Source organism: Microbacterium sp. 18062, assembly GCF_902706225.1.
Lineage (GTDB): Bacteria > Actinomycetota > Actinomycetes > Actinomycetales > Microbacteriaceae > Microbacterium.
This window is the reverse complement of sequence record NZ_CACSKB010000008.1, coordinates 1-57,671: the sequence shown is the minus strand read 5'-3', so window position 1 is coordinate 57,671 and position 57,671 is coordinate 1. Positions and strand designations below refer to the sequence as shown.

Here is a 57,671-nt window from a genome sequence, read left to right as displayed (position 1 = left end):
CCGTCTCCGTAGACGTCGCCGGCGAAGACCGTGTAACCCAGGCCCGCGATCATCCGGGCTCGGGCCTCGACGTAGGGGCCCGGCCCCATCCAGGCGTGGAAGACGAGCACCGCCTTCGGGCTCCCGCCCTCGGGTTCGGCGATGAATCCGCGCAAAGGGGTCGCGCCGTGCAGGTACTCCACATCGTGGACCGCGATGGGGCGGTCATGTCGCGGCGAGACGGTGGTCAGCAGGTGCTGGAGATTCTCGGGCAGATCCTCGATCGACATCCGGCGGTTCCCCTTTCTCTTGACACGACGCCGTGTTCCTTTCCAAACTTACTTGTGCACGGATAGTCCGTCAACGTACTATCTGGCGACCGACGACGAAGGAGACCGTCATGTCCACCCCCACCAGCATCATTCCTGACGCGGAAGCGGCCCACCCGGAGTTCTACGAGGCGCTCGCCGCCCAGCACGTCAAGGCGCTGTGGACCATTCCCGGGACGCTCGCGCCGGAGCCGACCCTCGACGAGGTTCCGTACGTCTGGCACGCGCGCGACCTCTGGCCGCTCCTGGAGAAGGCCGCGGAGTTCATCAGCCCCGACGACGCCGAGCGTCGCGCGTTCAATGCGTCCAACCCGAAGCGTGTCTTCGGTACAAGCCATAACCTCGTCGCCGGCTACCAGATGGTGCTGCCCGGTGAGACGGCTCCCGCGCACCGCCACACACCCAGCGCCATCCGCCTCATGCTGCGAGGCGGCGGCATCACGACCGTCGAGGGTGAGCCGGTCTGGATGGAGCGCGGTGACCTGGTCCTCACACCGCCGGTGTCGTGGCACGACCACCGTCACCCGGGCGACGAGCCGATGATCTGGCTCGACGGCCTCGACGTGCCGTTCGTCCGCGGACAGCACGCGCAGTTCGCGGAGGAGTACCCGAACGAGCAGCTGCAGGACCTCACCCGGCCCCAGGATGCCAGCGTCGCGGAATACGGTGTCGGTCTGGTGCCGGCGCACAGCACGTGGACGCGCAAGCACTCGCCCTTGAACAAGTACGCCTACTCGACGACGCGGCCGGCCCTCCTGCGCCTGTGGGAGGTAGAGGGATCGCCGACGTCGGGATCGACCCTCGAGTACGTGAACCCGCTGACCGGCGGACCCGTCATCCCCACGATCTCGTCGTACCTCTCGTACATCCCCGAGGGCGGCGCATCCAAGCCGGAACGCCACACACCGAGCAAGATCTTCTGCGTGCTCGAGGGCGGCGGCCACTCGATCATCAACGGCGAGCGCTTCGACTGGGAGGAGAACGACTTCTTCGTCGTCCCGTCGTGGCACTGGTATCAGCACATCGCCGATCAGGGTGACGCGGTCCTGTACTCCCTCAGCGACTGGCCGATCTACGAGCCGTTCGACCTCGTGCGCCGTGAGGTCCGCGACGAGTACCCGCAGCTGTGAGCGCCGCACCGGAGCAGGCCGCGCGGGTCGCGGTGATCGGATGCGGCATCGGTGGCATCGCCACCGCGCTCGCGCTCGCCAAGAAGGGCATCACGGTCGCCGTCTACGAGCGTGCACCGGACATCGGTGAGGTCGGCGCAGGCCTGCAGGTGGGCCCCAACGCCGGACGTATCCTCGCGGATCTCGGAGTGCTCGAGCACCTCACGGTGAAGGCGGTCCTCCCGGAGCGTGCGGTCATGCGCTCGATCGACTCGGGCGAGGAGATCATCTCGATCGACCTGTCGAGCTTCCCTGAGCGATACGGGTCCCCCTACCGGGTCATGCATCGCGGAGACCTGCTGTCGGGCCTGATGAAGGCGGCCGTCGACACGGGGCTGGTCGCGGTGCATCCGGGAAAGGAGCTCGTGTCGGCGACGCAGGACGCCGACGTCGTCACCGCCGTCTTCGCCGACGGGACCACGGCCTCCGCCGAGGTGCTGGTCGGGGCCGATGGCATCCGATCGCGCGTGCGTGAGATCCTCGGCGACGACTCGCCGCCGCTCGCGTCCACCTACGTGATCTACAGGGGAACGTTCCCACGCACTCCCGAGTTCGAGAACGCCGTGACGCTGCAGACGGGTCCGCACCACCACGTGATGCACTATCCGATCCGCGGCGGTGAGGAGATGAACCTCGTCTGCTCCTTCCGCAGCGTCCGCGGACCGGTGGGCAGCGACGCGTGGGGGACGGCCGAGGAGCTCGACGAGGTGTTCGCGACTGCGAATCCCGTCGTGCGGGCCGCGATCGCGAACCTGGACCGGACGAAGAAGTGGGTGCAGTTCGACCGCGATCCGCGTCCGGGTTGGACGCAAGGCCGGTTCCTGCTGATCGGCGACGCGGCGCATTCGGCGCACCAGTACTTCGCCCAGGGCGCCTGCCAGGCTCTCGAGGACGCCGTCGTGCTCGCCGGCCTGCTGTCCGAGGCTGACGACCTCTCGCAGCCGCTGGAGCGGTTCGAGCAGATCCGTTACCCGCGCACGGCCGCGGTCCAACGCGGGTCGCGGTGGTGGGGCGAGCTCACGCATGTCGAGGCCGCCGAGGCCGCCGTCCGAGATCAGATGCTCGGCGCGATCGGCGACACCGGGCTCGACCACCTCGACTGGCTCTACGGTGACGCGTCGCTTCCGATCCCGCCGGTCCCCGACTCCCGCGATGTGTATGAGGCGATCCCCGGGACCGAGCGCGTGCTGGGTCGCCGATCGTGAGGCTCGGGCTCTTCGGCGGCGGCCGGCTCGGCGTCGTCGTGGGCGACCTCGTCCACGACGCCTCGGCTCTCGTGCCGATCGAGGCGGCCGGCGTCGGAGGGGCGCTCGCCGCCCTCATCCGGTCGGGGGCGGCGCTCGACGCCGACGATGTCGCCGCCGCCCCCGCGTTTCCGCTCGAGGGCATCGAGTGGGAGGCGCCGCTGCCGCGTCCGGGGAAGATCATCGGAGCGCCCGCGAACTACTTCGAGCACGTGGACGAGATGCCGGACTCGTCCACCGTGGTCGAGTGGGGCGTGTTCCTGAAGGCGGGCACGTCCGTGCTCGCACCCGGGGGCACCATCCGACTGCCCTACCTCGACAAGAGGACCGATCACGAGGGCGAGCTCGCCGTCGTGATCGGCCGCGGCGGCCGCGACATCTCACTCGAGAGCGCGCGCGCACACGTCTTCGGCTACACGTGCGCGCTGGACATCACCGTGCGCTCGACCGAGGACCGATCTACCCGGAAGTCATTCGACACGTTCACCCCCCTGGGGCCGCTCGTCGTGACGGCGGACGAGCTCGGGAGCGACGGCGACCTCGGCCTGCGGCTGACCGTGAACGGCGGCCTCCGGCAGGAGTCGACGACGGCGAAGCTCATATACGGGGTGCCGGAGCTCATCGCCTATGCGAGCTCGGTCATGACCCTCGAGCCCGGAGACGTCATTGCGACGGGAACGCCCGCCGGCGTCGGGCCGATCGTCGACGGCGACGTCGTCGAGGTGAGTATCGATCGCGTCGGCAGCCTGCGGGTGGAGGTCACGGCGGACGGCGCTATCCGCTACGCCGACCGCCCCGGTCCGCGCACCGCCCTGCAGCGTGGCTAGACTCCCCGGTGTGGACACCTCCTCGCGGGATACGGGCGCCGACCCGTCGCCCATGGAGCACCGCCCCGGCCATCTGATCCGACGCGCGCACCAGATCCACGATGCCCTGTGGGTGTCGCAGGTGGCGCAGGCGTCGCAGGACGCGACGCCGACCCAGTTCGCCGTGCTGAGCGTCGTCGCCCATCTCGGGTCGTGCGACCAGGCGACCATCGCTCGGTCGGCGTCGCTGGACACCTCGACGGCGGGGTCGGTCATCTATCGGCTGACCGAGCGGGGCTGGCTGCGTTCGGAGCCCTCGTCGGCGGATCGGCGGCGCAACGTGCTGCAGCTGACGCCGGAGGGCGAAGAGGTCTACCTTCGGCTCGCGGCGGCCGCCACTGCGATGACCGACCAGTTGCAGGCGCCGCTCGAGCCCGCCGAGCGCGCCGAGCTGATCCGGCTCCTGCGTCGCCTGGTCGCCGGGCACGAGCGCGCCTGAGGGCACCGCGTCGCGGTCGCCGTGTCGGCGGTGTGGATCGGCGCTCATAACGGGGTCCGATGAATACGGCCCGAACTGCTCTTTCCCCTGCATCCATCCCCCTGCGTAGCGTGATTCGCAGATCGGAACGCTCATGGACGAGCCGTTCCCCGAGCAGCGAAGGGAAGGTCGCGAATGGTTTCGCTGTCGCTCGCGTGCGGAGCCTACGACCGGACTCTGCCCATCCTGAACGGTCATGTCCGGATCGAAGGCGTGGACCTCAGCGCCATCGCGCTCCAGCCCGAGGAGACCTTCTTCCGGATGGTGAGCCACCGGGAGTTCGACGTGTCGGAGATGTCGTTCTCCAGCTACCTGCTCACTCGTGAGCGTGGGGAGCCGTTCGTGGCGATCCCGGTCTTCCCCTCGAAATCCTTCCGGCACAGCGGCATCTACGTTCGTGCCGACGCGGGGATCGAACGGCCCGAGGACCTCGTCGGCCGCACGGTCGGGATCCCCGAGTTCCAGGTGACCGCTGCCGTCTGGATCCGCGGCATCCTCTCCGACTATCACGGTGTGCCCGCGGATTCGGTGGTGTACCGCAACGGCGGACTCTACGCGCGCGGGCGGACCGAGAAGATCGCCATCCGCCCGCGCGGCATCGACCTGCAGCCCATCAGCGCGCACGACACCCTGGGCGAAGCGCTGCTGGGCGGTGAGGTCGATGCCGTCTACTCGCCGCGTCCGCCCCAGCAGTTCCTCGACGGCGATCCCCGCGTCGTGCGGCTGTTCGCCGACACTCGCGCGGCCGAGACGGCCTACTTCCGAGAGAGTGGGATCTTCCCGATAATGCACACGATCGTGATCCGACGCGAGGTGTACGAGCGCGATCGCTGGATCGCCCAGTCGCTCGTGAAGGCGTTCACGGAGGCGCGTGATCAGGCGATCGCAGCGCTGAAGTACCCCGGCGCGCTCGTGACGAGCCTCCCGTTCGCGTCGCAGGACATCCTCGACACGATCGAGCTGATGGGCGAGGACTACTGGTCCTACGGCTTGCCGGCCAACCGAAACAACCTCGAGACGCTCGTCAGATACGAGCACGAGCAGGGTCTCATCGCCGAGCGACCCGCGCTGGAGGACCTCTTCGCATCCGAGACCCTGAGCTCGGTCGTCGTCTGAAACAAGGAGCAGAGAAATGACACGCACACCGAAGGTCGTCGTCGCCGGCGGCGGGATCGGCGGCCTGACCGCCGGCATCGCGCTGGCCAAGCGAGGAATCGACGTCCAGGTCTTCGAGCAGGCGCCCGCGATCGGTGAGATCGGCGCTGGGCTCACCCTCTCGCCCAACGCCCTCAAGGCCTATGAGGGACTCGGAGTCCGCGATGCGATCGAGGCCATCGGCTTCGACGCCGAGTGGCAGGTCGTCCGCCGCTGGAACGACGGTGCCGAGGTCTCCCGAGTCAATCGGAGCGGGTACGCGGACATCTTCGGAGCCCCTTACATCTCGCTTCACCGCGCCGACTTCGTCGAGGTGCTCGCCGAGAACCTCCCCGACGGGATCCTGAACCTCGGCACCCGCGCGGTGGGCGCCGAGAGCACCGCCGGCGGCGCCGTGCTGCGCTTGGATGACGGCCGCGAGATCGAGGCCGATCTCGTCATCGGCGCCGACGGAGTCCGCTCGGCTGTGCGATCGAGCATCATGGAGACGACCGAGCCCCGTTTCACCGGAACCGTGTGCTTCCGCGGTCTCGTGCCCTTCGACGAGGTCGCCGACGCCGTGCAGACGAAGGATTGGATGCTGTACGTGGGTCCCGAGCGCCACGTCATCTCTTACATGGTCCGCCGAGGAGACGTCGTGAACTTCGTCGCGCACGTCGACACCGACAGCTGGCTGGGCGAATCCTGGACCCGGGAGGCAGACCCGTCGGAGATCCTCGACGTCTTCGAGGGCTGGCACGAACCGCTGCTGAAGCTGCTCGCCTCGTCGACGACCTACTACAAATGGGCGCTGTACGACCGGGACCCGATCCCCTCGTGGTCGCGCGGGAACGTGACCCTGCTCGGCGATGCCGCTCACGCGATGCCGCCCTTCATCGGTCAGGGCGCCGGCATGTCGGTGGAGGACGCCTACGCCATCGCTGCGGCGATCGACTACACCCCCGGCGACATCCCCGCGGCGCTCGCGCGCTACGAGGCGCTGCGCGTCGGCCGGGCGAACGAGATGGTCGCGCGAGCCCGTGCAGGACGTGACAAGTACCACCTCAAGGAGAGCTGGGACCCGAAGCCCGTCGGCGAGCAGAACCGGACGGGAATCGCCCACGACGACATCTACCACTACGACATCCGCGAGGCGGCGGACTTCGGAGCATCGGCGCCCGCCGTCGGCTGAGCCACCTCGCGAGGCGCAGGGTCCGCCCCCTTCGGGGTGTCGGATCCTGCGTTCGTCGTCCGTGCCGCCCCTCGCGACATACGCCGAGCGGGCGTTGCGAGCGAGGGGCGCCGGGGGCGAGCGGATGCCGCTGCGTCAGGCCCGTCCGTGAGCGGATGCTGCTTCGCCGGTGTGCCGCCGGCCCCCGCCGGGGATCATCAGGGCGATGATCGCGCCGATCGCGCCGGCACCGAGCGCCAGAACGATGGTGAGTGTGAACGCCGGGTCGCTCGGGACGGACTGGCCCGCGATCGAGACCGCTCCGGTGGCGTAGACGGTCCCGATCGAGGCTGCGGCGAGTGTCGTGCCGATCGCGCGCATGAGCGCGTTGAGCCCGTTCGCGGCGCCCGTGTCGGTGATGGGGACCGCGCGCATGATCAGGGTCGGCATGGCGGCGTAGGAGGTGCCCGCCGCAAGACCGACGAGGATGCTCGAGACGGTCAGGAGCAGGGCGCTGCCTCCCGCGCAGAGCGCGAGCACATAGGCTGCCACGCTGATCACGCCGCCGAGGCAGAGCATCATCCGCGGACCTGCCCAGAGCAGGAGGCGTCCCGCGATCGGCGAGGCGACCACGAGTGCGACCGATCCGGCCAGGAGCACGAGCCCGGTCGCCTCCAGCGAAAGCCCGGCTCCCATCCCCCGGCCGGCGGGAGCCGCGAGCAGCTGGGGGAAGATGATGTTGCCGGCGAAGACGGCGAACGACAGCGCCGTCGAGGTGAGGTTGGTGAGCAGCACGGTCGGGCGGAAGGCCACGCGGAGGTCGGCGATCGGGTTGCTGACCCGCAGCTCCCAGGCGACCCACACCCCGAGCACGATGCTGCCGCCCGCCAGCGCGCCGAGCGTCGGCCACGAGACCCAGCCCCACGCCTGTCCCTGGGTGATTCCCAGCAGGAGGGCGGTCAGCGCTCCCGCCAGGAGTACTCCCCCCAGCACGTCGAGCGCGCCCCGCGCACGAACGGGGCTTTCAGGAACGAGCCAGAGGATGAGCAGAATGCTCGTCAGCGACATCGCCCCCGAGATCCAGAACAGCGCATGCCAGTCGAGATGCATCGTCACGAACCCTGCGAGCGGGAGCCCCAGCGCGCCGCCCAGGCCGATCGTCGCGGACATGAATCCGATGGAGGGCCCGAGCGAGCGGGCCGGGAGGCGGTCGCGCATGATCGCGATGCCCAGAGGGATGGCCCCCATCGCGACGCCCTGGAGCCCTCGGCCGACGATGAGCTGCCCGACCGTGGCCGCGAGCGCCGCGGTGACGGCGCCGACCAGCTGCAGCGCGAGCAGCGACAGCAGCACGCGGCGGCGTCCGTACATGTCGCCGAGCTTGCCGGCGATCGGGGTCGCGATCGCGTTGGTCAGCAGAGTGATGGTGACAGCCCAGGCCGTCGCGTCGCGAGGTGCGTCGAGGAGCTCGGGGAGCACCGACTGGATCGGGAGCAGGATCGTGGCGACGAGAGCGGCGCTGAGGCCGGCGGAGAGGAGGGCGGCGACCATCCCGCCCGGATGACGGGCTGTCCCGCCGCCGCGGGAAGCGAGTCGCCGCCCGTGCGCCCCACGAGGTGCCCGCTTTTCGATCATCGATGGTGTGCTCACTGCTATAGCCTATAATCTATAGGTGACCGATTCGACGACAGCTCGCGCTGGCACCGGTCGGCCATCGCCTGATCGTCAGGCGTAGGGCTGCAGTGCGTCCGCTGCGGCCGGCAGGATCACGCGGAACGTGTCGTCCAGGTGCTGCTGCACGAGCCGGCTCGCCCCGTCGGAGTCGTGCCGCTCGAGCGCGTCGATGATGACTTCGTGCTCGCGCGTGCGGCAGGACGGTACCGCACCTGCGCGGGCGAGCAGAACGCGATAGCGGCCGATGCGATCCCACGTCGAGTCGAGGATCTGGATGATGGTGCGGTTGAGCGACGCGGCGTAGATCGCGCGGTGGAGAGCGCCGCTGCGATCATCGCTCACGGGATCGGACACCCCTTCGGGCGCGGCGAGCAGATCGCGGAGACGGCTGACGTCGGCGGCGGTGAGCTTGGTGGCCGCTATGCTCGCGGCGAGGGTCTCCAGGCCCAGCCGGACGGTGTGCAGCTCCTGGAACTCCTCGAGAGAGACCGACGCGATCCGTGCGTCGCTGTGGGCGGGCAGTATGACCAGCTGCTCGGCTGCGAGGCGGCGCAGCGATTCGCGAACCGGTGTGGTCGATGACCCGAGCCACGCGGCGAGGGACTCCTGCTCGATCACCGAACCCGGCGCAAGCTCGCACGACAGGATGCGCTCGCGGATCTCCGCGTATGCCGCGTCCGCCTTGGTGAGACTCCGGCGTGAGGCGTGCCCCGGAAGGAGAGGGCGGGACTCCACAGCTGACACGCTATAGATCATAGACGTGCGTCACGGCGTGATGTCCACGGTCACGGACTTCAGCTGGGTGTATGCTTCTACGCCCTCCCCGCCGTATTCCTTGCCCCAGCCGGACTGCTTCGTACCGCCGAAGGGCATGTCCTCATCCATCCCGAACGCGGTGTTGATGCGCACCTCGCCGGCCCGGAGGCGCCGGGCGAGGCGGTGCGCGCGAGTGATGTCACGCGTCCAGATGCTCGAGGAGAGTCCGTAGTCGCTGTCGTTCGCTCGGAGCGCGATGGTCTCGACCGACTCGCGCGCCGAGAAGGTCTGCACGGTGAGGACTGGGCCGAACACCTCTTCGCGCGCGATGCGGGCCATCGGGTTCTCGACCCGCACGACCGTGGGCTCCACGAAGAATCCCGGTCGTTCGATCGGACTCCCGCCGACGACGACCTCCGCGCCGTCCTCAGGCGCGGAGTAGACGTAGGAGAGCACCCGGGTGCGCTGCGCGTCGGAGATCACCGGTCCGATCTGTACTCCCGGCTCCTGTCCGCCGCCGATGCGGAGGTCCCGTGCGATGTCGGCGATCCCGGAGATGACCTCGTCCGCGACGGACTCGTCGACGAAGAGGCGTGATCCGGCGCCGCAGATCTGGCCGGTGTTGGCGAAGACGCCCATCGCCGCGCTCGGGATGGCGCGGCCGAGGTCGGCGTCGGAGAAGACGACGACCGGCGACTTGCCGCCGAGTTCGAGGGTGATCCGCTTGAGCGTGCCGGCGACGGTGGCGAGCAGGTGCTTGCCGACCGCGGTCGATCCGGTGAAGGTGATCTTGTCGACCAGGGAATGCTCCGCGAGGGTCTGGCCCGCGATGGATCCGAGACCTGGGACGATGCTCACGACCCCGGGGGGAATGCCCGCCTCGAGGATGAGCTCTCCCAGGCGCTCTGCGCTCAGCGGGGTGAGCTCCGCGGGTTTCAGCACGGCCGTGCATCCGGCGGCGAGCGCGGGCGCGAGCTTGGTCGCGGCCATCAGCAGCGGACTGTTCCAAGGGACGATGAGACCTGCCACACCGATGGGCTCGCGCAGGGTCATGGCGAGCCACTCGCCGGGAAGCGAGACGTTCTTGGTCTGACCCGACAGCTTCGTCGCCCATCCGGCGTAGTAGCGGAAGGCCTCTGCGGCCGCCGGCAGCTCGATGTCGCGCGCGATGTGCAGCGGCTTACCCGTGTCGAGGCTCTCTAGGGCGCCCAGCTTCTCGGCGTCGGCATCGATCAGCTCCGCGACGCGCCAGAGCAGCCGGGCTCTCTCCTTCGGACGCATCCGCGCCCACGGTCCGTCGTCGAAGGCGATCCGTGCCGCCCGCACTGCGCGGTCGACATCGTGCGCATCCGCCGTCGCGAGGGTCGCGATGGCGGCGCCGGTCGAGGGGTCGACGACGGGGATCCGCTCGCCGGTGCCCTCGACCCACTCATCCTCGATGAGCAGCCGGACGACTCTCTCGGCGGATGCGGCGCGGTCAGACATGCGAGCCGCGGGTGTCGGAGCCGCGGCCGAGCCAGTCGGCGATGAAGTTGATCGCCAGCAGGGTGACGCACATCACGACCGCGGGGATCATGACGATCCATGGCGCGTTGCGCAGCTGCGCGCGTCCCTCGTTCATCATGCCGCCCCAGCTCGCCTGCGGCGGGGGGACGCCGAGGCCGAGGAAGCTCAGCGCGCCCTCCGCGGCGATCGCGATCGCGACGAGGGTGATGCCGAACGACAGCACGGTGATGGCGATGTTGGGCAGGATGTCGCGGGTGACGATCCGCGCCTCGCTCGTGCCCATGGCCTTGGCCGCCTGCACGAAGTCGCGCTGGGCGTAGGTGCGCGCGGCGGACCGCGCGACCCGCGCCACCATCGGCAACGAGACGACGCCGAGGGCGACGATCAGGGTGACCAGGCTCGGGCCGAGGAAGGTCGTGATCGCGATCATCGCGATGAGGGCGGGGAAGGCGAGGAGGATGTCGATGAGCCAACCCAGTGCGCGGTCGGTGCCGCCGCCGAAGTAGCCCGCGAGGGTGCCGATGAGTGTGCCCAGCACGAGCGCGATGAGGACCGAGCCCACGCCGACGGCGAGGCTGACCCCCGCCCCCGAGATGACACGGGAGAGGATGTCGCGCCCGAGCTGATCGGTCCCCAGGGGATGGACCCAGTCCGTGAGCGGGGTGAGGCGGACGGCAGCATAGTCCGGAGTCGCCGGGCCGGGGAGAGGAAGCACCGGCTGGAGGACGACGAGGACCACCAGCATGGTCATCCAGATCATCGAGAAGATGACGAGCCCTGGGATGCGCCGATCGCGGATCCCCCGGGTGTCGACGGGGATCGAGGTGGTCAGGGAGGCGGGGGAGTCGGTCATGCGGTCGCTCGCACTCGGGGGTCGATGGCCAGGTGGAAGAGGTCGGCCGCGAAGTTGGCCAGCACGTAGGCGACGGCGAAGACGAGCACGACGCTCTGGACGACGATGTAGTCGCGGCTGTCGATCGCGCTGAGCAGCAGGGTGCCGATCCCGCGGATGCCGCAGATCACCTCCACGACGACGGTCGCGCCGAAGAGGACGCCGAAGTTGAGGCCGACGACCGTCACGAGCGGGGGCAGGGAGGGCTTGAGGCCGAACTGCCAGAGCAGACGCCGGCGGGAGTAGCCCAGGGACTTGCCCACGAGCATGTACTCCATCTGCAGGGTCTCGATGGTCGAGCCGCGCAGCACCCGGATGTACATCGCGATGAGCAGGGCGCTGATCGCGGACACGGGGATCATGAGCGAGACCGTGCTCGCCCAGAGCCCTTCGCTCAGCGGAACGTAGCCGAGGGCCGGGAGCCATCCGAGGGTCACGGCGAAGACGAGGATGCCGAAGATCGACAGGACGTAGTTGGGGATGGCCTGTAGGGCGAACGTCACCGCCGCGATGATGCGGTCGGTGGCACGATCGCGCCGGGGGGCGACGTAGAGAGCGATCGGGAGCGCGATCGCGAGGCTCATGACCTGCGCCATGATCACCATGTGCAGCGTCACGGGCAGCCGCTCGCCGATGGCCGTCGCGACATCCTGGTTCGTGCGGAACGAGGTCCCGAAGTCGCCTTGGACGATCCCGCCGATCCATCGTCCGTACTGCTCCCAGAGCGGCAGGTTCAGCCCTAGGCTCTCGCGCACCCGCTCGAGCATCTCGCGGTCGACGTTGCCGGTCGTGGCCGCGATCGCGAGCGCCGGGTCGCCCGGGATGAGCCGGATCAGCAGGAACGTCAGCACGCTTACGCCGAAGAGCACCACGACCAGGTGCACGACTCTGAATGCGAGGTCCTTCATCGTTCTCCTGCGTCGTTGTCATCGTTGACGGACTGCCGATCCTCGACGCCGTGCGCCTGCGAGGAAGTCCCGGCTGGGCCAGTCTAGGAAAGTCGCGAAGGCCGGATGAGAGTGAAACCGGCGGCACTCATATGGCCCCGCCTATAGCTCGCGAGGCCGCCCGTCGTCGGTGCCGACCTGCGTGGCGTCCCCGTGCTCGACGATGCGCTCGCGGCACACGCGTCGATCCGACCACCGGAGGGTAGTCGGATCGACGCGTCGCGAGGCCGTCAGGACGACTGCTCCGCAGCCATCCAGACCTTGCGGAGGTCGAACATCTCCGACGAGGTCGCGTTCGGGTCGCCGTCGGGGAAGCCGGCCACATCCGGGCCGAGCACGCGCCCGAGACCGGTGGAGACGATCGGGACGACGGGCATCCACTCCGAGAGGACCGCGAGCATCTCCGGGATCACCGCCTGACGGTCTGCGTCCGTCGGAGCCGCGACCGCCTGTGCGATGAGCGCGTCGAAGTCGGGGTTGGTGCCCGAGCCGAAGTTGCGGAAGTTCGCTCCGAACGCCTGGCTGAAGATCTGCGTCGTCTCGGCGGGGAAGGCGCGGTCCATGAGCATCGCGTCGAACGTGCCGGCGACGATGTTCGAGATCTGGGTCGCGGGCTCCATGACGGTCGGCTGGAGGTCGATGCCGACCTCGCCGAGCTGCTGTTGGAGGAGCGCACCCAGGTCCGAGGACTCCTGGATCTGGTTGACCATCAGCTCGAGCGAGATCTCGGTGACCCCCGTGTCGGCCTTGTACTCCTCGATCAGCGCCACGGCCTGCTCGGGGTCGTATTGGGGGACGAGCCCGGCCTCATAGAACGGCTGCGAGGGGACGAGGTAGCTGTCCATCGGCGAGTGCAGACCCTCGAAGAGGACGTCGTTGATCGCGTCCCGGTCTATCGCGTAGCTGAGCGCCTGGCGCACGCGGATGTCGGAGAGGTGCTCGTTCTCGATGTTGGGCTGGAAGAGGTATCCGCTGTAGCGCGGCTCCTCGAGGCCGAGTGCACCCTGGTCGCGCGCGGATTGGAGCGCGGGGATCGACGCGACCGAGCTCGCATCCAGGTCACCGGAGAGCACGCCGGAGATCCGCGACTGCTCGTCGAGGACCGGGGTGAGGGTGGCCGCGTCGAGGTACGGGAGCTCCTCGTCCCAGTAGGTGTCGTTGCGCGAGAGGACGATGTCGCCGTCGGGGGTGAAGGAGTCGACGACGAACGGTCCCGCTCCGACCGGAGTGAAAGCGAAGTCGGCGCCGAGCTCCTCGACGGCCTTGGGCGAGGCGATCATCGACATCGACCCCTGCGCGAGCAGAAGCGGGAACTGCGAGTTCTCGGCCGCGAGGGTGAACTCGACGGTCTGCGCGTCGAGCGCCGTGACGGATGCGATCGAGCGCGCGTCGGCGGCCTCGAGAGAGGCGGAGTCCTCGGCCGCGACCCGCTCGATCTGGGCGATGACCGCGTCGGCGTCGAAGGGCTCGCCGTCGGAGAAGACGACGCCGTCGCGGAGCGAGAGCGTCCAGACGAGGTTGTCATCGGTCGTGATCCCCTCAGCGATGCCGGGGCCCACGGAACCGTCCGGCTCGACGCGCATGAGGTTGTCGTAGACGGCCGTCAGCGCGAACTCGGTCGACCCGCCCATCGCGGCCGCGGAGTCGAGGGTCGGCACCGAGAACGACAACCCGTAGGTGAACGAGCCGCCGCGGACGGGGTCGCCGATGGCGAGCTGCTCGCCGCCGAACGGGCCGATCGTGATGTCATCGCCCGGCGAGCCGTTCCCATCGTCGGTGCTACCGCCGGTGCAGGCGGTGAGAGCGAGCACGGCGACGGTTATCGACGCCACGATCGCGGTACGGGTCTTGGTGAACACGTGTGCTGCCTCCTTGCAGTCGTGCCCGGCGAGTCCCGTGCACGATCGTGCCGCTGTCTGGGTCTCTCGAGAGGTCGGCACCGATGCAGAAGGCACCGGCCACGCCGGATCGCGCTCAGTTTAGGTAGCACCGCCGCCGGCGAATTAGTCGGACCTGCGCGCTATTCATGGGTTTCCGTGATGAGTCGCTCGTGGGCCCGCGCGTCTGTGGTCCCGCGCCGTCCGGCACGGCGCCAGAGGTCAGGCCGGCGCATTCATCGATCTCATGCATAGATGCGCGCGGGCTTCGTATTGGTGCCCTCCGCCCCTCCTCCTACTGTGGGAGCACGGCCCGTACGACGAACGTGCGATGCCGCAGAACGAGGGAGTTCGGATGTCTCTGGAAGGCAAGGTCGCCGTCGTCACAGGCGGTGCGCGCGGGATCGGACGCGCTCTGGCAGAGGGCCTTGCCGCTGCCGGCGCAGACATCGCCTCGCTCGATCTCACCGATTCCGCCGAGCTCGTTGCATCCGTCACCGCGATGGGGCGCCGCGCGGTCGGCGTCCCCACCGACGTCTCATCGCCCGAGTCCGTCGCCGCGGCTGCCGTCGCGGTCGAGGCCGAGCTCGGCCCCGCGCACATCCTCGTCAACAACGCGGGACTTCACCCGCATCAGACGTCGTTCGCCGACACGAGCTGGGAGCTGTGGTCGAAGACGATGCGCGTCAATCTCGACGCGATGTTCCTCACGAGCAAGGCGTTCTACACGCAGATGAACGCCAACGGCTGGGGACGGATCATCAACATGTCGTCCTCGGTCGTGAACGTCGCCCCCCTGGGCGGCGTCCACTACATCGCATCGAAGGCGGGCGTGCTGGGCCTGACACGGGCGCTCGCGCGGGAGCTCGGGCCGCACATCACCGCCAATGCCCTCGCGCCGAGCCTCGTGGACACGCCCGGACTCTCCGAGACGGGGATCTCGCAGGAGGTCTACGACGCGGTCGTCGGTGCGCAGGTGCTGCAGGAGCTCACGACGGCGAAGGACCTCGCGGGCCTGGTCGTCTTCCTCTGCTCGCACGAGGCGCGCTTCTTCACCGGTCAGCACCTGCACATCGACGGCGGGATGGTGTTCGGTGACTGAGGAGTCGCGGGCCGGCGGACCCGTGCTCGAGGTCGCCGACCTGGCCATCGAGTTCAACGTCGGAGGCGGATGGAAGCGGACCCTCCATGACGTCGGCTATACCGTCTCGCCGGGGGAGGTGCTCGCGATCGTCGGAGAGTCCGGCTCGGGGAAGACCGTCTCCTCGCTCGCGATCCTGGGGCTGCTGGGCCGCAACGCGCGCGTGACCGGCTCGGTCAAGCTCAACGGACGCGAGATCCTCAACGCGCCCGACACGCGGCTGCGCTCGATGCGTGCCCGCGAGGTCTCGATGATCTTCCAGGAGCCGATGACGGCGTTGAATCCGGTGTTCAGGGTCGGCCAGCAGCTCACCGAGGTGCTTCGCGTGCGTGGCGGCCACACTCGGTCGTCCGCGCGGATCCGCGCGATGGAGCTCCTCGACCTCGTCGAGCTGCCCGATCCGAAGCGCGCCTTCGACGCATATCCCCATCAGCTCTCGGGCGGCCAGCGGCAGCGGGCGATGATCGCGCTCGCGATCTCGTGCGATCCGTCGCTCATCTTCGCCGACGAGCCGACGACGGCGCTCGACGTGACGATCCAACGCGAGATCCTCGAGCTGCTGCGTCGCCTCAGGGACAAGACGAACAGCGCGCTCGTCCTGATCACCCACGACCTGGGCGTCGTTGCCGACACCGCCGACCGCATCATCGTGATGCGCGGAGGCGAGATCGTCGAGGTGGGAACCGTCGCCGAGGTGTTCGCGAGCCCCGCGCACCCGTACACCCGTCAGCTGCTGGCCGCCGTGCCGACGCTCGGCTCGGGCGGGGGCGACCACGACGGGACCTCGGAGCGACCGGCCCCCGTCATCGCCATCGAGGACGCGGTGGTCGAGTACCGCACGCGGCGGCGCGGGCGCTTCGCGGCGGTCGAGCGCGTCAGCTTCGACATCGGCGAGGGCGAGATCGTCGGCGTCGTCGGCGAGTCGGGCTCGGGGAAGACGACGCTCGCGAAGGCGATCGTCGGGCTCCAGGCCTTCAGCGGCGGGTCGGTGACCTTCGCCGGCGGCGATCTCGTCGGCGCGCGCGGACGGAGGCTCCGCGAGGCGCGCCGGCGGATCGGCTTCGTGTTCCAGGATCCGGGATCCTCGCTGAATCCGCGCCGGAAGGTCGGGGACTCCGTCGGCGAGCCCATGCGCGTCGCGGGCGGATTCTCCAGCGCCAGCATCCGCGCACGCGTCGCCGAGGTGCTCGAGGCGGTCCAGCTCCCCTCGGACGCCGCTGATCGCTATCCGCACGAGCTCTCGGGCGGCCAGCGGCAGCGCGTGGGCATCGCGCGCGCGATCATCATGCGACCGAGCCTGCTGATCGCCGACGAACCGACCTCCGCACTGGATGTCTCGGTGCAGCAGCGCGTGCTGGAGATCTTCCGGGGGCTTCAGCGCGAGATGGGGTTCGCATGCCTGTTCGTCAGTCACGACCTCGCCGTCGTCGACTCGCTCTCGAGCCGGATCGTCGTCATGAATCACGGCCATCTGGTGGAAGAGGGAACTCCCGACCAGGTGATCCGCGCGCCCAAGGAGGAGTACACGCGCAGGCTCGTCGATGCGATCCCGCTTCCGGACCCGCAGATCCAGCGAGAGCGACGGGAACGACGCGAGGCGCAGCGGGTGCTCGAAGAAACCGGCTGAACCCGAACTCGACCCACCCAGATCAGACTCACCCAGATCATAGGATATAAGCTGTAGCAACCGCGGTTCTGCAGCGACGCAGAGAGAGACGATGATGACTTTCACCGACGGACGATGGGACGCCGGCCCCGACACCGGCGACTTCGATCGCATTCACACGATGATTCCCGTGAGCGAGCTGTCGAGCCTGATCGCAGAGCGCGACGTCGATCTGATCGTCGTCGGCGCCGGTGGTGCCGGCGCCGCAGCCGCGATCGAGGCCTCCGACCGGGGGGCGTCCGTGCTCGTCCTCGAGCGGGCCGACTTTCCCGGCGGCAGCACGCACGTCTCCGGCGGCACTGTCCGGCTCATCGATGACCCCGAGGGTGCGGTCGAGCACTATCTCGCCTTGTCTCAGGGGACCACCGACAAGGAGAGCATCCAGGCGTTCGTCGACGGGCTCGCCCTCGTGCCGGACTGGATCCGCGAACACGGCGGTGTCCTCACCGACGATGTGTACGCCGTCGCCCGCGAGGGCAGTGACATCGCGCGACGCCGGGTCTTCCCGGCGGCCCGGCTCGGCTCGGCCTTCCCCGGCTTCCCCCACTCGGCCTCGATGGGGCCGCGGATGCACCTCGTCCCACGCCGGCCCGACCGCATCTGGGGCGCCGCCATGTGGGACTTCCTCCGTGCGGCCCTCGCCGAGACGGGCGCGCCGGTGGTCACCGGTGCGCGGGTGACCTCGCTCGTCCAGAGCTCTGCCGGCCGCGCGGTGACCGGCGTCGTCGTCGAGACGCCCGACGGACCCGTCGAGGTCACGGCTCGGGCCGGTGTGATCCTCGCCACGGGAGGCTTCGCGTGGGACCCGGTCATGCAGCGCCAGTACTTCGGCGTCGATCTGCCCGCGATGTCGCCGCCCGACCGCAATACGGGAGACGGCGTGCGGATGGCGCAGAGCGCCGGCGCCGATCTCTGGCACATGACCGCGACCTCCACGACGATCGGGTACAAGTTCCCCGAACTCGATGCCGCCCTCGCGTGCGAGGTGCCCGTCAACGGATTCATCATGGTCGATCAGAACGGACGCCGATACTCCCGGGAGACGCTGCTGGAGACCCACAGCTTCACGCACCCGATGCTCTATCAGGACCCGCTGAGCGGGAAGTTCGAACGCACGCCGTCGTACATCGTGCTCGACGAGACGACCCGACTCGCGGGCCCCCTTTCCTCGGTGGGCCTGGGGCACAACCGGCGCTATCCCTGGAGCGAGGACAACTCCGCCGAGATCGAGCGAGGTTGGATCGTGAAGGCCGACACCATCGCCGAGCTGGCCGAGCTCCTGGGACTGCCCGCCGAGCAGCTCACGACCACGGTCGAACGGTACAACGCCGCGAGCATCCAGGGCGAGACCGACGAGTTCGGCCGTCCGGCATCCGAGACGCTTCCCCTGGAGACCGCCCCCTTCTACGGCGTACCCGTGTATCCGGCGCTGCTGAACACGCAGGGCGGCCCTCGGCGCAATGCGCGGTCCGAGGTGCTCGACCCGAACGGTCGCCCGATCCCCGGTCTGTACTCCGCGGGCGAGCTCGGCTCCATCTGGAGCCGGCTCTACCCGGGCGGCGGGAACGTGTCCGAGGCGCTGGTGAGCGGCCGGATCGCGGCGGCTTCGGCCCTCGCGCGGGCTGGCGCCGACGCCGCGGAATGAAGACATCGAGAGCGAGTAGAGGAGCATCGTGGGAAAGCTGAATGGAAAGGTCGCCCTCGTCACCGGTGGTGGCGGCGGAATCGGAAGTGCGATCGCGCGCCTGTTCGCGGCGGAGGGGACGTCGGTCGTCGTCGCCGATCTCCCCGCGCGGGAGCCCGATACGCCGTCGGCGGCCGAGAAGGTCGTCGCACAGATCCGGGAGGCCGGCGGCGACGCCGTCGCCACCCACGAGGTGATCGGCGAGTGGGCTTCGGGTCAGAAGCTGATCGATCGCGCCGTCGAGGCGTTCGGCCGGATCGACGCCGTCGTCACCGCGGCCGGCAACCTCGCCGTCTCGTCGCTCGTGGACATCACAGAGGACGAGTGGGACTCGATCAACGACGTCCACATGAAGGGCCAGGTCAGCGTCCTGCAGGCTGCGGCGCGTCAGATGATCGCCCAGGGCGAGGGAGGCAGCATCCTCACCTTCTCGTCGCGGGCCGCCTTCTTCGCTCCTGCGCCGGCGTATGCGGCCGCGAAGGCGGGTGTGCTGGGGCTCACCAGCGCCGCGGCGATCGAGCTCGGCGCACACGGGATCAATGTCAACGCGATCTTCCCGAGCGCCCAGACGGGCCTGTTCCCCGGAGATGCCTCGTCGCGTCCGATCGCAGGCGGTACCCCGTTCGTTCCCGACATCGACCCGGCGGGCATCGCGCCCATCGTGGTCTTCCTCGCCAGCCCCGACGGCGCGCCCATCACGGGCCGTTGGGTGTATGCGGCGGGCAACGACATCGCGTTCTACGACCTTCCGCTCACCCTGGCGAACCGGCCGACGCTCCTCCGCGGGAGCGAGCGCTGGTCGATCGAGTCGCTCGACGAGGTCATTCCGTCGCTGCTCGGGCTTTCTGTCCGATGAGCGCCGTGGCAGGTGGGCGCACGGCGCTCCACGGTTCCGACATCCCGACCCGATACGTCGTCGATCCCGCGGCACTGCTGGAGCCGAGGACCATGCTGATCGACGGCGAGTGGGTTCGCGGCACCGGCGACTCCGTCATCGAGGTCCGCAACCCCGCGACGCAGGAGGTGCTCGCAGAAGTGCCGCGAGGCACAGCAGCGGACGTCGACGCCGCCGTGGCGGCGGCCGATCGCGCCTATACCGCCTGGCGCGACACCCACCCGAGCGTTCGGGGAGCACTCGTCAGCCGCTGGGCGGATCTGTGCGAGGAGCATGCCGAGGAGCTCGAGATCCTCGAGAACCTGGAGAACGGGCGTCCGCGATTCCTGCCGAGCCCGATCGCGCCGAGCATCCGCTTCATCGCGGGTGTCGCCGACAAGCTCGGCGGTCTCTCGCTACCGACCGCGAACCTCGACCAGCTGGCGCTGACCGTGCGTGACCCCTTCGGTCCCGTCGGCATCATCGTGCCCTGGAACGGGCCGGGGTGGGCGACGCCCAAGCGCGTCGTGGGTCCACTCGTCGCCGGCAACACCGTCGTCATCAAGCCCGCCGCCGAGGCGCCGCTGACTGTGCTGCTGCTGGCCAAGCTCGCCATGGAGGCGGGGATCCCCGCGGGGGTCGTGAACGTCGTGACGGGAACGGGCCGAGAGATCGGAGAGAGCCTCGTCGCGCACCCGGGCATCAAGCGCGTGAGCTTCACGGGATCCACGAGCACCGGCACCCGGATCATGGAGCTCGCCGCGGGACACCAGATCCCCGTCATCCTCGAGCTCGGCGGCAAGTCGCCGCAGATCGTGCTGGAGGACGCCGACCTCGACCTCGCGATCCCGCACCTCGTGCGCGGCATCGTGTCGAACTCCGGGCAGGCCTGCGCCGCTGGATCCCGTGTGATCGTGCACAGGTCGCTCGAGGCCCAGGTGATCAAGGGTCTGAAGTCGGGCTTCGAGAAGGTGACCGTCGGTCCCTGGTACGAGGACCCCCAGATGGGGCCGCTGATGAATCAGGTCCAGCTGAGGCGGGTGCTCGACTACGTCGAGATCGGCAAGGAGGAGGGGGCGACGCTCGCCTTCGGCGGCGAGCCGCTCACCGGCGGCGCGTACGACGGGGGTGCCTACGTGCAGCCCACACTGTTCACCGACGTCCGGCCCGGCATGCGGATCGAGCAGGAGGAGATCTTCGGCCCCGTGCTGACGGTCATGGCCTTTGACACCGAGGACGAGGCGCTCGAGATCGCGAACGACACCGACTACGGGCTCGTCTCGACGGTCTGGACGCGCGACGTCGGTCGCGCCGTGCATTTCTCACGACGCATCGAGGCGGGGCTCGTCTCGATCAACACCTCGCTCGGATTCGGCGCCGTCGGCGTGCCCTCGGGCGGGTTCAAGCACAGCGGGTTCGGACGCATCTCCGCGGCCGACTCGCCCTTGGAGTGGACGCAGACCAAAGCGATCGTCTTCGGCAACACCTACTCCTGAACCGAACGCAGACAGAACGAAGGACGGCACGCATGAGCGTTGGACAACTAGAGGACTACTCGGTCAAGACGGCACCGGAGGGCGCCACCCCGCAGACGCTTCGCCAGAAGGCGATCGAGCTGCGCCCGCTGCTTCGTGAGCAGCAGGCTGAGACCGAGCGGCGCGGCTATTACTCGACGGAGATCCGCGACGCGCTCAACGACGCCGGCTTCTTCGCGGTCATCCAGCCGCGCACCTTCGGCGGCATGGAGTCGTCCATCGCCGACTACTACCAGGTGATCGTCGAGATCGCTCGCGGCTGCCCGTCGACCGCATGGTGCTACGCGCTGGGTGTGGGCAAGACTCTCATGGTCTCGTCGTTCTACCCCGAGGAGGTGCAGCGCGACATCCACGAGAGAGTGGGCGTGGTGCACGGCGCCTACGGGCCGGGCAAGTCGACCGCGCGCCCCGTCGAGGGCGGCTACATCATCAACGGAACCTTCAACTACTGCTCGGGCGTTCCGTACTCCAACCACCTTCTCGGGACCGCACCGGTCACGGAGGGCGACTCGGCCGACCGGGTGTCGACCTGGTCGGCCGACAAGAAGTCGAACCTGGTCGAGTTCATTCTTCCCCGGGGCAGCTACGAGGTCCTCGACGACTGGGGCGACGGTCGGACACTCGGCATGAACGGCAGCGGCTCGTTCTCGGTGCGCGTCGAGGACGCTTTCGTCCCCGCCGCGTTCACGATGCCCGACGTGGGTCACCTCCGCGACCCGCTGCGCGACGCTGAGAACGGCACCGTCGGCACGCGGCTGCACGGCAACCCGATGTACCTCGGCTACCTCGAGTTCTTCCTCACCGGCGAGATCACGGCGGTGCAGGTCGGCACCGCGCGCGCCATGCTCGACGAGGTCGAGGGGATGATGCGCACCAAGATGGGCCCGCGCGGACTGTACGGCAACAATCCGGCGACGCAGGGCGACTTCGCCGAGGCGACCAAGCTCGTCGACGGGGCGGAGGCGATCCTGATCCACGGTGCGGAGATGGGGGCGGCGCTCCAGGAGGAGTGGGCGCGCACGCACCGTCTGCCCGAGCAGGAGGAGCTCTGGCGCATCGCCAACATGTTCCAGCTCGCGAACACGATGGCTTGGGATGCGGGGTTGCTTGCGTTCCGCCAGATGGGGACCTCGCCGCTGAAGCAGGGCGAGCGGATCCAGCGCTACTTCCGCGACCTCGCGCAGGAGCGCGCGCAGGCGACCGCGACCGGTCGGGCATTCCGCGACTCCGGACTGCGTGCGCAGTTCGGGCTCGGGATGGACATGAAGTTTCCCGAGGCGGCCGACAGCGGGCGGGTCCTGGGAGCCACGCGCGCCTGAATCCTCCCGCACTGACGTAACAAACGAAGGAGTCTGTTACATGCTCACCAGGTCGCACATCCCCGCCTCGCGCGTGGGACACGTCTCGATCATCCGCATCGAGGAGGCCGATCCCGTACCGACACCCGGGTTCCCCGCGGGAACGACGCTGGATACGTACCGCCGGTACAGCGATTCGATCGACCCGCGGTGGTACGACAGCGACGGCGCGCCGCTGCTCGGGATGTCGGGGTTCGTGCTCTCCACCGGCGGAGTCAACGTGCTCGTCGACACGTGCAACGGCGATTGGCCCGTGGCGGGCCTCCCGCCGCAGCCGGAGGCGAGTCCCTTCGTGGGGCGCCTGCGTGCGGCCGGGCTCGCCCCCGAGGACATCCACGTCGTGGTCAACACCCACCTGCACCTCGACCACGTCGGATGCAACACTCACGAGGCCGCCGACGGATCGGTCGTCGCGACCTTCCCGAACGCCGAGTACCTTTTCGTCGACACCGAGTGGGAGTGGGCGCAGCAGTCCGCCGCAGCGGGGAACCCGTCGTGCGGCCGCGTGGACCGCGCCGTCGCGCCTCTGCTGGAGGCAGGACGTGGACGGCTCGTGAGCATGGACCACCGCGTCACCGACGAGATCGCGCTGCTGCCCACGCCTGGGCACACACCGGGCCACGTGAGCGTCGAGGTGACCACCGACGCGGGCTCGGCGGTGATCACCGGTGACATGATGCATCATCCGATCCAGCTGTTCGAGCCGGGGCTCTGCTCGCTGTTCGAAGAGGACTCGGATGAGGCGGCGCGCACCCGGATCGCCCTTCTCGAGCGCTGGCGCCGCAGAGACGTGCTGCTGCTCGGGACCCACTTCCCCGGGTCCGGGATCGGCCTGCTCGAGCAGGATGCGCGCGGCTTCCGTTACGCCGAAACGGCGCTGTGACCGCACGGACGCTGCTGGTGACGGGCGGGAGCGGCCGACTCGCCAGAGGCATCATCGAGCACCTGCTCGACAGGGGCGAGGACCGGATCGTCACGACGACGCGTTCTCCGGAGCAGGCGGCGGACCTGGCGGCGCGGGGCGTGGAGGTGCGCGCGCTGGACTTCGACGAGGACGAGACGACGATCGCGCGTGCCCTCGAGGGCGCCGATCGGATGCTCCTGGTAAGCACTCACGCCGTCGGGCGCCGGCCGGAGCAGCACGGGAAGGTGGTCCGTGCCGCAGCCGCGGCGGGGGTGGGGCATCTGCTCTACACGTCGGCCACCTCTCCCGCCCCGACGCCGTTGAGCCCGATCGTCTCCGATCACTTCTGGACGGAGCTCGCGATCTTCGGCGGTGGCATGCCGTGGACGATCCTGCGCCACAACATGTACGCGGAGCACCTGCTGCTCTTCCTGCCGGCGGCGTTGGAGGCGTGCGAGCTGCGCACGTCTCTCGGCGATGCCGCCCGTGCCTACGTCACGCGGGCGGACTGCGCCGCAGCCGACGCCGCGGCGCTCGCGAGCAGGTGGACCGATCACCGGATCTACGACATCGGCGGGCCCGAGGCGCTGTCGATCGATGACGTGCTCTCGATCGCCGAGGAGCTGACGGGCCGCGCGGTCGCGCACGTGCGCACCACCGACGAGAAGGCGCTTGCCGCCTACATCGCATCTGGTCTTCCCGCGGGCTTCCCCGAGTCGGCGCTGGGCTTCGACGTCTGGGCCCGCGGAGGCCACCATGCCATCGTGACCTCCGCGGTACGCGATCTGACGGGCCAGGAGCCCGAGGCGGCGCGTTCCTATCTGACTCGCAAGCTCGACGTGCTCAGGACGGGCCGCGCGACGGTCGCCGAGTGAAGCCGCGCCGGCCGGGATCGCTCGTCAGAGGAGATCGCGCCGGCTGACCTCGGCGATCGCGCTCCAGTCGGCATCCTTCAACTGCGGATCGGCGAGTGCGCGCTCGAACACCCTCACGAGTGCCGGCATCGTCGCGGGGGAGACGCCGGTGGTCGCCGCGATCTGCTCGGCGAGAAGCAGATCCTTGCGACCGAGGGCGATGTGGAAGCCCGGGGGATCGTACGCCTGGTCTGCGATGATCCGCCCGTAGCCTGTGTAGACGACGCCGCTGAAGAGCGTGGAGCTCAGCAGGTCCACGAACGTGGACGGGTCGACACCGAGCCGCTCGGTCATCGCGACCGACTCGCCGATGGCCTGCATCGCGTGGATGATGTTGTAGTTGACCGACGCCTTCACGGCGTACGATACAGCGGGATCCGACCCCATCCGCCACACGCGAGCGCTGAGCACCGACAGCAACGGCTCCACGGCGTCGATGTCGGCGGAGTCCCCCGCAGCGAGGATGTTGAGCTTGCCCGCGGCGGCGACATCCGGCCGACCGAGCACCGGGGCGCCGACGAACGCCACGCCGCGATCCGCGAAGGCGGTGGTGAGCTCTGCGCCGAGGGCAGGGCTGATGGACGCCATCACGACGTGGGTGCATCCCCTCGCCGCGGCCACGGCGTCGGGGTCGAGGACTGCCCGGACGGCGTCGTCGTTGGCGAGCATCGAGAACGAGACCGGTGCGCCGAGCGGCCCCTCGGGCGTGCGCGCGGCTCGAGCGCCGGCCGCCACCAGCTCATCCACCGCCGCTGGCGAGCGGTTCCAGACGACGACGTCGTGGCCGGCATCGACGAGACGGCGCGCCATCGCCCGTCCCATCGACCCGAGCCCGAGGAAGCCGAGGGTCGTCACGATTCGCTGCGCCCTGCCGCCGTGTTGCGGTGCGACTGCGAGTCGCGCTCGAGGCTGAGCGGACCACCCACCGCGATGTATCGTGAGCCGGCGACAAGCAGCTCCTCTGCGGGGAACTTGGTGATCACCTCGCAGCCGTCGGCCGTCACGACGAGCTCCTCCTCGATGCGCGCGGCGCCCCAGCCGTCGGCGGAGGGCCAATAGGTCTCGAGTGCGAAGACATTGCCCTCCTGCAGGACTTCGGGGTGCTCCAGGGAGGTGAGGCGCGAGAAGATCGGCTTCTCCCAGATCGAGAGTCCGACACCGTGTCCGTACTGCAGCGCGAATGCTGCCTCCTCGTCGGGGAAGCCGAACTCCTGGGCCGTCGGCCAGACCGAGACGATGTCCGCCGTTGTCGCGCCAGGCTTCACGAGAGCGATCGCCTGATCCATGTACTCGCGGCACCGCGTGTACGCATCGCGCTGCGCGGCCGACGCCGAGCCGACGGCGAAAGTGCGGTAGTAGCAGGTGCGATAGCCGTTCCAGCTGTGCAGGATGTCGAAGAACGCGGGGTCGCCGGGGCGGATGATCCGGTCGGAGAAGACATGCGGGTGCGGTGAGCACCGCTCGCCGGAGATCGCGTTGACGCCCTCGACGTACTCGGATCCGAGGTCGTAGAGGGTCTTGGCGACCAGCCCGACCGCCTCGTTCTCGCGGACGCCGGGGCGCAGGAATCGATAGAGCTCCTCGTACGCGGCATCGACCATGGTCGCCGCCTGTGTGAGGAGACGGATCTCATCCGGCGTTTTGACCCGACGTGCCTCCATGAACACCTGCTGGCCGTCGACGACCGAGATGCCCTCCTTCTGGAGCGCGAACAGGATCGGAAGCTCGATCACATCGACTCCCAGCGGCTGGTCCGCGACGCCGAACTTCTGCAGTTCCCGCTTGATCTTCTTGGCCACGCCCTCGGCGATCTCGGCGTCCGGCGGGAAGGCGCCGCGGAGCGTCGAGATGCCTGCGCGGGCGCCCGACTCCAGACGGGGGCGCTTCGCACCCTCGTGCGGCGCGTTCGGGTCGGCATCCATCTCGGCGGTCGTGAGGTCGAGCCACGGGTTGTACAGTGCGTGGTGCTTGGCCGCCGAGCCGAAGTCCCACACGATCGGATCGGTGTTGCGAGTGATGAGCGCGAACCGGATCAGCTTGTCCATGGCCCACGTGCCGATGTGGGTCGCGCTCATGTAGCGGATGTTGGAGAAGTCGAAGGCGAGGACCGCACCGAGGTCCGAGCGTTCGAGCTCCGCCTTGAGACGGGCGAGTCGTGCATCGCGCAGCCGATCGAAGTCGACGCGTTCCTCCCAGTCGACGCCGTTGGTGCCGGTCGTGCCGGTGCTCTTCATCGAGTTCTTCTTCCGTCGTGTCCAGAATCACGCGTCATGCGTAAAGTGAAGCTTAACAGTCGGTCTGCGTGCGATGCCAAGGAACGTGCCACAATGTCGTGCACGCGACCGTCGCGGCCAGCGGAGAGGAGAGTGCGATGCCGGATGATCTGGGTACGCGCCTGCGGCAGGCGAGGGTGACGCGCGGGTTGAGTCTGCGCAGCGTCGCGCAGGAGCTCGGCGTCTCGGCGAGCCTCATCTCGCAGGTCGAGATCGGCAAGACGCAGCCGTCGGTGTCGACGCTGTTCGCGCTGGCGACTCATCTCGGTGTGTCCCTCGACGAGATGCTCGGCATCGAGAACGCGCACTCCCCTCGCGCGCCGATCTTCGGTCACGCCGGTCCCGCTCTCCCCGATGTACAGGCCGCGGCCGACAACCCGGTCATCGAGATGGAGAACGGGGTGCGCTGGGAGAGGCTCGCCGCGGGCGCCGGGGGACCCGCTGATGCGCTTCTGGTGACCTATGAGCCCGGGGCGAGCAGCTCGGTCGAGGGCAAGATGATGCGCCACGCGGGATTCGAGTACGCGTACATCATCGAGGGCGAGCTGACGCTTCACCTGGAGTTCGACACGCACCTGCTCCGCTCCGGTGACTCGGTGCAGTTCGACTCCGTCCGCCCCCACATGTTCGCCAACCCGGGGGAGGTGCCCGCGAAGGGCGTGTGGTTCGTCGTGGGCCGCCGCCAGCCGCTCGCCCCCGGCAAGGCGATGCCGGTGCATTCGACAGAGCCCGAACGCACCGGTCCTCCCCTTTCGGCCGTCGACGTCCTCCGGGCGCTCGAGAGCCTCTGACCCGCGGTCGGAGAGGTCATCGGACGCGTCCGTGTATCGCGGGCCGCGGGGCCGACGCCCACGGGTCGACGATCGACTTGGTCTGGGTCGCGCGTCCCTCCAGCAACGGGGCGAGCGCGCCATCGGCGACCTCGCTCAGGGGGAGGACCGTCCCCGCGACGTCGGACCAGTCGGCACGAGCGGCCAGGAGACGGACGGCCTCGGGGACGTCCTGTGCGAACACGTGCGCCACGGTTCCGATGATCGCGATCTCATTCAGCGAGATCGCTCCGAGGCTCAGCGTCGACGGCTCTCGCTGGATGCCGACAGGCACGATCGTCGAGCCGCGGCCGGCTGCATCGATGATCGACGCGAGACCGGCGGCCGAGCCGCTGGTCTCGAAGAAGACGGCCGGCTCCCAGCCGATCTCCGCCAGGTGAGCGGCCAGCTCCGCCTCTCCGGAGAGGACCCCGCGCGCCGCGCCCAGCCCTCGAGCGAGGTCGATCTTGTCCTGGTGGCGCGCGACGGCGAGAACCTCCGCGCCGAGGGCGGCGGCGACATGCGTGATGAACGCGCCGATGCCCCCCACGCCGAGGACGACCGCCTTGTCTCCCGCGCGCAGACCGCTTCGCCGGACCGCGTGGACGGCGATCGCCATCGGCTGGGCGAGGGCCAGGGTGTCCCAGGCCAGTCCCACGTGCGAGGCGTCGTAGACGGTGGAGGCGGGCACGACGACGTGCCCGGCCAGGGCTCCGTCGCGGTGGAATCCGATCGTGTGGTAGCTCTCGCACAGGTTCGTTCGCCGTGCGCGGCACGGGCGGCACGTGCCGCACGCGATGCCGGCACCGCTGACGACGACGCCTCCGACCGGCAGGTCACGCACGGCGTCGCCCACGGCCTCGACGGTGCCCGCGAACTCGTGCCCGAGCGTCACGGGCGGATCTGCGAGCACGCGACCGCGGCCTGCCTCGATCGCGTCGCTTCCGCAGACGCCGCACGCCGCGACCCGGATGAGCACTTCGTGCGGTCCGGGAGGAGGCACGAGGCGCGTCTCGATGCGGAGGTCGCCGACGCCATGGAGAACGGCGGCGGTCGTCTCGATCACGTCAGCGAGCCCGTCTCGATGGGCAGTTGCGTCGCCGTGCGCTCGCCGAGCATCCGCTCGATACGGCTCTTGAAGACGGCGATGTGTGCGGGGTGGTCGAGGTACGCGTCGAGCGCGGCCGCATCGTCGACGATCGCGACGACGCCGTAGTCGGCACCGCCGGGACGCAGACGGAGGTTCGGCGCCGCGACGTAGGAGCGCAGATGGGGGATCCTCGTCGCCATCTCGCCGAGCGCGTCGGTGAGGGCCGCGACGTCGTCGTCGGTGACTCCTTCCCGCCAGCGGAAGGAGACGGTGTGAAGGATCATGGCGGGTGTACTCCTCATCGAGCGTTGTACAGTCTGACTGTGCATTCCTGTTGTGCGAAGGGGAAACTGGGAGAAATTCAGCTCCAAGTGAAGGTTTCGTACACCCTTACTGTAGTGTGACCCTGCACAAAAGAGCCAGCGTCGGAGGTGTCGGATGAGTGGACCGCGGATCGCCGTACTGGGATCGGGGGCGAACGGATCATCGATCGGCGCCGACCTCATCGCGGCGGGACACGACGTCGTCCTCGTCGAGCAGTGGCCGGCGCACGTCGAGGCGATGCGCGCCGGTGGTCTGCGGGTCCTCTCCCCCGACGGGGACCTCCACGTCCGGCCGCGCGTGCTCCACCTCTGCGAGGTCGCCGAGCTCCGGCACGGTTTCGATGTCGTCCTCGTGCTCATGAAGGCGTACGACACGCGGTGGGCGGCGCATCTGCTGGAGCCGCTGCTGGCACCGCAGGGGCTCATGGTCGGCGTCCAGAACGGGATGACGGCGGAGACCGTCGCATCGGTCGTCGGCCCGGCACGCACGGTCGGCTGCGTCATCGAGTGCTCCGCCACGATGGAGGAGCCGGGTATCGTCCATCGGCACACCCCGCCCGCCCGCTCCTGGTTCGCGTTGGGGGCGCTCCCCGGCGGGCCGACCGGCCGCGTCGAGGAGGTCTCGCGACTGCTCGAGCACTCCGGAACGGTCGCCCGATCCGACGACATCCTCTCAGCGAAGTGGATGAAGCTCGTCAGCAATGCGACGCTGCTCGTGACCTCGGCGGCCCTGGGGCTCTCCATGCTCGATGCGCTCCACACGCCGGGGTTCCGCGACGTCATGATCGCGGCAGGCGATGAGGCGCTCGCGGTGGGCGGCGCGGAGGGGTATTCGGTGCTTCCGATCTTCGGTCTCTCCGACGAGGAGATCTCCGACCGTCGAACCGTGGTGGCGACGATGACGGACAAACTGTTCGCCGGATTCGTCGTCCCGGGCGCGACGACCACGGTCCTCCAGGACTGGCGGAAGGGCCGCCGTTCGGAGGCCGTGGACCTCAACGGCGCCGTCGTCGAGCGGGGGCGCATCCACTCGATCCCGACACCGGTCAACGACGCCGCCCTGGCACTGGCCCTGGCGATCGAACGGGGAGAGCTCGAGCCGGATGTCTCTCTCCTCCGGCGACTGACCGCCGCATCGCCGCGACGCTGACGACCCCGCTGCACCCGCACGATCCCTGCTGACGGCGCGGGCGTCATGCCGCGCATGCGTGCGCACGTGAACGGTTCCCGACTCCGAGGGGTCGGGAACCGTTCACGTGGGATCGCCTACTTGCGGTAGGTCTCGCGGGCGTATGCGCTGAAGGGCACAGGGGCGACGGTCGCACGGATCTGCACCTGCTGATGCGGCTCGACGTCGTTGCGGGGCGTTGCCAGGCTGTCGCCCCAGGTGATGACGACCTTCGTGCCGGGCTCCGCGTGCGCGGCGTCCACCAGGCCGAGCGACGCGAGGCGCCGGTCGTGTGCAAGGTAGGTCGTATGCGTCAGGAAGCCGACGGTCTGGTCCTCCACCGAGATGCGGTCGAAGAGGTACTTGACGTACTTCGCGCTCGCGAACTCGAGATACTGGGGCGGCAGCCCGCTCTCGGGCGCGAGGAGGTCGTGGACGAGCTTCGCCACGTCGTCCTCGTTCCAGATCAGCGTGACCTTCTGGCGCGAGGGCTTCTCCGACAGCCGCGTCAGAGCCTCCCTGCCGACGAAATCGTGATCGGACGCGATGAAGCGCCCGTAGCCCACGTCGAACGGCGTGACGTAGTAGTCCTCGATGTCGGGTGCATCGAAGCTGCCGCCGAGCGATCCTGCGGCGCTCGCGGGCAGCCACTCCCGGAACTCCCTGGTCGACTCCCCGCTGTAGAGCGCGGGGAGGGGGCTGGCGAGCCAGCCGGATTCGATGTTGTTCGTGAAGTAGGCCGTCGAGCCGACGACCTTCAGCCCGTACTTCTCGCCGGCGGCGAGGAAGGCCTCGCGCACGGCGGGACCGTCCTCCCACGGGCCGAAGAACTCGAAGCCCGCCTGCCCCGCCATGCCGTGGCGGATGCCGCGCGTGCGCTTTCCGGCGATCGTGAAGTCGGCGAGGTGGAAGAACTTCGTCTCCGGGGCAGGGCCCCCGGACACCTCTTCGATGAGCGCGGTCGCCTTGGGGCCCTGGATCTGGTAGCGGTAGTAGCGCGGCGGCTGGTCCTGGCGCTGCGCGGAGGTCTCGAACTCGTAGGTGACGTCGTAGTCGCCCTTCTCGAGGTTGTACTCGACCCAGCTGATGATCGACCGTGGCTCGCCCACGAGGTTGAGGCTGTTCTCGCCCAGGTAGACGAGGATGCCGTCCCCCAGGAGCTGGCCGTCGGGGTTGGTCGCGATGAACTGCTTCGCCATGCCGGGGCGGAAGTTGTCGAAGCGGTTGATCGCGAGGTCGGCGAAGACCTTGACCGCATCGGGGCCGTCGACGAACAGGTTCGCCATGTGGAACGACTGGTCCAGCAGCGCGACGTCTTCGCGCCACGCCTTCTGCTCGGACCGCCAGTTCGAGTACTGCGCGGCGAGGCCGGGGTACGTGGTCGAGTACCGGGGCAACTCGCGCAGAGCCTGAACGGGGCTCTGGTATTCGGCGAGGAAAGCGGCAAGGCTCTTTTGGGTCATCGCTGGGTGCTCCTTTCGCGGCAGCGGCACCATCGGGGCCCGTTCGCGACGTCGCGGACAGGTGTGATGTGAGATGCAGCACTCAGGCTAGGAGCGCGCTGTATGCCCAGGGAAAGACGAAGCACCGCGCCATCTATGGCTGTCTTCTTATGGGTCGGTCGCCGGCCCGCCATAGGACCCTTCGCCGGGAGGACCCGGCGGGGCGCCCTCACACGCGGTCGCGGCCCAGTCCCTCGAAGAGCTCCGGATGGCGGGCCAGGCGTCGTCGGGTCCGGCGGATGTGCCCGGCGAGCACGCGCTCCGCCTCGTCGACATCGTCATCGCGGAGCGCCGCGATGAGGAGGTGATGTTCCTCGTGCGCGATGCGCCGGGCCTCCTCGCCGATCGAGAGCGTGTACGCACGCCGGTAGGGCTGAGTGCTGTCCCACAGCTTCTCGACGAGGTCGCCGAGCTGGAGTGTGCGGGTCCCTCGATATGATCCGAGATGGAACCGTCGGTCGAGATCCAGGAAGACGTCGACGTCGTCCGTGCGCGACATCGCTCGGGCGAGCTCATCCAGTTCGTCCAGTGCGCTCTCATCGAGCATGGGGGCGGCGTAGGAGAGCAGGAGGGGCTCGAGCCGCTCCCGCATCCGATAGATCTCCTCGCACTCGGCGAGCGTCAGGGTTGACACCCACGCGCCCGTGTTCGCCACGAGGCGCACGAGTCCCTCGTTCTCGAGGATCCGCAGGGCCTCCCGCACAGGCACGCGGCTGGCTCCGAAACGGTCGGCGACCTCGACCTGACGGATCCGTGTGCCCGGTGCGTAGTCGCCGCGACGGATCGCCTCGCGAAGCCCCTCGGCCACGCGCGGGCCGGCATCGCCCACCCGGGTCCGGATCTCGCTCATCCGTCCATCATCGCCCGTCGCGCAACGATTGATGCTCCGTTCAGTCCTCTGGATGGGCACTGTGCCAGAGCCTGCGGTCCGTGCTCTTCTCGTACGCCTTGCCCTGAGGGAAGCTGACGAGTTCGAACTGCATGCCCCAGGGGCTCAGGAAGTAGACCCATCGCTGGCCCTCGCTCGCCGAGCGACTCGCCGTCGGCTCGCCGAGGATCCGCACTCCGTGCTGCCGCAGGTAGGCCACCGCGGCATCCAGGTCGTCGACGTAGATCGCGAGATGGTGGCCGCCCGGATCGCTGTTGCGGGGGGCGGGGCGCGGGTCGTCTGCGCTGTCGTACTCGAACACCTCGAGGTTGGTGCCGTGGCCGAGGCGGTAGAACCGTAGGCGCCGCATGACCGTGCGTGGATGCACGCCGAGATGATCCTTCATCCAGGTGCCGTCGGCGTCGGCGAAGGGTCCCAACTCGTAGAACCGGTCGGCCCCGAGAACCTCCACGAGGAAGGCATCCGCCTCGTCCAGGTTCGGAACCGTGATCCCGATGTGGTCGCTGCCGCGCATCCCGGGAATGCCCATGCGCTCCTCCTCGATTGAATCCACTTGTGTCGATGCTACGTCGATTCAGTGCGATTATCGATTGCATATCTTGAGATTGGATTCAATCACGGCGTACGCTGGGCCTTGCGCAGGGATGCGCGTACAGCTTGTCGATGGAGAGAGAGCGGACCATGCCTGAGCGGAGATCACTGGAGACCGGCGTTCCGTGGGTGAGTCTGAGCAGCACCGCAGCCGACTGGAAGGCTGCCGATCCGAACCTGCTCACCGGCATGCTGGTGCAGCTGCATCTGATCCGGGCCTTCGAGGAGACGGTTCTCGAACTCGCCGGCGAGGGCCTGGTCCACGGCCCCGCGCACTCGAGCATCGGCCAGGAGGGGGGCGCGGTCGGCTCGATCATCGGTCTCCGCTCCACCGATGCGGTCAACGGGTCGCACCGTGGTCACCACCAGTTCCTCGCCAAGGCGCTGACCCACGTCGAGGGCGGGCGCCACGACCTGGGCGAGATCGCGAAACCTGCCGTGCGCGAGGTGCTGCAGAAGACGCTCGCCGAGATCCTCGGCCTCGCCCAGGGCTATTGCCGAGGGCGCGGTGGGTCCATGCACCTGCAGTGGTTCGAGGCGGGCGCGCTGGGCACGAATGCGATCGTGGGCGGCGGAGCGCCGATGGCCGCGGGCAACGCCTGGGCGCAGCGCCACGCCGGAACCACGGACGTCACCGTCAACTACTTCGGCGACGGGGCGAGCCAGATCGGCTCGGTGCTCGAGAGCATGAACCTGGCGGCGGTGTGGAAGCTTCCCGTCGCCTTCTTCATCGAGAACAACATGTACGGTGTGTCGACGCACGTGTCGGAGATCTCGGCGGACACGCGGCTGTCGGTGCGCGGCCAGGGGTTCTCCATCCCCTCCTGGCGAGTGGACGGGATGGACCCCCTCGCGGTTCACCTGGCGATGCGCGAGGCCGAGGAGCGCATGCGCGCGGGTGAGGGGCCTGCCGTCATCGAAGCCGATGTCTACCGCTTCTTCCACCAGAACGGGCCCTATCCCGGGAGCGCGTTCGGCTACCGCCCGAAGGAGGAGGAAGCCCAGTGGCGCGTGCGGGACCCGCTCGAGCGGGTCGCATCCGAGATGCGCACGCTCGGACTCCTCACCGACGCCGAAGCCGCCGGCGTGCGCCACCAGTCGCAGGAGGCCATGCGCGATGTGGCGGGGGCGCTGGTGGAGGATGACCCCGAACGGGCGGGCAAGCGTCGCATTCGTCCCGAGCTGTGGCCGGACACGGCATTCGTCGACGTCGGCGTGCGTGGCGACGCATCCGAGCTCCGCGGTGCGCGCATACGCGGCGACGCGGACGGCGGCGCGACGGAGGAGGTCAGGTTCGTCGACGCGGTCGCCGCCGTCATGCAGCGTCGGATGGAGCAGGACGAGCGCATCGTCGTGCTCGGCGAGGACGTCCACCGGCTCGCCGGCGGGACGAACGGGGCGACGAAGGGTCTGGCGCACGCGTTCCCCGAGCGAGTGCTGGGCACGCCGATCAGCGAGAACGCCTTCGTCGGTCTCGCCGGCGGCATGGCGCTGGACGGACGTTTCCGCCCGGTGGTGGAGTTCATGTATCCCGACTTCCTGTGGGTCGCCGCGGACCAGGTGTTCAACCAGATCGGCAAGGCGCGGCACATGTTCGGCGGTGTGAACCCCGTTCCGCTCGTGTTGCGCACGAAGGTCGCGATGGGCTCCGGGTACGGCTCGCAGCACCTCATGGATCCCGCCGGGATCTTCGCGACGAGTCCGGGATGGCGCATCATCGCGCCCTCGTGCGCCGCGGACTACATCGGGCTCATGAACACGGCGCTGGCGTTGGAGGATCCCGTGCTGGTCATCGAACACATCGATCTCTACGGCCGCCGAGACGAGATACCCGAGGGGGACCTCGACTACCATCTGCCGCTGGGGAGGGCGGCGCTGCGACGCGAGGGCACGGAGGCGACCGTCATCAGCTACCTCTCCATGGTCGGCGTCGTGCTCGATGCGGTCGCCGAGTCGGGATTGGATGCCGACGTCATCGATCTGCGTTGGCTCGACCGGGCGTCGGTGGACTGGGCATGCATCGAGCGCTCCGTGAAGAAGACCAACGCCGTGCTGATCGTCGAGCAGGGCGCGCAGGGCACGTCCTACGGCGCGTGGCTCGCCGACGAGATCCATCGACGGTTCTTCGACTGGCTCGACCAGCCGGTGCAGCGGGTCACCGGCGGCGAGGCGAGCCCGAGCATCTCCAAGGTGCTCGAGCGTGCGGCGATCGCCGGCGGCGAAGAGGTCGCCGCGGGAATTGCGCGCATGCGCGATGAGATGGGCGGACGCTGATGGCCACCACCGTCCACATGCCCGAGGTGCTCACCGGCGTGACCGAGGCCGCTGTCCAGTCCTGGCTCGTCGAGGTGGGCCAGACCGTCGCCGTCGGCACTCCGCTCGCAGAGATCGAGACCGACAAGGCGGTCGTCGAGTACGCCGCGGAAGTCGCCGGCGTCATCCTCCGGGTACTCGTGGCCCCCGGCGATCCGGTCGCGATCGGCGACGCCATCCTCATCATCGGTGAGCACGGCGAACAGGTCCACGAACCTGACGGATACGTCGCATCCGCGGAGTCCGTCGGGTCCACGGCCGCCGCGGCCCCGAGACGTCAGGGGGAGGGGCCGATGCCCGACCCGCCTGTCGCCGCCACGACGGACCGCGGGTCGCGGATCATCGCGAGCCCCCTCGTGCATCGCCTCGCCCGCGAGCGCGGCCTGGAGCTCGACTCGATCGTCGGCAGCGGACCGCGCGGCCGTATCGTCCGCCGTGATCTCGAGCGCCACGTCGAGCGCGACGTCACGCTCCTCGCGCCGGCCAGCGGGCACGAGACGCCTCCGTCTTTGCAGGCGCACGCAGAGATCGAGCCGCAGACCGGCTACGAGGACGTACCGGTGACCTCGATGCGTCGAGCGATCGCCCGGCGACTCACGGAGAGCACGAGCACCGTGCCGCACTTCTTCGTGGAGGCGGAATGCCGGGTCGACGAGCTGATCGAGCTGCGCCGCCGTGTCAACGAGGGGTCCGACCTGCGCGTCTCGCTCAACGACTTCGTCATCAAGGCCGTGGCCGGCGCACTCATCGAGGTCCCGGAGGCGAACGCGATCTGGCAGGAGAAGACGATCCGCCGTTTCGCGGGGGCGGACATCGCCGTGGCCGTCGCGGTCGACGGCGGGCTCGTCACCCCCGTGCTCAGAGGGGTCGAGCGCCTTTCGCTCAGCCAGACGAGCACGGCGCTGGCCGATCTCGCGGAGCGCGCACGCGCCGGAAGCCTGCGTCAGCACGAGATCGAGGGGGGAGCCTTCAGCGTGTCGAACCTCGGGATGTTCGGGGTGGGGGCGTTCTCGGCGATCATCAACCCGCCGCACGCGGGCATTCTCGCCGTCGGGGCCGCGCGCCGGGTGCCTCTGGTCGTCGATGACGCGGTCCAGGTCGGCAGCGTCATGACCGTCACGCTGTCGGCGGATCACCGTGTGGTCGACGGCGCCGTCGCGGCCCGCTGGCTCGGCGCCTTCGTCCGCCGCATCGAGAACCCGCTGAGCATGCTCATCTGAGCCGCGAGCGCGCCGCGCTCAACGAGAGAGGCCCGTCCACGGGGACGGGCCTCTCTCGTGCGGGCGCTCAGCGGCTGAGGGTCGAGCCCTCCTTGCGGTACTGGTACGGGTTGTGCAGGATCTCCACTTCGGGGATCTCGGGGTTCATCCCCGCTTTCCAGGTCTCATCGCCGAGTGCGCCCTCGAGGTAGGCGACGGTGTCCTCGAGTCTCGCCTTCACGCCCTTGAGATCGCCGGCGACGAGCTTCCCGCCCCATTTCACGACCTCCCCGCCGACGAGGACCGTGTCGACGTCTCCGCGACCCGCCTGGTACACGACGTGGCCGTAGGGGTTGAGGATGGGCGACATCGTGGGGGAGTCGTCGTTCTTGATCAGCAGGACGTCGCCGAGCTTCCCCGCCTCGAGGCTGCCGATCTGGTCGAGCTTGCCGATGGCGACGGCGCCGCCGCGCGTCGCCCAGTCCACGACATCCTCGACGCGGATGAGCGCGTGGGTGATGGTCTGATCGCTCTGGTGCGCGATGTAGTGCTCGAGCGATCGGTCCGCGCCGATCGTGGTGCGCATGGCGGAGAACATGTCGGCGCTGAACCACACGCTCGTGTCGACCGAGAGCGAGGCGGGGATGCCGTGCCGACGAAGCGCGTGCGCCGGCGGGTAGCCCTGTCCGCACGTCTGCTCGCTCTCCGTCGACAGCGAGACCGTCCCGCCGGTCGCGGCGATGCGCTGATACGACTCCTCGCCGAGGGACGCGGCGTGCACGTAGATCGTGCCGGGGTCCATGAAGCCGTTCTCGTACATCAGGCGGATGCCGTTGTCGTTCGTCGCGCCCCAGACTCCGGCGTGCGTGGTCACCTGGATGCCCAGCTCCCGGGCGAGCTCGAACGCGGGGCGCTCGGGGAAGCTCTCGTCGCCGGGCACGTCGAAGGCCAGCTGCGCACCGAACAGCCGGGAGTCGTCGCGGGCGTTCTCGATGAGACGGCGCACCTCCGGGTCCTGCGCCCATTCCCACGGGGCGCCCGCGAGGTTGCCGTAGCCCAGGACGAAACGTCCCGGCGACGTGGCCAGGGCCTCGTAGGCGGCGGCGCCGTGCTCGGGGGTGCGCAGCCCGTGCGACCAGTCGACGGTCGTCGTGACGCCGGACTCGAGTGCGTCCAGAGCCGAGATGAGGTTGCCGGCGGCGACGTCCTGGGGGCGGAACTTCATGCCGTGCTCGAGGTAGTACCAGACGAAGTACTGCGTGAGGGTCCAGTCGGCCCCGTAGCCGCGCATCGCGGTCTGCCACATGTGCCGGTGGGTGTCGACCATCCCGGGCATGACGATGCCGCCCTTGGCGTCGATCTCGTATGTGCCCTCGGGAACGGCCAGGTCGTTGCCGACGGCGGCGATGCGACCGTCGACGACAAGGACGTCTCCCTCGGGGAGCACGGTGTGCACATCGTCCATCGTCAGGACGATGCCGTTGCGGAACACGATCGCCTGCTTCGGCTGGGGAACAGGGTGCGGCATTGACGCTCATCCTCCTTGATGATCCTGCGCGGGCGGGCGGGTGGTCGTGTCGGGTGTGAGCGACCGCCATCGGCCCGGGCGTACTTGACTTTCGCGCCGACATTCGGCTTGACTCCAATAAAGCACTGCTGAACAGCGTTGTCCAGTCTCACTCTTCATGCAGAGAGTCGGCACGCCGCAGACCGGCGGATCGACCGCCATAGGGAAGACGTGAGAAGGAGTCGTCGTGGGTGAGCGCACAGTCGTCGTGGTAGGCGGAACGTCCGGTATCGGGCTCGAGATCGCGCGGGACTGCGTCGCACGGGGCGAGCGCGTGGTCATCACGGGGCGAGACGCCGCGCGCACGACGGAGATCGCCGTGGGCCTCGGCCCCTCGGTGCAGGGCGTGGCGCTGGACATCTCCGAGCCCTCGACGATCCGCGCGCAGCTCGCGGGAGTCGGCGAGGTCCACGGCCTGGTCCTCGCCGCGATCGAGCGGGATGCGAACAGCATCCGCGACTACGACATCGAACGTGCCATTCGCCTCGTCACGCTCAAGCTCGTCGGCTACGCGGAGACGGTCCACACGCTTCTGGACCGTCTCGAGCCGTCGGTGGCGACCGGGATCGTGCTCTTCGGGGGCCGAGCGAAGGACCTTCCGTACCCCGGGTCGACGACCGTCTCCTCGATCAACGGAGGGGTGACGGGCATGGTCAACACCCTGGCTCTCGAACTCGCCCCGATCCGCGTCAACGCCATCCACCCGGGGATCGTCGGCGACAGCCCGTTCTGGGCGAGCAAGCCCGAGGGCGTGCTCAAGGCGTACGAGGACCACACGCCCGGCGGCGCCCTCGCGACGATGGCGGACGTCGTGGACGCGACGCAGTTCCTCCTGCGCAACCAGGGCGTGTCAGCCGTGAACCTCTGCGTCGATCGGGGGACCGCCGTCATCTGACGACCGCCCGGAACGCCTCTCCGCGTAAGACGGAGAATCGGGTCCGCAGATCAGCCTCGGCATACATCGCACCGGTTGCAGGACGTCAAACGCGCCGAAGGCGTTCGAGCACGTGCGCGGAGTAGTCCTCGGTCGTGCAATCTCCGCCCAGATCGCGAGTGGAGATGCCCTGCGCGAGCGGGGCGAAGACAGCGGCCTCGAGCTCTCGCGCCGCCGAGGCCTGCCCCAGGTGGTCGAGCATCATCGCCGCTGCCCACATCGCCGCAACGGGATTCGCGACGCCCTGACCGGCGATATCGGGCGCTGAGCCATGCACCGGTTCGAAAAGCGATGGGTGCTCGCGCTCCGGATTGAGGTTTGCGCTCGGTGCGATTCCGAGGGAACCGGCGAGGGCGGCCGCGAGGTCCGAAAGGATGTCGCCGAACAGGTTCGAGGCGACGACGACATCCAGCGACTGCGGTCGCAGCACGAAGCGCGCCGCAAGGGCGTCGATCAGCACCTTGTCCACGGCGACGCCTTCTTCCGCGCCGACCTCATCGACGATCTCATCCCAGAACGGCATGGTGTGCAGGATGCCGTTGGATTTCGTCGCCGAGACGATTGTGCCCGAACGGTCGGCGGCGAGCCGCGCCGCGAAGCGCGCAACTCGGGACACACCCCTGCGGGTGAAGACCGACTCCTGGACGGCAGCCTCTTCGCGGGTTCCCTGATTGAAGCGGCCGCCGATCTCGGAGTACTCGCCCTCGACGTTCTCGCGCACGATCATCATGTCGAAGGCGGTGTCGCCGATGGGGCTGCGCACTCCCGGCAGAGTGCGGGACGGGCGTAAGTTGACGTACTGCTGGAAACGACGTCGAATCGGGATGAGCAGGCCCCAAAGAGTAACGGTGTCGGCGATGTCGGGATCGCCGACCGCGCCGAGGAGGATACCGTCACCGTCAGCCATCTGGTCCAATCCGTCGGCGGGCATCATCATGTGATGCGCGCGGTAGAAGGCCGAGCCCCAGGGGCGTTCGCGCCAGTTCACGCGGAACCCGTGTGCGTCGCCGAGCGCGTTGACGGCAGCGACGGCGGGTGGGATCACCTCGATCCCTATGCCGTCGCCGGGGATCAGGTCGATCGTGTAAGTCTGAACGTTGTCGGTCATGTTGGATGTCAGGCTTTCGGCGCGGCGACAGAGATGTACTTGTGGTTGAGGAACTCATCGATTCCCAGGTGGCCGCCCTCACGCCCGAGTCCCGACTCCTTCACGCCGCCGAACGGAGCAGCGACATCCGAAACGATGCCGGTGTTCAAGCCGACCATGCCAACGTCCAGCGCGCCGGCCATCCGCTGTGCTCGGTCGAGATCGCGAGTCATGATGTATCCGACGAGCCCCCATTCCGTAGCATTCGCACGGGTGACGACGTCGTTCTCATCCACGAAGGTCACGATCGGCGCGACCGGGCCGAAGATCTCTGTCGTGAGCAGGTCGGCATCCACGGGGACATGGGTGAGGATCGTCGGCGGATAGAGGTAGCCGGCGAGATCGTCGGCGTTGCCGCCGAGTGCGACCCGTGCTCCCTTGGCGATCGCATCCGCGACGAGCCGTTCGACCTTCGCGAGGCTGGGCGCATCGATGAGCGGACCCACGAGGATGCCCTCCTCCTCGCCGTCGCCGGCCGGCATATCCGCGAGTCGCGCGGCGAAGCGACGGGTGAACTCGGCGGCGATGCCCTCGTGCACATACAGGCGGTTGGTAGCGGTGCATGCCTCGCCCATGTTGCGCATCTTGGCGGCCACGGCCGCCTCGACCGCGATATCCAGATCGGCGTCGTCGAACACGATGAACGGGGCGTTCCCGCCCAGCTCCATCGAGGTGCGCACCACGGCGCTCGCCGCCTGCTCCAAGAGGATCTTCCCGACGTGAGTGGAGCCGGTGAATGACAGCTTCCGGATGACTCCGCTGCGAAGGAGGGGCTCGACGAGCTCGGCGGCACGTGTAGTCGGTAGCACGTTCAGTACGCCGTCGGGTAGGCCTGCCTCCTGCAGGATCTGCGCGAGGGCGAGTGTCGACAGAGGAGTCTGCGGCGCAGGCTTGAACACGATCGTGCAGCCCGCGGCGAGGGCAGGTCCGATCTTGCGGGCACCCATCGCCAGTGGGAAATTCCACGGTGTGATGAGAAGGCAAGGGCCGACCGGCTCACGAACGGTGAGGATCTGACCCCGCCCGTCCGGAGCGACTGCATGCGTGCCGCGGATGCGAACGGCCTCTTCGGCGAACCATCGGAAGAAGTTGGCCGCGTATTGCACCTCGCCACGAGCATCTGCCAGGGGTTTGCCCATCTCGCGGGTGATCAGCCAGGCGAGCTCTTCTCTGCGCTCGAGGAGGACCTCGTAGACCCGGCGGAGAATGTCCGCCCGCGAGTACGATGTCGTTCCCGCCCAGGAACGCTGCGCGGCCGCAGCCGCATCGAGCGCTGCCTGTGCGTCGTCGGGCGTCGCGTCCGCGATCGAGGACAGCACCCGCCCGTTGGCCGGGTCGATCACATCGAATCGGCCGCCATCCGTGGCGTCACGCCATTCGCCGTCGACGAGAAGTCCGGTGGGGAGTGTGCTGAGCACGGGGGGAAGCGGAGGGGTCAGAGTCATTGGAGGATCCTTGGCTGAGCAGTGCGAGGTCAGGGCATGGAACGGACGGAGCGGAGACGCTCCGGCGAGGGGCGGGGGGCGGCGCGTTTCCAGCGTGCACCGAAGCGCTGCAGGTGGACGCGCGTTCGATCGGCGCGGAAGCGATCGTGGGCGAATTCCATGACCGTGCCGTTGCTGGTGGTCGTGTGTCGCCAGATCTGTAGGATCGGTCCGCCGAGCGGGATGTCGAGGGTGGCCGCGTCGTACGAGTCAGCGGGGACCACTTCGATCGTCTCGTGTGCTTCGTGCGGCTCAACACCGTAGTGCTCTTTGAGGATGCCGTAGAGCGACTCGGCAAGATCGTGCGACAGCAGTCCGGGCGCGAGTTCCGCCGGAACGACCGACGTGTCCAGCGACCAGGGCACGTCGTCGGCATCTCGGCGACGGATGATCCGGTACACGTTCACGCCGTCCGCGATGCCGAGCGCCCGCTGCTCGCCGGGACTCGCGACGGCGATGGCCGCGCGGATCACGGACGTGGCGCCGCGGAAGCCCTGCTGACGCAGCATGTCGGGAACGCCCATGATCGTGTTCAGGTTGCGTTCGATCCGCCCGTCGCTGACGAAGACCCCGCCGGTGCTGCCCATCGTACGGCGCACGCGCCCTTCGGTTTCGAGGGCGTCGAGCGCCAGTCGCAGGGCCGCACGGGAGGCATCCAGCCGCTCTGCCAGTTCGCGCTCGCTTCCGAGTCGCTCTCCGACTCTCAGCTCGAATCGCCGGATCTCCTGACGGATGCGGTCCATGAGGAGCCTTGTTCTGTCTTCCATGTCCTGATCCTGACACTGGGCGGCGTGCGACCTCGTGGTGGTCACGGTTGGACCGCGAGCAGACTCTCGTCGAGTGCGCCGACGAGCCAGTCGATGTCCGAACTGGCGAAAGCGAGGGTCGGGCGAAGCTTCAGAACGTTGGCATGCGGGCCGGCCACCGAGGTGAGGACGCCGCGGTTGCGCAGCTCCTCGATCACCTGGAGGGCGATCTTTCCGGCGGGCTTCTTGGTCTCGCGGTCGAGCACCAGCTCCAGCCCCGTGAACTGTCCGGCGCCGCGCACATCCCCGATCAGCTCGTGGCGCTGCGCCAGATCCGACAGCCCCTCGCGCAGCTGAGCTCCGACGATCCGCGCGCGATCCTGAAGCTTTTCCTCGCGGATGATGTCGAGCACCGCCTGAGCGGCGGCCACCGACACCGGATTGCCGCCGAAGGTGTTGAAGTACGGGATCTGCCGGCTGAAGGCCTCGAGCACTTCGCGGCGGGCGGCCATACCGGAGATGGGAATGCCGTTGCCCATCGGCTTTCCCATCGTGACGATATCGGGGATGACTCCGTGCCGGGCAAACCCCCAGAACGTATCTCCGGTGCGGGCGAATCCGGGCTGGACCTCGTCCGCGATGAACACGCCCCCGTTGGTGTGGACGACGTCGATGCCTGCGCGCAGCATCCCGGGTTCGCCGAGGAAGACTCCATCTGAGGAGAATGCCGAATCGGCGAGGAGACCTGCAAAGGCGACGCCGTCGGCGCGCATCGCGTCAATCGTTCGCTGCATCTCGGCTGCGTACCACGCGGCCAGCTCGGTGGCCGCGATGCCCTGGCGATAGCCGTCGGGGGGTGCGATGCGTCGTGAGGCCGGGTCGGGCAGCTGGTTTCCGCCCAGGGCGGGGGAGTGCGCCGAGGTCAGTTCTGTGTTGCCGTGGTACGACTCGGAGGTGATGATGATGCCCTGCCCACCGGTGTATGCGCGCGCCACGCGGATCGCGAGATCGTTCGCCTCCGAGCCGGTGCACATGAACATCACCTGATCGATCTGTTCCGGCAGCAGCGACAGCAGATCCTCGGCGTAGTCCAGGACGCGGGTGTGGAGATACCGTGTGTGCGTGTTCAACGCAGACATCTGCCGGGTGACCGCCTCGATCACTCGAGGGTGGGCATGGCCGACGCTCGCGACATTGTTGTAGACATCGAGATACTTCGTGCCGTCGGCGTCCCACAGATATGCGCCCTCACCACGAACCAGGTGCACCGGACGTCGGTAGAAGAGGCGGTATGACGCTCCTAGAATGCGCTCTCGCTGAGCGGTCATTCCTCGGGTGACATCGTCCAGCGCGGCTTCATCTTCTCCGCGGAAGCTGTTGGTATCCATGATGGAGGAACGTCGGGTCACAGCGGGGAATCCGTTCTGAAATGGTCTGACGAACGTCGGGCGACGTCTGTCCTCCCATCGTTACAGGACGAAAGCGTGTGACCTCGGCGCTGTGTTTCCGGCGAGTAACTGGAGTGGCTTCGGGCATGAATGGTTTGTTTCGCCTGTAACGCCATCGTGAACAGTGCCGATTCTCGTCAAACGACCTGACCGCCGATTCCTATAGTCCAGAGAGTGTCCGCAGAGACACCTCTCTCGACCAGTAAGGAGCAGCGCATGGATCCGAGGGCATCGGACCCCGCTCGCGCCGCCGACTCGCGTCTGGACGCGGCGATGGCGCGCTTCGCGCCCACCGCCGAATGGCGTGCAGAGCCGATGGCGGAGGGCCTGACCAACCAGGTCTGGCGAGTCCGCATCACCGGTGGTCCCGATGTCGTCGTGCAGGTGCTCATCGATGCCGACCGTGCCGAAGACATCGGAATTGTTCGGCAGCTCCAGTACACGGCTGCCCGGATCGGCGCCGATCTCGGCATCTCGCCCGCCATCCTCGGCCTGTACCAGGATCTCGACGTCGTGGTGTCGGAGTTCGTCGCGGGTGGGTCCTTCCCTGCATCTGGTCCGCGTCGATTGCGCGCCATCCTCGACGTTGCCCGGGCGCTGCGGGCGCTGCACGCGGTGCCGACGCAGGCAATGTTCTTCAACGACATCACGGTCCCGATGGCGGGCAACCGCCTCCTGATCGAGCGCGCCCGCGCCGCGGATCCGGCCGGCGTCGCTGAGATCGAGTGGGCGCTCGCTCCCCTCGAGCGCATCGAGGCCTGTTACCAGGAGCGCGATCTGCGGCTCGTGCACAACGACCTCGTCGAGACCAACGTCCTGGTTGGTGACGTGACCCGTCTCATCGACTGGGAGTACTGCGGTCTGGGCGACCCGTACTCGGACCTTGGCGACTTCGCGGGAAAGTGCGAGCTCACCGTCGATGAAGAAGTCGCCTTCATCACCGCATATGCGGATGAGTATGACGAGGCAGCTCATGCATGGCTGCGCGTCTACCGGTACATCAACGTCCTTCGCGAAGGCATGTGGGCGATCCCGATGCTCTCGCGCGGCAAAGACGGAACCGACTACGCCGCGTACGCACGGCGCCGGTTCGCGCAGGTCCGCTCCTACGTCTCGACCTCCGAGTTCTCCTGGGCGCTCTCTTCCCTCGAGGCGGGGCGCTCCGCCCCGATCGCGCCGTCGGCCCCCGCCGGCGTGCGCGGCTGAATCTAAGAAGCAAGGAATCACTCATGACCCAAAGGCTCGGCATCGATGTCGGCGGCACATTCACGGATGTCGTCGTCGTGAAGGAGAACGGCTCGGTCGTTGTGGAGAAGGTGCCGTCGACACCATCCGATCCTTCTCGCGGAATCTTCGACGGCGTACGGAAGGTCGAAGCCACACGAGGCGTCGTGCCCGCCGACATCGCGATCTTCGCCCAGGGGTCGACCGTCGCCACGAATGCGCTCCTCGAGTTCAAACTGCCCAAGACGACGTTGATCATGACGCGCGGGTTCGCCGACGTCCTCGAGATCGGTGACCAGACGCGTCCGCTGACCTACGACCTGCGTGTGGACCGGCCCGTGCCCTACGTGTCTCGCGATCTCGTGTTCGAGGTCACCGAGCGCATCGACCGACTGGGTGCAGTGGTCACCGAGCTGACCGACGCAGCGATCGAGGAGGTCGTCGACCAGGTCATCGCGGCGGATGTCGAGGCCTGCGCCGTTTGTCTGCTGTTCAGCTTTCGCAACCCGGAGCACGAGCAGCGCATCGCCGCTCGGCTGCGCGAGCGGGCGCCGCACCTCGAAGTCGCCATCAGCAGTGCCGTCGCCCCGGAGCTCGGCGAGTACGGTCGCGCGAACACGGTTTCAGTGAGTGCTGCGCTCCAGCCGCTGATCGCGAGCTACATGTCTCGCATCATCGCGGGCTGCGAGGCCGTCGGGTTGGTCAGTCCGGTGTACGTCATGCAGTCCAACGGCGGCGTCATGTCGGTCTCAGAGGCCGCCTCTAACGCTCACCGCATGGTGTTGTCCGGCCCTGCCGGCGGAGTCCTCGCCGCCGAGAAGGTTGCCAGCAGCTCAGGTCACGATCGTCTGATCACCTTTGACATGGGCGGTACTTCGACCGACATCGCACTGATCCACGGCGCGAAGGCCACACCTGTACGCCGCACCGAGTTCGATGGCAAGCCGTTGCTCGTTCCGCAGTTCGACATCCACACCATCGGCTCCGGTGGTGGCTCGATCGCGCACGTCGACGAGTCCGGACTGCTGCACGTCGGACCCGAGAGTGCCGGTGCACAGCCCGGTCCCGCTTGCTATGGTCGCGGCGGTACACGTCCCACGACCACCGACGCGCAGCTCGTTCTCGGCCGGATCCATCCCGATCGCTTCCTGGGTGGGGAGATGCAGCTGGATCTGGCGGCGGCCCGCACCGCGATCCGCGAGCACGTCGCCGAGCCGCTGGGGGTCAGCCTCGAAGAGGCGGCCTTCGGCATCTTGCAGGTGGCCGACACGATCATGTCCAAGGGCGTGCGCGTGGTCAGCGTCAATCGGGGGTTCGACCCGCGAGACTTCGAGCTGCTCCCTTTCGGCGGAGCCGGCGGAATGCACGCCGCCAACGTGGCCGAGATCGTCGGCGCGGCGGGAGTGATCGTGCCCCAACATCCCGGCATCTTCTCGGCGCTCGGCATGGCCGGCGCCGACCTGAAGTACGACTACACGCAGATCATCGATGAGGCAGTCTCATACCTCGACATCCCCGCGGTGGACGCGGCGTTCGGACGGCTGATCGCCGAGGCGGAGCAGCGACTGTTGCCTGCAGGCGCCGAGCGGATCGTCCACAACCGCACCGCACGGATGCGCTATGCGTGGCAGGACAACGATGTGTTCGTGCAGCTGGGGACGGATGCCATCACCGACGCGCGCCTGGACGCTGCTGTCGAGGAGTTCCACGAGCGGCACCAGTTCGAGTTCGGTCACAGCGACCCGGACGGAACGGTGGAGCTGGTCTCCATCGGCATCGAGTCGGTAGGCGTGCTTGTCGAAGTCGACCTGCTGAGCGAGATCGACCCGTCCCCCTACGCCGCCGAGACCGACGTCGTCCGGCCGGTCTATTTCGAGACGGTCGGATGGGTGCAGACCCCGGTCTTCGAGCGCAGCGGGCTGCTTCCCGGGGCCGAGTTCGAAGGTCCTGCGGTCGTCGAGGAGCGCGAAGCCACGACTGTGGTGCCACCCGGAACCGCAGCGCGCGTCGACGCACACCTCAACATCAGCATCGCCTTCCAAAGATAACGAAGAGAGATCAACGAGAAATGACCCTGATTTCCGAGCGGTCCATCATCACCGCCTACCCCTGGAAGACGGACGCGATCACGACCGAGGTCGTTCGTCACGCACTCGAGACGATCGCCGACGAGATGGGCACCTCGCTCAAGCGCACCGCCCTTAGCGTCGTGATCAAGGACATGAGGGACTACACGTGCGCCGTCCTGCACAAGGACGGCAGCCTCCTGGCCGCAGCCCTGACGATCCCCAACCTCCTGGCTTCCATGGAGCCCGCTCTGCGCGCGTGTCTGGAGAAGTGGGGATCGAACATCAATCCGGGCGACGTCCTCATCACCAACCACCCCTACAAGGGTTCGGCGCACTCCAATGACCTTCAGGTATTCGTCCCGGCGTTCGATGACGACGGCGTGCTTCTGGGCTTCACCGGATCGATCGCGCACCACGCGGACTGGGGTGGAACGGTCCCTGGCACCGTTCAGTCCGCAGCCCTCAGCGTCTTCGAGGAGGGCGTGCTCCTCCCGGCTCTCAAGCTCGAGAGCGGCGGCGTTCCGAACGACACGATCTACGAGATCATCGAGGCCAACACCCGTTACCCGGCGCAGAACTTCGGTGACCTCCGCGGCCAGCTGGCCAGCGCGCGCACCGGTGCGCAGCGCTTCGCCGATCTGTTCCGCAAGTACGGGAATCAGCGGATGTGGGATGTGTGCGACGACCTGCTCGGCTACACCGAGCAGCGCACCCGCCGCGCGATCGAACGGTTCGCTGACGGCGTCTACGAGGCGGTCGGCTACCTCGACGACAACGGCGTAGAGCGGGGCGTGCCGGTGCGCATCGGCGTCCGTGTCACGGTCGCCGGAGATACCATGACCTTCGATTTCGAGGGCACCGACCTGCAGATGCGCAGCGGGATGAACGTTCCGTATGCCTCGACCCTGTCGGTCGTGCACTACGCCGCGCACTGCATACTTCCCGATGACATCCCCTTCAACGCGGGCGCGAATGTGCCGCTCACAGTGAAGGCGCCCGTCGGTAGCCTCGTCAACCCGACGATGCCCTCCGCGGTCGGTGCGCGACACATCACGACCGAACGTATGGCTTCTGTGGTCACCCGCGCCTTGGTGCGGGTCGCCCCCGAACGTTCCTCGGCCGAGTGGAGTGTCGGCTGGCCATGCCTGTTCGCCGAGTCGTGGTCGCCGAAGACCGGTGAAGGCGTCGCCGTCTTGCTCAACGTCGCCGGAGGCGCGGGCGCAAAGGATTGCGGCGATGGCGCGGACGGTCTCGATGCACACATGTCCAACTGTGCGCTGGTCTCGGCGGAAGCGGTCGAGTCCGGGTACATGCTGCGCGTGGAGCAGTTCTCGCTCATCCGTGACTCGGGCGGCCATGGCGAGTTCCGCGGCGGCCTGGGCATCCGCGCCGACTACCGCAATATCTCCCCCTCGGTCATGTATGCGCGCACCGAGGTCGAGCAGAGCGTCGAAGAGTTCCTGCCGATCGGCTTGGCCGGCGGGCAGTCGGGAATCGCGACGACATCGGCGCTGATCGACGCCAAGGGGGTGAAGACCCCATTGCCGCCGAAAGAGACCACGTTCCTCAAGCCCGACGAGATCATCAGCCTGCGCGCCGGCGGCGGGGCGGGGTACGGCGATCCGAAGAATCGTGACCGCGACCTCGTCCTCGCCGACATCGCGCTGTCGAAGGTGTCTCGTGAAGCCGCGCTGGATGTGTACGGCGTGGAGTTGTCGCAATGAACGATGTCATCCGATGCCGCTTCGCAATCGTCGGCGGCGGCCTCTGGGGAACCTCGATCGCCTATCACCTCGCCGACCTCGGCGTGGACGACGTCGTGATCGTTGAGCGCTGGGACATCGCCGACGGTAGTAGCTGGGCCGCAGCGGGGTTTGTCGGCCAGGTCCGCCACCGTCGCAGCGATGTCGAACTGATCAAGTACTCAGCCGGCCTCTACGCCGAACTCGAGTCGGCATACTCCGGCAGCACCGGCTGGGGAGGTGAAGGGAGCCTCCGGATCTCGTACACGTCCGAGCGGAGCGCTGAGTTCTCGCTGCTCGCCGAACAGTGCACCTCGCTCGGCGTGCCCACCAGTATCCTGCGTGGCCTGGAGCTCGCCGAGATCGCGCCGACCCTGAACCTGGATGGGGTCGACAGCGCACTCTGGCTGCCCACCGACGGGTCGATCGTGCCCGAGAAGCTCGCGCGGATGCTCGCCTCCGGCGCGACGGCCGCCGGCATTCAGGTCCTGGCCGACGTGGAAGCGTATCGGTTCGATATGAAGGCGGCGTCGATTTCTGGACTGGAGAGCTCGGCTGGCCGTATCGTCGCCGACCACTACATCGTCGCTGCCGGGATGTTCACGCCGCAACTCATCGCCACTGCGGGGATCGGCTTGCCGTTGTACGCGCGCCAGGCGAACTACGTCGTCAGCAACTCCGTGCCCGACGACCGGCTGCGGCCGTTGCCCACTGTGCGCGTGCCAGATCAGCAATACTACGCGCGTGCCGCGGACTCGCGCATTGCGGTCGGCGCAACCCGGCGGGCGCCTGTCTTCGCACTCGCCGAAGACGTGCCGAATGGTCGGCGTGCACACACGAATGCGATCACCGACCTCGGCGGGGTGGTCCCCGACGCCGAGAGGCTGATTCCTGCGCTCGCCGAGGCCGGACTCAGCCACGCCGTCACTGCGTTCGAATCCGCCACGTCTGACGGGCGATTCATCATCGGTCCGACCCAGGTGCCTGCACTCACCGTCGTCGCAGGTGGACAAGGCTATGGCGTCGCGGCGGCGGGCGGGATCGGTCGTGCCGTAGCTCGCGAGCTCGTCGGCGCACCCGCGGAAGTCGACCTGTCCGACTACCGTCCCTCACGTTTCGGTAGCGCACCGCGGTCAGTCGACGCGGCGCTCCTCGAGGACATCCGACAATCCTATGGCGACCGATACCGAATCGCGGCCGTTCAGTCCTGATCCCCGACCACGCACCACTCCGCGCCACCCGAGACAAGCGAAAGGCAGTCCACAACGTGCGAACCCTTACCCGAGCAGCGACAGCAACCGCTGTCGCATCCGTGCTCCTGCTCACAGCATGTGCCCCCACGCCCGACACCACGTCCTCCACGGAAGGAAGCACCGGCACCAGCGGTGGCTCCGGTGCCGTCGTCGACACGTTCGACATCACAGAACTGTGCGGCGACGAGGAGATCCAGGTGGCGCTGACCGACGGATCCGCTGGACACACCTGGCGCAAGATCGTCCTCGCCGAGTTCGAGGCCGAGGCAGCCAAGTGCGACAACATCACCGACGTGTACTACGCGGATGCGGGCGGCGACCCGCAGAAGGCGGCCGCCGACATCAGCGGTTTCGTCGCTCAGGGCGTCGATGTCATTGTCACTCTGCCCGACTTCGGCGTAGCTCAGCTGCCTTCGTTCCGTGAAGCGCTGGCCGCCGGCGTCACGATCGTTCCGTACTACAACCTCCTCGAGGGCAGTGCGGGCACGGACTTCACCGAGAACGTGTACGTCGACACACACGCGATCGGTGAGCAGATGGCCGACTGGTACGGCGAGAACATGAAAGAGGGGAACCTCATTCTCCTCGGCGGTCTTGCCTCGTGCACGTCCTGCACCGAGATGTTCGACGGACTGCAGGCCGGTCTCGAGGCATATCCCGACATCACCCTTCTCGGTGAGACGTTCGTCGCGACGGACTACAACCCGGAACTCGCGGAGCGCGCCGTCGCTGGGATGATCAGTCAGTACGGCCAGATCGATGGAATGGCGTCGGACTACGGAGTCGTTGCCGAGGCGGCATTGAAAGCTTTCGAATCCGCCGGGGAGCCGATGCCCGCGATGGCCATCTCGTCGGGGCAGAACTCGGTTTACTGCACGGTGCAGGCTTCGGACCAGGAGTTCGCGTTCGCGGCCTGGGAGCAGGCGACCCAGACCGTGCGCGTCGCGCTGCGCCGGGCCATGGCTGACTACAACGACATCAACTACTCCGAGCCTCTGACCGTCGTGTTCCCCAAGGTCATCGACACCGAGGCCGGCATGGAGCCGCCGGCATGCGATGACTCGTTGCCCGCGGATGCGGACATGTTCAGCGGTCTGACCGCAGAGGAGATGGCTGCAGCCATCGGCTGACAGTCATCGCCTGGAGAGAGGAAGAGCACGTGACCGCTTCGGACATCACGCAGACGGTCGAGGCGGGAGCATGGCCCACGCCCGATGGATCGGTTCCTCGCAGTCGACTGCGGCTGCAGGACGTCAGCAAGTCGTTCGGCCCGGTTCAAGCCCTGTCCCACGTGACCTTCGAGGTCGCGGCGGGGGAGATCCATGGCCTGATCGGTGAGAACGGTGCGGGAAAGTCGACGCTGATGGCCGTGGCATCCGGTGCTCTTCATCCCGATACCGGGACGGTGGCGATCGACGGTGATCTCGTCGAGGGCGACCCGTCACTGTCCCGGTCTCTGGGACTGGCCATTGTGCGCCAGCATCCTGCACTCCTCCCCGAACTCACCGTTGCCGACAATCTGCTGTTCGGTCTCGATGAGAAGGAGCGTTCCCGGATATCCAACCCGTTGCGGTGGGCGCGCGATTGCCTCGCCGCATGGGATGACCGGCCTGACATCGATCCCAGCGTCCGCGTGGCTACGCTGAACCCCGAACAGAAGTTCGTCATCGAGATCAGCCGTGCGTTGTCCCGCCGCCCGGGAGTCCTGGTGCTGGATGAGCCATCCGAACATCTCGGCGCGGAGGGGGTCGGCCGTCTGTTCGCCGCCGTGCGGAAGCTCGCCGCCGACGGCACTGCGGTGGTGTACATCTCGCATCGCATCCGTGAGATCCAGGAGATCTCGGATAGGGTCACGGTCCTGCGCGACGGTGTCAATCGTGGCACGCGCATCACCGCTGAACTGAGCGAAGCCGAGATCGTGGGGCTGATCGTCGGACGATCATTCGACGCCACTTTCCCGGACAAGCTCGATCCGGTTGCCTTCGCAGCCCGGCCGACCCATCTGCGGGTCACCGATCTCAATGGCGAGCACTTCTCCGACGTCTCCTTCGAGATCCGCGTGGGCGAGATCGTGGGGCTGGCAGGCATCGACGACAACGGTCAGGCTGATATCGCGCGAGCGCTCGCCGGACTGCAGCCGTCCACCGGCACGGTCTCGATCGACTCCCGCGTCGTCAGTACACACAGCCCACGCACCGCAGTTCGCGGCGGGATCGTCTACATCCCCGCAGACCGGCACAAGGAGGGTGTCTTCTCCGAACTCTCGGTGCGCACGAACATGACGATCCGCGCGATCTCCCGGCTCGCACGGTTCGGCTTTGTCTCGTCCTCCCGCGAGCGAGTCGCTGCGGAAGAGACGATCGCCCGGTTCTCGGTCAAGACCGCATCGGTCGATTCGCCGATCTCCTCGTTGTCCGGGGGAAACCAGCAGAAGGTCGTGATGGGCGGAGCTCTGCTGACCCACCCGGACGTTGTGGTGGCTGATCAGCCCACGCAGGGCGTCGACGTCGGCGCGAAAGCGGAGATCTACGCGCATCTGCGCGAGATCGCCGACGGGGGTAGCAGTGTGCTCGTCCTTTCATCGGACAACACCGAGCTCGCCGGACTCTGCGATCGTGTGCTCGTCGTGTCGCGTGGTCGCATAGTCGCCGCCGTCGAGGGTCACCGGCTGTCTGAGCAGAACGTCACCGACGAGGTGTTGCGCGCGGAATCGCAGCGCGAGCATGTGCGTCGCAAGCCGCGACGGTGGGCGCGACTGGCTGACCACGACCTTGCGCCGGTTCCGGTGCTCACAGTCCTCGTCGTGGGGCTGTCGATCTTCACGCAGTTCCAGAACGCGAACTATCTTTCCGAACGGAACATCGGCACGGTTCTGAGCCTCGCCGCCGTCCTGATGGTGGTGGCCGCCGGCCAATCGGTCGTGATGCTGCGCGGCGGCATCGACCTGTCGGTGGGGCCGGTGATGTCGATCGCCGTGGTGATCGGTTCCTTTTACATTGTTGACGGCGTGCCCGTGACCTTCCACGCGCTCGGCTGGGTGCTGATCCTCCTCGTCAGCGCTGCGGTCGGTGTGGTCAACTGGGCGCTCATCGATCGGCTGAAGGTGCATCCTGTGCTGGCCACTTTCGCCACGTGGATGCTGCTCGAATCGATCGCGCTCACCCTCCGCCCGACCCCGTCCGGACTGATCGCGAGTTCTGTCGTGAGCTTCCTCTCGCAGCGGTTCGGCTTCGTCCCGCTTGCACTGCTCGCCGCGATCGTCGTCATCGCCGGGCTGGAGTTCTGGCGCACCCGTACGACGAGCGGTACGAAGCTTCTCGCGGCGGGAGATGACGCGGACACGGCCGCAAAGCTGGGAGTCGGGGTGTCGCGTACTGCGTTCATCGCGTACGTCGGCTGTTCGCTGTTGGCCGGCGTCGCCGGCATCCTTCTCATCGGGCGTGTCGGCAGCGGAGATCCGACCGCGGGAGACCTGTACACATTGCAGAGTGTCGCCGCGGCGGTGGTGGGCGGAATGAGCCTGTTCGGCGGTCGTGGCAGCTTCATCGGGGTCGCGGTCGCCGCGGTCCTTCTCACACAGGTGCGCTCGGCCACGACGTTCCTCTCCCTGAGCGACGCGTGGCAGAACATCCTGCTCGCGCTCGTCACGATCGGAGCGGTGTTCGTCTATTCCATTGCTCGGCGCCGGACCAGGAGCTAGCCGTCATGACAACTGTGAAGAACGAGAGCTCCCTCGGCACATCGGTGGACCGCAGGCGCAGGGGCGTGTCGCCCTACATGTGGGTATGGGGCGGGGTGGTCCTCATCTATCTGCTGACGCTGTTCGCGACCCCCAACGCCGCATCGCTCACCTCGCTGACGTCGATGCTGCCGTATGTAGGCATCCTGGCCCTGGCGGCTTTCGGGCAGGCGATCGTGGTCATGCAGCGCGGCATCGACTTCTCGGTCGTCGGCGCGATCATCATGAACGCGATGGTGGTGGCATTCCTGACCAGCGCGGGATGGGACACATCCCTCGCGATCGCGACGACACTGGTGATCGGCTTGGCTATCGGACTAGTGAACGGACTGGTGGTCGTCTTCCTCAATCTGACGCCGCTGGTGGCGACACTCGCGGCGAACGGACTCTATCTCGGCATCGCACTGCTGCTCGGTGGTGGATTCCCCGTTGCTGTCGCCCCCGATCTGCAGTCCTTCGCCCGCGGCAACATCTTCGGTATCTCGACGATCTTCCTGCTTGCCGTGATCTTCGGGGCGCTGCTGATGGTGACCCTCAACCGCACTGTCGTCGGACGGCGATTCGTCGCCGCAGGCTCGAACTCGACGACGGCCAGCGCTGCGGGCATCCCGGTGCGTACGTACACGCTGTCCGCGTACGTCGGTGCCGGCGTCTGCTACTCGCTGGCCGGTATGCTGCTTGCCAGTTACATCGGAGACGCGCGCATGACGATGGGCGGTGACTATCTGATGGCGTCCATCGCGGCGGTGGTCATCGGCGGCACGCCCCTCACCGGTGGACGGGGAAGCATCCTGGCCACGCTTGGAGGCGCCGTCTTCATGACGATGCTCACGCAGTTCGTGCTGGCCCTCGGCGCGCCTAGCTCTGTGCAGCTGCTCGTGCAAGCGATCGTGCTCGTCGCGGCCGTGACGCTGCCGAACGCGCTCGCGCTGCTGCGCACCCGGCGGCGACGTGCCGCCGTTGCACGGGGATGACGGCGTCGCACGCTGTGCCAGCAACTCCGCTCCCCGCAGCCGCGGTGCTCTGGGATATGGATGGCACCCTCGTCGACACCGAGGACTACTGGACCGAGGCGGCTGAAGAGATCCTTCGGGAGGAGCAGCCACGCGCCGAGATCGGCGCTCACTCGCACGTCGGGCTGAGCCTGCCCGATGTCGCGGCCGATCTGCGGGCGCGCGGGGTGCGGCGTGATGCCGACATGATCGTCGCGCGCCTGGTTTCGCGCGTAGCCGAGCTCACGGAGATCGGAGGACTGCCTTGGCGGCCCGGTGCCTTGGAGATGCTCGCCGAGTTGTGCGAGCGAGCGGTGCCTGTCGCGCTGGTGACGATGTCGTATCGCACGCATGCCCTCGCGGTCACCGCAGCCCTTCCCATCGGTCGATTCGATGTCATCGTGGCTGGAGACGAGGTCCGGAATGGCAAGCCCGCACCGGATGCCTATCTGGAGGCGGCGCGCCGACTGGACGTTCCACCAGAGGCGTGTCTCGCGATCGAAGATTCGCCTGTCGGCCTGCGGGCGGCGCGCTCCGCCGGATGCCGAACACTCGGTGTACCGTGTCATCTCCCCCTTCTTCCACAACACGCGGATGCGGTGTGGCCGACTCTGTTCGGTTACACCTGCGATGATCTGCTGAGCCTCCTCCCGAGTCTCGCGGATAGAGGCCGGGCCCGGCGGTGACCTTCGGCACGACGACCCGATGCTTCGACATGCCCGCGCCGTTCCTGTTGCGCGGGATCGGTGGGGGCTGGGCACCGCAGCGATCAGTCCCGCGGGGGGCGGAGCTTCGTGGTGAGATCGCGGAGCGTGCGCAGCTCGTCGTCGCTGAGCGCGGCCATGTGCTCGGCGATCGACCGGCCGTGGACGGCGGCGATGGCGCGGAACGTGCGCGCGCCCTCCTCCGTCGCCGTCACGAGCGACCCGCGGCCGTCGTCGGGATCCGCGCACTTCGTCACGAGCCCGCGCGCCACCATCCGATCGACCAGGCGGGAGACGCTCGGCTGGCTGATGAGCATGTTGCGCGTGATGTCGCGCAGACGCGCCGTCAGATGGGGGGAGCGGGTCACGGTCAGCAGGACGTCATACTCGGCCTGCAGCAGTCCCGTGCGCTCGAAGTCGGCGCTGATCTGGCCGAAGACCTCGTACTGGGCACGGAAAAGGCTCTCCCAGGCGTCGATGGCCAGGCGGCGGTCCGTCATGTCGATAGCGTACGCGCACCCCGGCCTAGGCTGGGGCCATGGCTGAGCGACGGACCCGGTGCGTCCTGCTCGCCTGCGTGCTCGCCGTCGCCGGGGCCGCAGGTCTGTCCGCGGGTGCCGCGGTCGTCGCCCCGGATGCCGCGGTGGCGGACGACCGGGCGCGGGCGTCGTCCGCACCGCCCGCAGGGGCGGTCTCGGCGGAGGGCGACGACACGTTGGACGACTTCACGTTCTCCCGCCTCGACGCCGACTACACCCTCTCCCGCGCCGAGGACGGCACGAGCCGCCTGCGCGTGGTCGAGACGTTCGAGGCCGAGTTCCCCGACACCGATCAGAACCGCGGGATGCGGCGCTCCATCCCGGATTCGTACAACGGTCAGCCGCTGCATCCCGAGGTCGTCTCGGTCGCCGACGGCGACGGCGCGCCCCGCCCGATCGAGGTCGAGCAGGACGACGAGGTCTTCACGATGACCTCGCGCGGCGACGACTTCGTGCACGGCACCCAGGTGTACGTGTTCACATACGATCTGGAGAACGTGACCTGGCGCTTCGCCGACACCGACGCCGACGAGTTCTACTGGGACGTGAACGGCGTGGACTGGCCGCAGGCCTTCGGCGAGATCACCGCGACGGTGCACGTCGACGAGACGCTCGCCGCATCGCTCACCGGCGCCGCCGCCTGCTACGTCGGGGAGCAGGGCGCGGAGCAGACCTGCGGCATCGACGTCTCGGCGACCCCGGACGGCGCGACCGCGACGGCCCGGGCGACCGATGTCGGTCCCCACGAGACGGTGACCGTCTCCCTCGCCTTCGCGCCGGGCACCTTCGTGCTCTTCGACACCGGATACCTCGCGTCCCCGTGGGGGTGGTGGCAGGCGGCCGCTTTCCTCGCCGTGCTCCTCGCGCTCGCCGCGGCGATCGCGGTGCGGCGCCGAGCGCTGCGCGACGCCCCGGGGCGTTCCGTCGTGATCGCCGAGTACGAGCCGCCGCCGGGCATCGACGCGCTGACCGGCGCCGTGCTGCTCGGCAAGACCTCCAAGGCCATCCCCGCCGAGGTGCTGGAGCAGGCGGTGGCCGGCAGCATCCGGATCGAAGAGGGCGAGCCCAGACGATGGACCGGGGCGAAGCTGCGTGCCGTGCTCGTCGACCCCTCGCGCGCCGACGGCGACGGCGCGCAGCTGCTCGAGGGGCTGTTCGGAGCCGGCGCGGAGCCGGGGGCGACGTTCGAGTTCGGCTCGTCGGACACCCGGCTGTCGACGGTCGCGCAGAAGATTCTCGCCTGGGCGGGCAAGCACCTAACCGAGATTGGCGTCTTCCGCGAGGTGCGCCCCGGCACCCGCGTCGTCCCGGCGATCGTCATGGGGATCGGGCTCGCCGGCTCCGTCGGCTTCGGGATCGCGGCGCTGACCGGTTTCGTCGTGCCGCTGATCCCGGTGATCCTGCTGGTCGCGGCGATCGTCGCAGCCCTGCTGTTCGTGGGTCTCGTCGCGCACCGTCCGCTGAGCGCGCGCGGCGCCGAGCTCCGCGACCACCTCGCGGGGCTCAAGGAGTTCATCGCCTGGGCCGAGGCCGACCGCATCCGGATGCTGCAGTCCCCGAGCGGGGCGGAGCGGGTGGCTGTCGACACCTCGGATCCCACGCAGATGCTGAAGGTCTACGAGCCGCTGCTGCCGTACGCCGTCGTGTTCGGGCAGGAGAAGGAGTGGGCCGAGCGCCTCGCCGACCTGTATGGCGACGGTGCGTCGCCGGCCTGGTACGCGGGCTCGGCGGCGTTCAACGCGGCCGCCTTCTCGGCCGGGATCGGCTCGCTCTCGGCCAGTGCGATGTCGTCGTCGAGCACGTCCGGCGGCTCCGCAGGCGGCGGGTC

Annotated in this window: 48 protein-coding genes (1 of these 48 running past the window's edge); 28 read left to right on the top strand and 20 right to left on the bottom strand. The window is 68.3% G+C overall.

Going from position 1 to position 57,671, the window contains the following annotated elements:
- A protein-coding gene (locus GVL03_RS04835; protein WP_159499862.1) for a dienelactone hydrolase family protein crosses the window boundary here: on the bottom strand, positions 1-269 show its start. It extends 496 nt beyond the left edge of the window; 269 of the gene's 765 nt are visible here — the first part of the coding sequence; the start codon lies at positions 267-269; its stop codon lies beyond the left edge, outside the window.
- A gap of 110 nt (positions 270-379) precedes the next feature.
- Between GVL03_RS04835 and GVL03_RS04830 the strand changes: the two genes are divergently transcribed.
- The 6 genes from GVL03_RS04830 to GVL03_RS04805 all read left to right on the top strand — a co-directional run bounded on the left by GVL03_RS04830 (position 380) and on the right by GVL03_RS04805 (position 6,391).
- The gene (locus GVL03_RS04830) at positions 380-1,438 is read left to right on the top strand and encodes a cupin domain-containing protein (protein ID WP_159499861.1); all 1,059 of its coding nucleotides are present in this window, start codon (positions 380-382) and stop codon (positions 1,436-1,438) included.
- Entirely contained in the window at positions 1,435-2,682 is a 1,248-nt protein-coding gene (locus GVL03_RS04825; protein WP_159499860.1) for an FAD-dependent monooxygenase, read from the top strand. Before GVL03_RS04830 ends, GVL03_RS04825 begins: the two co-directional genes overlap by 4 nt.
- Complete coding sequence (locus GVL03_RS04820) at positions 2,679-3,548, top strand: fumarylacetoacetate hydrolase family protein (RefSeq protein ID WP_159499859.1); 870 nt, start codon at positions 2,679-2,681, stop codon at positions 3,546-3,548. The genes GVL03_RS04825 and GVL03_RS04820 overlap by 4 nt, the downstream gene beginning before the upstream one ends.
- Positions 3,549-3,558: 10 nt before the next feature.
- Positions 3,559-4,026, top strand: coding sequence for a MarR family winged helix-turn-helix transcriptional regulator (locus tag GVL03_RS04815; protein WP_159499858.1), 468 nt, complete (start codon positions 3,559-3,561; stop codon positions 4,024-4,026).
- A gap of 174 nt (positions 4,027-4,200) precedes the next feature.
- Positions 4,201-5,181, top strand: coding sequence for an ABC transporter substrate-binding protein (locus GVL03_RS04810; protein WP_159499857.1), 981 nt, complete (start codon positions 4,201-4,203; stop codon positions 5,179-5,181).
- A 16-nt stretch (positions 5,182-5,197) separates the two neighbouring features.
- On the top strand, positions 5,198-6,391 hold the full coding sequence (locus GVL03_RS04805) for an FAD-dependent monooxygenase (protein WP_159499856.1): 1,194 nt from the start codon (positions 5,198-5,200) through the stop codon (positions 6,389-6,391).
- Positions 6,392-6,526: 135 nt separating this feature from the next.
- Here GVL03_RS04805 and GVL03_RS04800 read toward each other — a convergent pair whose 3' ends face one another.
- The 6 genes from GVL03_RS04800 to GVL03_RS04775 all read right to left on the bottom strand — a co-directional run bounded on the left by GVL03_RS04800 (position 6,527) and on the right by GVL03_RS04775 (position 14,004).
- Positions 6,527-7,921 (bottom strand): MFS transporter, encoded by a 1,395-nt coding sequence (locus tag GVL03_RS04800; RefSeq protein ID WP_200847066.1) that lies wholly within the window; start codon positions 7,919-7,921, stop codon positions 6,527-6,529.
- A 174-nt stretch (positions 7,922-8,095) separates the two neighbouring features.
- The gene (locus tag GVL03_RS04795) at positions 8,096-8,788 is read right to left on the bottom strand and encodes a GntR family transcriptional regulator (protein WP_159499855.1); all 693 of its coding nucleotides are present in this window, start codon (positions 8,786-8,788) and stop codon (positions 8,096-8,098) included.
- A gap of 21 nt (positions 8,789-8,809) precedes the next feature.
- Complete coding sequence (locus GVL03_RS04790; protein ID WP_159499854.1) at positions 8,810-10,285, bottom strand: aldehyde dehydrogenase; 1,476 nt, start codon at positions 10,283-10,285, stop codon at positions 8,810-8,812.
- Positions 10,278-11,159, bottom strand: a complete 882-nt coding sequence (locus tag GVL03_RS04785; protein WP_159499853.1) for an ABC transporter permease — start codon at positions 11,157-11,159, stop codon at positions 10,278-10,280. Before GVL03_RS04785 ends, GVL03_RS04790 begins: the two co-directional genes overlap by 8 nt.
- Positions 11,156-12,106 carry an ABC transporter permease gene (locus GVL03_RS04780; RefSeq protein WP_159499852.1) on the bottom strand — a complete coding sequence of 317 codons (951 nt, stop codon included), beginning with the start codon at positions 12,104-12,106 and terminating at the stop codon, positions 11,156-11,158. The genes GVL03_RS04785 and GVL03_RS04780 overlap by 4 nt, the downstream gene beginning before the upstream one ends.
- Before the next feature lie 269 nt (positions 12,107-12,375).
- Complete coding sequence (locus tag GVL03_RS04775) at positions 12,376-14,004, bottom strand: ABC transporter substrate-binding protein (RefSeq protein ID WP_159499851.1); 1,629 nt, start codon at positions 14,002-14,004, stop codon at positions 12,376-12,378.
- 373 nt (positions 14,005-14,377) lie between these two features.
- Here GVL03_RS04775 and GVL03_RS04770 point away from each other — a divergent pair, with 373 nt between their 5' ends.
- The 8 genes from GVL03_RS04770 to GVL03_RS04735 all read left to right on the top strand — a co-directional run bounded on the left by GVL03_RS04770 (position 14,378) and on the right by GVL03_RS04735 (position 24,059).
- Positions 14,378-15,124, top strand: coding sequence for an SDR family NAD(P)-dependent oxidoreductase (locus GVL03_RS04770; protein WP_159499850.1), 747 nt, complete (start codon positions 14,378-14,380; stop codon positions 15,122-15,124).
- Complete coding sequence (locus GVL03_RS04765; protein WP_159499849.1) at positions 15,117-16,790, top strand: ABC transporter ATP-binding protein; 1,674 nt, start codon at positions 15,117-15,119, stop codon at positions 16,788-16,790. Before GVL03_RS04770 ends, GVL03_RS04765 begins: the two co-directional genes overlap by 8 nt.
- Positions 16,791-16,881: 91 nt before the next feature.
- Positions 16,882-18,474 (top strand): FAD-dependent oxidoreductase, encoded by a 1,593-nt coding sequence (locus GVL03_RS04760; protein WP_159499848.1) that lies wholly within the window; start codon positions 16,882-16,884, stop codon positions 18,472-18,474.
- Between the two features lie 28 nt (positions 18,475-18,502).
- On the top strand, positions 18,503-19,369 hold the full coding sequence (locus tag GVL03_RS04755; protein ID WP_159499847.1) for an SDR family NAD(P)-dependent oxidoreductase: 867 nt from the start codon (positions 18,503-18,505) through the stop codon (positions 19,367-19,369).
- A 5-nt stretch (positions 19,370-19,374) separates the two neighbouring features.
- Positions 19,375-20,883 carry an aldehyde dehydrogenase gene (locus GVL03_RS04750; protein ID WP_200847065.1) on the top strand — a complete coding sequence of 503 codons (1,509 nt, stop codon included), beginning with the start codon at positions 19,375-19,377 and terminating at the stop codon, positions 20,881-20,883.
- A 32-nt stretch (positions 20,884-20,915) separates the two neighbouring features.
- Positions 20,916-22,241, top strand: a complete 1,326-nt coding sequence (locus GVL03_RS04745) for an acyl-CoA dehydrogenase family protein (protein ID WP_159499845.1) — start codon at positions 20,916-20,918, stop codon at positions 22,239-22,241.
- 40 nt (positions 22,242-22,281) lie between these two features.
- Positions 22,282-23,163 carry an MBL fold metallo-hydrolase gene (locus GVL03_RS04740; protein WP_159499844.1) on the top strand — a complete coding sequence of 294 codons (882 nt, stop codon included), beginning with the start codon at positions 22,282-22,284 and terminating at the stop codon, positions 23,161-23,163.
- The gene (locus tag GVL03_RS04735; RefSeq protein WP_159499843.1) at positions 23,160-24,059 is read left to right on the top strand and encodes an NAD(P)H-binding protein; all 900 of its coding nucleotides are present in this window, start codon (positions 23,160-23,162) and stop codon (positions 24,057-24,059) included. Before GVL03_RS04740 ends, GVL03_RS04735 begins: the two co-directional genes overlap by 4 nt.
- Positions 24,060-24,083: 24 nt before the next feature.
- Here GVL03_RS04735 and GVL03_RS04730 read toward each other — a convergent pair whose 3' ends face one another.
- Both GVL03_RS04730 and GVL03_RS04725 read right to left on the bottom strand, forming a co-directional pair.
- Positions 24,084-24,953, bottom strand: a complete 870-nt coding sequence (locus GVL03_RS04730; protein ID WP_159499842.1) for an NAD(P)-dependent oxidoreductase — start codon at positions 24,951-24,953, stop codon at positions 24,084-24,086.
- Entirely contained in the window at positions 24,950-26,332 is a 1,383-nt protein-coding gene (locus GVL03_RS04725) for a Xaa-Pro peptidase family protein (protein WP_159499841.1), read from the bottom strand. The genes GVL03_RS04730 and GVL03_RS04725 overlap by 4 nt, the downstream gene beginning before the upstream one ends.
- Positions 26,333-26,469: 137 nt before the next feature.
- Here GVL03_RS04725 and GVL03_RS04720 point away from each other — a divergent pair, with 137 nt between their 5' ends.
- Positions 26,470-27,162, top strand: a complete 693-nt coding sequence (locus GVL03_RS04720; RefSeq protein WP_159499840.1) for a helix-turn-helix domain-containing protein — start codon at positions 26,470-26,472, stop codon at positions 27,160-27,162.
- A gap of 16 nt (positions 27,163-27,178) precedes the next feature.
- Here GVL03_RS04720 and GVL03_RS04715 read toward each other — a convergent pair whose 3' ends face one another.
- A complete protein-coding gene (locus tag GVL03_RS04715; RefSeq protein WP_159499839.1) occupies positions 27,179-28,246 on the bottom strand; it encodes a zinc-binding dehydrogenase in 1,068 nt (355 codons plus the stop codon).
- The gene (locus tag GVL03_RS04710) at positions 28,243-28,554 is read right to left on the bottom strand and encodes a Dabb family protein (RefSeq protein ID WP_159499838.1); all 312 of its coding nucleotides are present in this window, start codon (positions 28,552-28,554) and stop codon (positions 28,243-28,245) included. The genes GVL03_RS04715 and GVL03_RS04710 overlap by 4 nt, the downstream gene beginning before the upstream one ends.
- A 154-nt stretch (positions 28,555-28,708) precedes the next feature.
- Between GVL03_RS04710 and GVL03_RS04705 the strand changes: the two genes are divergently transcribed.
- Positions 28,709-29,743 (top strand): ketopantoate reductase family protein, encoded by a 1,035-nt coding sequence (locus tag GVL03_RS04705; protein WP_159499837.1) that lies wholly within the window; start codon positions 28,709-28,711, stop codon positions 29,741-29,743.
- A 116-nt stretch (positions 29,744-29,859) separates the two neighbouring features.
- Here the strand turns inward: GVL03_RS04705 and GVL03_RS04700 are convergent, their stop codons facing one another.
- The 3 genes from GVL03_RS04700 to GVL03_RS04690 form a co-directional block, all read right to left on the bottom strand.
- Entirely contained in the window at positions 29,860-31,224 is a 1,365-nt protein-coding gene (locus tag GVL03_RS04700) for an aminomethyl transferase family protein (protein ID WP_159499836.1), read from the bottom strand.
- A 208-nt stretch (positions 31,225-31,432) separates the two neighbouring features.
- Positions 31,433-32,113: a GntR family transcriptional regulator gene (locus tag GVL03_RS04695; RefSeq protein WP_159499835.1), complete on the bottom strand. Its 681-nt coding sequence runs from the start codon at positions 32,111-32,113 to the stop codon at positions 31,433-31,435.
- A gap of 40 nt (positions 32,114-32,153) precedes the next feature.
- A complete protein-coding gene (locus tag GVL03_RS04690; RefSeq protein WP_235038023.1) occupies positions 32,154-32,705 on the bottom strand; it encodes a VOC family protein in 552 nt (183 codons plus the stop codon).
- A gap of 128 nt (positions 32,706-32,833) precedes the next feature.
- Here GVL03_RS04690 and GVL03_RS04685 point away from each other — a divergent pair, with 128 nt between their 5' ends.
- Both GVL03_RS04685 and GVL03_RS04680 read left to right on the top strand, forming a co-directional pair.
- Entirely contained in the window at positions 32,834-35,017 is a 2,184-nt protein-coding gene (locus GVL03_RS04685) for a thiamine pyrophosphate-dependent enzyme (protein WP_159499834.1), read from the top strand.
- Complete coding sequence (locus GVL03_RS04680; RefSeq protein WP_159499833.1) at positions 35,017-36,276, top strand: dihydrolipoamide acetyltransferase family protein; 1,260 nt, start codon at positions 35,017-35,019, stop codon at positions 36,274-36,276. Before GVL03_RS04685 ends, GVL03_RS04680 begins: the two co-directional genes overlap by 1 nt.
- 67 nt (positions 36,277-36,343) lie before the next feature.
- Here the strand turns inward: GVL03_RS04680 and GVL03_RS04675 are convergent, their stop codons facing one another.
- Complete coding sequence (locus GVL03_RS04675; protein WP_159499832.1) at positions 36,344-37,783, bottom strand: amidohydrolase family protein; 1,440 nt, start codon at positions 37,781-37,783, stop codon at positions 36,344-36,346.
- A gap of 226 nt (positions 37,784-38,009) precedes the next feature.
- On the opposite strand from GVL03_RS04675, the gene GVL03_RS04670 reads away from it, so the two are divergent.
- A complete protein-coding gene (locus GVL03_RS04670) occupies positions 38,010-38,717 on the top strand; it encodes an SDR family NAD(P)-dependent oxidoreductase (RefSeq protein WP_159499831.1) in 708 nt (235 codons plus the stop codon).
- 85 nt (positions 38,718-38,802) lie between these two features.
- Here GVL03_RS04670 and GVL03_RS04665 read toward each other — a convergent pair whose 3' ends face one another.
- The 4 genes from GVL03_RS04665 to GVL03_RS04650 are packed head-to-tail and all read right to left on the bottom strand — an operon-like array spanning position 38,803 to position 43,521.
- Positions 38,803-39,864 carry an isocitrate/isopropylmalate dehydrogenase family protein gene (locus GVL03_RS04665; RefSeq protein ID WP_159499830.1) on the bottom strand — a complete coding sequence of 354 codons (1,062 nt, stop codon included), beginning with the start codon at positions 39,862-39,864 and terminating at the stop codon, positions 38,803-38,805.
- An 8-nt stretch (positions 39,865-39,872) separates the two neighbouring features.
- Positions 39,873-41,348 (bottom strand): NAD-dependent succinate-semialdehyde dehydrogenase, encoded by a 1,476-nt coding sequence (locus GVL03_RS04660; RefSeq protein WP_159499829.1) that lies wholly within the window; start codon positions 41,346-41,348, stop codon positions 39,873-39,875.
- Positions 41,349-41,377: 29 nt separating this feature from the next.
- Complete coding sequence (locus tag GVL03_RS04655; protein ID WP_159499828.1) at positions 41,378-42,154, bottom strand: GntR family transcriptional regulator; 777 nt, start codon at positions 42,152-42,154, stop codon at positions 41,378-41,380.
- 41 nt (positions 42,155-42,195) lie between these two features.
- Positions 42,196-43,521, bottom strand: coding sequence for an aspartate aminotransferase family protein (locus tag GVL03_RS04650; RefSeq protein WP_200847064.1), 1,326 nt, complete (start codon positions 43,519-43,521; stop codon positions 42,196-42,198).
- A 276-nt stretch (positions 43,522-43,797) separates the two neighbouring features.
- Between GVL03_RS04650 and GVL03_RS04645 the strand changes: the two genes are divergently transcribed.
- The 8 genes from GVL03_RS04645 (at position 43,798) to GVL03_RS04610 (ending at position 55,286) form a co-directional block, all read left to right on the top strand.
- Positions 43,798-44,787: a phosphotransferase gene (locus tag GVL03_RS04645; RefSeq protein ID WP_159499826.1), complete on the top strand. Its 990-nt coding sequence runs from the start codon at positions 43,798-43,800 to the stop codon at positions 44,785-44,787.
- A gap of 23 nt (positions 44,788-44,810) precedes the next feature.
- Entirely contained in the window at positions 44,811-46,853 is a 2,043-nt protein-coding gene (locus GVL03_RS04640; RefSeq protein ID WP_159499825.1) for a hydantoinase/oxoprolinase family protein, read from the top strand.
- 20 nt (positions 46,854-46,873) lie between these two features.
- Positions 46,874-48,598 (top strand): hydantoinase B/oxoprolinase family protein, encoded by a 1,725-nt coding sequence (locus GVL03_RS04635; RefSeq protein WP_306770311.1) that lies wholly within the window; start codon positions 46,874-46,876, stop codon positions 48,596-48,598.
- Entirely contained in the window at positions 48,595-49,827 is a 1,233-nt protein-coding gene (locus GVL03_RS04630) for an FAD-binding oxidoreductase (protein WP_159499823.1), read from the top strand. Before GVL03_RS04635 ends, GVL03_RS04630 begins: the two co-directional genes overlap by 4 nt.
- Positions 49,828-49,928: 101 nt before the next feature.
- The gene (locus GVL03_RS04625) at positions 49,929-50,999 is read left to right on the top strand and encodes a substrate-binding domain-containing protein (RefSeq protein WP_159499822.1); all 1,071 of its coding nucleotides are present in this window, start codon (positions 49,929-49,931) and stop codon (positions 50,997-50,999) included.
- Between the two features lie 29 nt (positions 51,000-51,028).
- Positions 51,029-53,569, top strand: a complete 2,541-nt coding sequence (locus GVL03_RS04620; protein WP_200847063.1) for an ATP-binding cassette domain-containing protein — start codon at positions 51,029-51,031, stop codon at positions 53,567-53,569.
- A 5-nt stretch (positions 53,570-53,574) separates the two neighbouring features.
- Complete coding sequence (locus GVL03_RS04615; protein ID WP_159499821.1) at positions 53,575-54,582, top strand: ABC transporter permease; 1,008 nt, start codon at positions 53,575-53,577, stop codon at positions 54,580-54,582.
- Positions 54,579-55,286: an HAD family phosphatase gene (locus GVL03_RS04610; RefSeq protein ID WP_159499820.1), complete on the top strand. Its 708-nt coding sequence runs from the start codon at positions 54,579-54,581 to the stop codon at positions 55,284-55,286. The genes GVL03_RS04615 and GVL03_RS04610 overlap by 4 nt, the downstream gene beginning before the upstream one ends.
- Positions 55,287-55,369: 83 nt before the next feature.
- Here GVL03_RS04610 and GVL03_RS04605 read toward each other — a convergent pair whose 3' ends face one another.
- The gene (locus tag GVL03_RS04605) at positions 55,370-55,804 is read right to left on the bottom strand and encodes a MarR family winged helix-turn-helix transcriptional regulator (RefSeq protein WP_159499819.1); all 435 of its coding nucleotides are present in this window, start codon (positions 55,802-55,804) and stop codon (positions 55,370-55,372) included.
- Between the two features lie 38 nt (positions 55,805-55,842).
- On the opposite strand from GVL03_RS04605, the gene GVL03_RS04600 reads away from it, so the two are divergent.
- A partial coding sequence (locus GVL03_RS04600) for a DUF2207 domain-containing protein (RefSeq protein WP_159499818.1) occupies positions 55,843-57,671 on the top strand: 1,829 nt, incomplete at its 3' end.

Excerpts from the sequence above, each read along its gene's own strand:
- GVL03_RS04725 (WP_159499841.1), bottom strand. The coding sequence starts at position 26,332 with ATGAAGAGCACCGGCACGACCGGCACCAACGGCGTCGACTGGGAGGAA.
- GVL03_RS04650 (WP_200847064.1), bottom strand. The coding sequence starts at position 43,521 with ATGGATACCAACAGCTTCCGCGGAGAAGATGAAGCCGCGCTGGACGAT.
- GVL03_RS04710 (WP_159499838.1), bottom strand. The coding sequence starts at position 28,554 with ATGATCCTTCACACCGTCTCCTTCCGCTGGCGGGAAGGAGTCACCGAC.
- GVL03_RS04720 (WP_159499840.1), top strand. The coding sequence starts at position 26,470 with ATGCCGGATGATCTGGGTACGCGCCTGCGGCAGGCGAGGGTGACGCGC.
- GVL03_RS04700 (WP_159499836.1), bottom strand. The coding sequence starts at position 31,224 with ATGACCCAAAAGAGCCTTGCCGCTTTCCTCGCCGAATACCAGAGCCCC.
- GVL03_RS04680 (WP_159499833.1), top strand. The coding sequence starts at position 35,017 with ATGGCCACCACCGTCCACATGCCCGAGGTGCTCACCGGCGTGACCGAG.
- GVL03_RS04745 (WP_159499845.1), top strand. The coding sequence starts at position 20,916 with ATGAGCGTTGGACAACTAGAGGACTACTCGGTCAAGACGGCACCGGAG.
- GVL03_RS04760 (WP_159499848.1), top strand. The coding sequence starts at position 16,882 with ATGATGACTTTCACCGACGGACGATGGGACGCCGGCCCCGACACCGGC.
- GVL03_RS04635 (WP_306770311.1), top strand. The coding sequence starts at position 46,874 with ATGACCCTGATTTCCGAGCGGTCCATCATCACCGCCTACCCCTGGAAG.
- GVL03_RS04610 (WP_159499820.1), top strand. The coding sequence starts at position 54,579 with ATGACGGCGTCGCACGCTGTGCCAGCAACTCCGCTCCCCGCAGCCGCG.
- GVL03_RS04785 (WP_159499853.1), bottom strand. The coding sequence starts at position 11,159 with ATGACCGACTCCCCCGCCTCCCTGACCACCTCGATCCCCGTCGACACC.
- GVL03_RS04805 (WP_159499856.1), top strand. The coding sequence starts at position 5,198 with ATGACACGCACACCGAAGGTCGTCGTCGCCGGCGGCGGGATCGGCGGC.
- GVL03_RS04790 (WP_159499854.1), bottom strand. The coding sequence starts at position 10,285 with ATGTCTGACCGCGCCGCATCCGCCGAGAGAGTCGTCCGGCTGCTCATC.
- GVL03_RS04660 (WP_159499829.1), bottom strand. The coding sequence starts at position 41,348 with ATGACTCTGACCCCTCCGCTTCCCCCCGTGCTCAGCACACTCCCCACC.
- GVL03_RS04780 (WP_159499852.1), bottom strand. The coding sequence starts at position 12,106 with ATGAAGGACCTCGCATTCAGAGTCGTGCACCTGGTCGTGGTGCTCTTC.
- GVL03_RS04655 (WP_159499828.1), bottom strand. The coding sequence starts at position 42,154 with ATGGAAGACAGAACAAGGCTCCTCATGGACCGCATCCGTCAGGAGATC.
- GVL03_RS04640 (WP_159499825.1), top strand. The coding sequence starts at position 44,811 with ATGACCCAAAGGCTCGGCATCGATGTCGGCGGCACATTCACGGATGTC.
- GVL03_RS04770 (WP_159499850.1), top strand. The coding sequence starts at position 14,378 with ATGTCTCTGGAAGGCAAGGTCGCCGTCGTCACAGGCGGTGCGCGCGGG.
- GVL03_RS04615 (WP_159499821.1), top strand. The coding sequence starts at position 53,575 with ATGACAACTGTGAAGAACGAGAGCTCCCTCGGCACATCGGTGGACCGC.
- GVL03_RS04705 (WP_159499837.1), top strand. The coding sequence starts at position 28,709 with ATGAGTGGACCGCGGATCGCCGTACTGGGATCGGGGGCGAACGGATCA.
- GVL03_RS04630 (WP_159499823.1), top strand. The coding sequence starts at position 48,595 with ATGAACGATGTCATCCGATGCCGCTTCGCAATCGTCGGCGGCGGCCTC.
- GVL03_RS04645 (WP_159499826.1), top strand. The coding sequence starts at position 43,798 with ATGGATCCGAGGGCATCGGACCCCGCTCGCGCCGCCGACTCGCGTCTG.
- GVL03_RS04830 (WP_159499861.1), top strand. The coding sequence starts at position 380 with ATGTCCACCCCCACCAGCATCATTCCTGACGCGGAAGCGGCCCACCCG.
- GVL03_RS04685 (WP_159499834.1), top strand. The coding sequence starts at position 32,834 with ATGCCTGAGCGGAGATCACTGGAGACCGGCGTTCCGTGGGTGAGTCTG.
- GVL03_RS04605 (WP_159499819.1), bottom strand. The coding sequence starts at position 55,804 with ATGACGGACCGCCGCCTGGCCATCGACGCCTGGGAGAGCCTTTTCCGT.
- GVL03_RS04810 (WP_159499857.1), top strand. The coding sequence starts at position 4,201 with ATGGTTTCGCTGTCGCTCGCGTGCGGAGCCTACGACCGGACTCTGCCC.
- GVL03_RS04665 (WP_159499830.1), bottom strand. The coding sequence starts at position 39,864 with ATGACCGACAACGTTCAGACTTACACGATCGACCTGATCCCCGGCGAC.
- GVL03_RS04740 (WP_159499844.1), top strand. The coding sequence starts at position 22,282 with ATGCTCACCAGGTCGCACATCCCCGCCTCGCGCGTGGGACACGTCTCG.
- GVL03_RS04800 (WP_200847066.1), bottom strand. The coding sequence starts at position 7,921 with ATGGTCGCCGCCCTCCTCTCCGCCGGCCTCAGCGCCGCTCTCGTCGCC.
- GVL03_RS04675 (WP_159499832.1), bottom strand. The coding sequence starts at position 37,783 with ATGCCGCACCCTGTTCCCCAGCCGAAGCAGGCGATCGTGTTCCGCAAC.
- GVL03_RS04695 (WP_159499835.1), bottom strand. The coding sequence starts at position 32,113 with ATGAGCGAGATCCGGACCCGGGTGGGCGATGCCGGCCCGCGCGTGGCC.